Origin of the sequence: Pseudomonas sp. Pse35, assembly GCF_024519715.1 — a bacterium.
Classification (GTDB): domain Bacteria; phylum Pseudomonadota; class Gammaproteobacteria; order Pseudomonadales; family Pseudomonadaceae; genus Aquipseudomonas; species Aquipseudomonas paracarnis.
Window position 1 is genome coordinate 126,489 of the sequence record NZ_JALJRP010000010.1, and the last position, 50,099, is coordinate 176,587.

Below are 50,099 nucleotides of genomic sequence, written 5' to 3' on the forward strand. Positions count from 1 at the left end.
TTTCATTTCGCCCACGAAATTCAACAAGGCGAAATGTACTGGGCCATGGCCCAACTCTTCATGCAACAAGGCCCGCAAGCCCTGCCCGCTTTTCCCCGCCCACCTCGTGACTGGAACAACGAAGACGTGACCTTCAATCTCGCGCGTCGCTTGGCCCCCAAAGTGCGATGGCCAGCCGAACTAGACCTGGAGTCACGCACAGCCTCCTGACACTTCGTCAATGCAAATCAGCCCACAGCGGACGAATCAGTTGGGTTGATTGAACACTTGAGCACGCTGTCGCACGCCAACCGCCAATCGAAAGATGGATGTCAGCCTGGAGAGATAGCTCCTACGCCGCTGCCAATTACTTCCGACGGCCCCTTCTGAAAATCCTAACAGCCACGAAAAATGACGAGCCCTTTTCAGCAATTAACGTTATGTATTCGGTTGTTCAGGGCAAGAAGCCCACGTCCCCATTCATCTCATGAGGAACTACCATCATGCTGGATACTTCGTTTTTTCCTTCATTACCTACCGTCCCGGGTACACCCCTGCGTCCTCGACAGCTCAGCCGAGAGGAAGAGCGACTGGTGCGCTATTACCGTTGCTTGTCGGAACAGGATCGTGAAGCGGTGCGCTGCCTGATGTTTGCGGTCAGGGAAACCAGCCGCTCCGAACACCCTCACCCCTGAACAATGACGCCAGCATGGAGCTGCGAACGATGAGGTACCTGCGGTGTTGGGCACGCTGCCAAAGAGCCTGCCGCCCCCAGCCGCATGAGCATCGCTACTCGATTGTCGCCCGAAATTTCTCCCCCAGTCCCGTCCCCAGCCACTGGGCATTGACGCTCAGCAACCGTGCAATCCTATCGAGCCACGCATGTGGAATGCCCCGCGAAAACCAATTGGTCAACCGCTGAGGGGTGACCTTCAAGAACAGGGCGAAATCCATTGGCGAGATCTTGCACTCCCTCAACAACATCCGCAGACGCACGCCGGAACATTCGGCGCTGACCGCCCTAAGCGTCATTGATCGACGCCCCGCACACGCTTCTTTCCCTTGCTCAAAGACCATTCCTTGCTCCTTGTGTAACGCCATATCTTTCTTCGCCCCATTCACAACGCGGACTCATTGAGTATAAACATGGCGTCCATCAGGTCCAGTTCCTATGCCGCAAAGCCCACCCCGACGCGACAGCCACGCCTGCTGTAGCCGATTTCCTTCAGCCCCAGAACAGCCTGCCGTGGGTTCCATCTCGATTTCTTCCAGGTGATTGTGAGAGCAATTGTGCGCTCCTAGACTCCGCAGCCGTAGGGCAATCCCCTGCCCCTCGAAGATTCCCACGGCCGGCACGTCGCACCTCGCCCTGCCGCCGCCACTGCAAGGAGCCACACCCATGACCAAGTCCTCGACGCCCCTCTTACTACTCGCACTGGCCAGCCTGCTAACAGGCTGCTCCACCACTCCCAATGTTTTGCAGATGCATAAAGTCACCGCCGAAGCGATTGGCCTCGCCTCCACGGATGAGCTGACCATGGGCCCGGTGACCAAAGGCAAGGAAGACTTCCTGGGCGGTGCTGAACTGACGTTTAAAGCCACAACAGCAAAGGGGCGCGTATTCAACTGCTCGACCTTCATGACCCCGGGCATCCTGCTTGAGCCGCCGACGTACTCGCGACTGACCTGCACCAAGTAAGCCCGATACTCCGGTGCGGGCACCTCGTGCACCGGTGATGCAGATAGATGCAAGCGGGCGCCCAGCGGTCGCCCCATGCCATGGAAAGCGTCCGTGACAGATATTTCTTACAGACCAAACGCATGGACTCGCAGGACGAGTCCTGATTGCGCCCACGTTATTGAAGCCCACGGATGACACTGCCTAGGATGTGCCCACTCGCTCATTTGATTGAGCCTTGGCCCTCCCAGCGTCCACGACAGGAGTCGATTGACCATGTACAACAACATCACCCTCGGTTTGCGAAAGCGCCTGCTCGCAGGTTCGACCTTCGCCCTCTTATCGCTAAGCGCAGCCCCCGCGCTGGCCACCGATTGGTGGATGATCTTTGGCACCGGCGACACGCCTAACAGAGACCTGTTCTTCGCCGATGCACAGTCGGTAAAAGCCACACAACAAGACCCGCAAAACACACAGCTGACGGTCGTGCAGGTGTTCGAAAGTCCCAACAGCCCCAACTACGTGAGCTACACGCTGGAGCTGCAATGCGCGCAACGACAGCTCAGGGTGAACTCGGCCACCGCCTACCTGCGCGCCGGGGCCACCACGGTGCTGCCGGCGCCTAAACGCTGGGTGCCGGTGCCCAAGAGCTGGCTGGAGCATGGCTATGACTTCGCCTGCGCACCAGGCAAACGCAAGTCCAACGCCATGATGCCAATGGGCGTTGGCTCCATCGACAACGCACAACTGGTAGCGATCACGCAGCAAGGCCTATTCAATCAGTTGCCGGGTAATCAGCCGATCCGCATTGAGTCCAAGAAGAGCAGCACCGAGGACGTGATGCGCGACCTCAATTTCCTCTTGGGCGCACCTGAGAAAAAATGACCTCCGGCGCCAACCGGCACGCTTGAATAATGAGTGATCAACATGAAATACACAGGCGCATTGGCCTTGGCCCTCGTACTGCTGCAGACCGGCTGCGTCAGTTTTGACACCGTCCCGGAAATGTACGCGCGCAGCCAATGGAAAGGCCGCCCGGCGCAGGACGCCATCAATTTCTTTGGTCCACCCAAAAAAATGGACCGCACCGCGGACGACCAGCATGTGGTGATGCAGTGGTACCGCGACACGTCCTACAACAGCAATGAGGTGGTGGCACAAAGCGCGGAAAGGCAGGGCAACGTGATGGTGCACACCAACTATTGGGCAACCGTCAATAACCCGAATCGCTGCATCCTTTCCATCATCGTCGATCAGGACAGAAAGATTGTCGGGTTTGAAGCCGATGAAGGCGAGTTGCTGCTGTCCAGTGGCTGCCAGTCGGTCAAATTTGGGCCGCCTTAAGGCGACCTACGCTAAGGCTGGCTAACAAAAAAACACCTGACAAATGTCATTTCCATGAAGGATCGTCCTCGACAATGAAATCCATCATCGTCGCCATCGCCCTACCGCTCTTTGCAGGCTGCGCAACGCCGAAATATTGGGAGGCCACCGGCGGCAACCCGTCCGACGGCCTTGTGCAACTCTTCTACGTACGGACGCCGTTTGAGTACGCGCAGATCCGGGAGTCCCAAGGGTTGGCGATTGCCACGGGGCGCTGCCAGTTTTGGAACTACGCGCGCGCTGAGCGCGCAGGCGCGCAAAAATCCGTGTGCCGCACGATGGGGCAATTCCACTGCCTGGAAACCACCGTTACTCAGGATTATCGGTGCCAGAAGTGACACCCTCCCAAGGCGTCGAGGCGCATCGGGAAGTTGAGCGAACAGTAGTTGGCCTGGCGACCCAGGCGAACTGAGCGGATCTGGTAACATACGAACTTGAGCGCGTCCCCTACGGTTGTGCGCACAAACAAAAAAGACGCCTAAGCGTCTATTCCGTAAATCACAAGCAAAAAAAAGCCACTCGTTAGAGTGGCTTTTTCTTTTATGCTTGGAGCGGGAAACGAGACTCGAACTCGCGACCCCGACCTTGGCAAGGTCGTGCTCTACCAACTGAGCTATTCCCGCTTGGTGATGCGCATTCTATAGAATCCTCAGCACCCGTCAACCCCTTGATTCAAAAAAGTTTTATTTCTTTTCAACGGTGGTTCGCAGATGGGGCCAGGCCGCACGCAGATATTGCAGCATGGACCACAGGGTCAGGCCTGCGGCGACCAGCAGCAAGGCGTAGCCTGTGAGGACCCAGAACGAGAAGTCCGACGGGTTGGCCAGCAGGATCACCAGCGCGAGCATCTGCGCGGCGGTTTTCCATTTGCCCATGTTGGAGACGGCCACGTGGGCGCGGGCGCCGATTTCGGCCATCCATTCGCGCAGGGCCGAGACGACGATCTCGCGGCCGATGATGACGGCGGCCGGCAGGGTCAGCCACAGGTTGCCGTGTTCCTGCACCAGCAGGACCAGGGCGACGGCGACCATGAGTTTGTCGGCCACGGGGTCGAGGAACGCGCCGAAGGGCGTGCTCTGTTCCAGGCGACGCGCCAGGTAGCCGTCGAGCCAGTCGGTGGCGGCTGCGAAGGCGAATACCGAACTGGAGGCGACGTAGCTCCATTCATACGGCAAATAGAACAACAATATGAAAATCGGGATAAGCAGGACGCGTAGAACGGTGATCAGATTAGGGATATTCATCGGCACAACTGGCTACGAGGTGAGAAGGCATTCTATTCGCTATGCAGATTGGCATAAATCAATTCAGCGAGCTTTTTACTGATACCGGGTGCTTTGGCTATTTCGTCAATGCTGGCACGGGAGAGCTCCTGCAAGCCACCAAAATGTTTAAGCAAGTCGCGACGCCGCGTCGGGCCAACCCCCGCAACCCCTTCCAGGGTTGAGGTTCGCCGGGTTTTGCCACGGCGGGCGCGGTGGCCGGTAATGGCGAAACGGTGCGCTTCGTCGCGAATTTGTTGAATCAGGTGCAGTGCGGGTGAGTCGCCCTTCAACGTGAACTCATGGGCGGCATCATTCAAGTACAACGTCTCGAAACCGGCCTTGCGCGTGGTGCCCTTGGCCACACCGAGCAGGATCAGGTCGGGCACCGCCAGTTCGTTGAGCACGTCACGGGCCATGGATAACTGGCCCTTGCCCCCGTCTACCAGCAGGATATCGGGCAACTTGCCCTCCCCGTCCTTCAACTTGCTGAATCGCCGCGTGAGCGCCTGGTGCATGGCGGCGTAGTCATCGCCGGCGGTAACGCCTTCGATGTTGTAGCGCCGATAGTCGGCCTTGATCGGCCCTTCCGGCCCGAATACCACGCAAGAGGCCACCGTGGCCTCACCGCTGGAGTGGCTGATGTCGTAGCACTCCAGGCGCTGGGGCGGCTCGTCCAGGTTGAGGACCTCGGCCAGGGCGTCGAAGCGTGCAGCGACGTGCTGTCGATTGGCCAGGCGTGCACCCAGGGCCTGTTCGGCGTTGGTGACGGCCAGTTGCTGCCAGCGGGCACGGGTGCCGCGTACGCGGTGGCTGATGTCCAGCTCGCGGCCGCGCAGCTCGTGGATGGCCTCGATCAAGGTGGGGAAGTCTTCGTGCACCACGTTGACGATCAGTTCAGACGGCAGGTCGCGCTCAGGGCTGCTGACGTAGTACTGGCCAAGGAACGCGGCCATGACCTCTGCCACGTCTTCGTCGATACCGGTCTGCGGGAAGAAGTTCTTGCTGCCTAATACCCGCCCGCCTCGTACGCTGATCAGGTGCACACAGGCGCCGCCCGGGTTGACGAACGCGGCGATCACGTCGACGTCACCGGTGCCGCCTTCCATGCTTTGCTGGTCCTGGACACGGCGCAGCAGGGAGATCTGGTCGCGCAGTTCGGCGGCCTTTTCGAAATCGAGGGTGCTGGCGGCCTGCTCCATGGCCCCGGACAGCTCGTCGGTGAGTGCGTTGCTGCGCCCTTCGAGGAACATCACCGAATGGCGCACATCTTCGGCGTACTCCGAAGGTTCCACCAGGCCCACGCAGGGCGCCTTGCAGCGCTTGATCTGGTATTGCAGGCACGGCCGGGTGCGGTTCTTGTAGAAGCTGTCTTCGCATTGACGCACAAAAAAGGTTTTTTGCAGCAGGCTCAGGCTTTCACGAATCGCCCCAGCGCTGGGGTAAGGCCCGAAGTACTTGCCCTTTTGCTTTTTTGCCCCGCGGTGAATGCTCAGGCGCGGAAAGTTGCCATCCGATAAAAACACGTAAGGGTAGGATTTATCATCACGCAGCAGGATGTTGTAAGGCGGCCGCCATTCCTTGATCAGCGTCTGCTCAAGCAGCAGCGCCTCGGTTTCATTGGCGGTGATGGTGGTTTCGACCTGGGCGATACGCGCCACCAAAGCGGCGGTTTTCGGCGCAAGGCCGGTCTTGCGAAAGTAGCTCGCCAGACGGTTCTTCAGGTTCTTGGCTTTGCCCACGTAAAGCAGGCGCGCCTCGCTGTCGAACATGCGGTACACGCCGGGGCGGCCACTGCAGGTGGAGAGAAAGGCACTCGGATCAAACGGTGTGGTCATGTCAGGCGCTGGCGTCCACCATGCCGTGGCGCACTGCGAGCAGGGTCAATTCAACATCACTGCTGATGGCAAGCTTCTCGAAGATACGATAACGGTAGGTATTGACGGTCTTGGGCGACAGGCACAGCTTGTCAGAGATGGTCTGCACCTTCTGGCAACCGACGATCATCAGGGCGATCTGGATTTCCCGCTCCGACAGCGCATCAAATGGCGAATCGCTGGTGGGCTGGAACGACTTGATCGCCAATTGCTGGGCAATCTGCGGGCTGATGTAACGCTGGCCGGCAAATACCAGGCGAATGGCTTGCACCATCTCGGCCAGGCCTGCGCCCTTGGTGAGGTAGCCGGCGGCACCGGCTTGCAGTAAACGGGTGGGAAACGGGTCTTCCTCGCACACCGTGACCACCACGACCTTGATGTCCGGATGGCTGCGCAATAACTTGGTCGTGGCACCAAGACCGCCAATCCCAGGCATCTTGACGTCCATCAGTACCACATCGGGCTTCAACTCCCGGGCCTTGATCAGGAACTCCTCCCCCGACTCCGCCTGGCCGACTACTTGCAGGCCGTCGATGTCAGCCAGCATTCGTGTAATGCCTGTACGAACGAGATCATGGTCATCGACTACTAGCACCCTAATCAAGCAGACACCTCGCGATATGGTCTTATAGGTTGCTGAACACCTTAGCAAAAAACCAAGGCGCAGACCTAGTTGCAAGTGTCATATATATAGAGATTAAACGTGCTGCGGCTGTTCGCCGGCTGGCAAACAGCCCTGTTTCCTGGGCTAAAGGTCAGGATTCCGGGGGGGGCGACTTGGCTTTTCCGTTCACCACAGATGAATGCTCAGCCAAGGTACTGGTCAAGCGACGGATTGCGTCCTGGTCTTCCTTGAACATCGCTCGGTAATTGCCCAACACTTTTTCTTCGATCTTGCTCAGGTTATCCAGCTGGATCGGCGTTGGGCTGCCGGTCAATACGTACAGGATATCCACTCCTTTTTCGGCGACGCGAGACAAATAGTCGGCCTTGGGTGCACGACCACCGCTTTCATATTTGCCTTGGGCGTTCGCTTCAACGCCTCCAATTTCTCCAAAAACTTTCTGCGACAGGCCAAGTCGCTCTCTTTCTTGCCTTAAGCGCGAACCGATTCCACTCATTTGGATGTATGATCCTAAATTGGCACACCCCAAGAGGTGTCACACCATCACTTCGTTAAACAAACTTGAACGGTTTTGAACTATGCCCGGAATCCGTACTGCTGCACAAGCCAAGGCCTGGCTGGAACATCAAGGAAAGTCAGTTCAAGCGTTCGCCCGGGAGCATGGCGTAGACCCGGCAACCACGTATCAAGTGCTCTCCGGGCGCAAAAAGGGACGGCGTGGAGAAGCCCATAAAGTGGCGGTACTTCTGGGCATGAAAGAGGGCGTTATCGTGGATGAGCCGGGAGCTCAATCCCACAACGAACAAAGCACTAGCTGACAGCAGTATGCGCTTATTTGTAGGACGTGCCTGTTTTAGTCCGATGTGAGTGCGCGACACTCACGCTCCATCCGCCAGAAGCCATCCTCTTCACCGACAATGCTCAACCCCAGGCGCTGATACAGCCTTCTTGCCGGGTTGGTCTTGAACACCGTCAAACGTAGAAAGCCCAGGCCCTCGACGCGTGCCTTGAGCGCCATTTGCTCCAGCACCCATGTGCCCGCGCCCTGCTTGCGGCAGCATTCCAGCAGGTGCAGCTCGCGGATATACAGGGCCTTGCCATCGCGGCTCAGGCTGATAAAGCCCATGACGCCGTCATCGTTGCAGATCAGCCAGTTCTCGCGGCCCGCCCAGGCCACGTCGAAGCCGTCGTTGGACCACAACAAGCCGTTCTGACGGTAGTAATGGCTCATGGCCTGCTGGGTCAGGGTGCGGGCAAACGGCAGGTCCTGCTCGATGGCCCGGCGCAAATGAAACCTCATTCAGAGGGCTACCACTTGGCCGGTCCACTGCCCGCCATCGCGACGGGCGATCACCAGCGCGTCGCCGACACCGGGGGCGGCAACAAGCAAGTTGCCATCGGCGGTCCAGATCGCACTGCGACCGGCACAAGCCCAGCCTCCAGATGGGCCACCGTGGTTAGCCATCAGTACCAACAGGCCATGCTCGGCCGCATAGCCTTCAAGCAAAGCACTGTCCGCCGCGTAGCCTCCCTCGCTGATCAGTACGCCGGCGGCATACACCGTGGCGCCCGCTGCCGCCGCTTGACGTGGATGGCTGGCCTGGGAAAAGTCCGCACACACCGCCAGCGCGATGCGCTCCTCTGCCAATTCCAGAGGCTCGCCGCCCTGCCCCGCAGCAAATGCCAGCTCTTCGCCGGGGTGCAGATGCTGCTTGGTGTGGACGCCTACTGAACCGTCCGCCTCAAGCACCAGCGCGCCGATCAGCACACCTGTTTTTGGCGCCAAGCGCACCGGCATGCCCACCACAGCCATCAACCGCAGCTCCCGCGCCAGCTCACGCAGGGGGGCCAACACGGCGTCTTGCGGGTCGATGGCCAGGTCGACCGCCAGGAACGGCTCGTAGCCTGTCAGTGACAGTTCTGGAAACACCAGGCATTGCACGCCCTGTTCAGCCGCGGCCCGCATCAACGCCAGGTGCCGCTGGATATTGGCAGCGACATCGCCCGGGATGGAAACGGTTTGCGCCGCAGCAAGGGTCAAGGCAGTCATGGTCGCGTCCTGGCAATCACTGGTTGAGAGTTATCAGCATATCCACACTTACCCCATAGCGGTAAGTACTACCACGCAATAGAAATTACTGATTGAATCCACCCGCACGCCTCTAGTAAGCTCCCCTCATCATTTGGAGAGCCCCATGTTGCCACTCACCCACACTCAGGTTTGCCCTGCTGCCAGCGCCTTGCGCTCGGTGTCGGCTATCCGTGTGAACGGTTCGAGCGCACTGGCCGGCTTTTATTTTGGGTATTGGTTTAGCCACTGGCGCGCCTGATACCTGAAATCGGCGCCCACTACTCAAGGGGTCGCCTACCAGAGAAATCTAAACCCCCGGTCGGCTCCCCGACCGGGGGTTTTGTTTTTTCAGCGCCTGATAACTTGTTTTTCACGCTCACTTAAAGGAATCACACCATGAACTACGCCACCTATTACCGCTACGACACTTGCACTGCATGGCGATTTAGCCAGCTCCGTTCGGGACAGCCTGCCGCCTCCGACCGGTCACCCCGTGGTGGCAAGCCAACACACGTAGCCGATACGGCCAATTGTCGAACACCCCAGTAGGCCAAGCGTGCGGGAATCGCCCGCCGCTTGCCCAGGAAGCCTTGAATATGAACTCCTCCGTCGCCGCTTTGCCCGTCTCTACCCTCAACAGCGCCAATGAAGCCTTGACCCAGCGTTTGCCCAGCGCTCTTGAACTCAAGCACCAACTCCCGCTCAGCCCGTTCCTCAACGAACAAGTCCACGCCCATCGCCAAGCCGTGCGCGCCATCCTCAATGGCGAAGACTCACGCTTGCTGGTGATTGTCGGCCCGTGCTCTATCCACGACCCGGAATCGGCCATGGAATACGCGCGCAATCTGAAGAAGCTCGCGCTTGAAGTCAGCGACCAGATGCTGCTGGTGATCCGTGCCTACGTCGAGAAACCGCGCACCACTGTGGGCTGGAAAGGCTTGGCCTACGATCCACACTTGGACGGCAGCGATGACATGGCCGCCGGCCTGACCCTGTCCCGCGAACTGATGCGTGAAATGCTGCGCCTGGGCCTGCCGGTGGCCACCGAGTTGCTGCAACCCATGGCCGCCGGCTACTTCGATGACCTGCTCACTTGGGTCGCCATTGGCGCACGCACTACCGAGTCGCAGATTCACCGCGAAATGGCCAGCGGCCTGGGCATGCCCGTGGGCTTCAAGAACGGCACCGACGGTGGCGTCGCCATTGCCTGCGATGCGATGCGCTCAGCCTCTCACCCGCATCGCCATTTCGGCGTGGACAGCCAGGGCCACCCGGCGATCATCCAGACTCCCGGCAACCCCGACACCCACTTGGTGCTGCGCGGCGGCCACCGTGGGCCCAACTACGATGCGCAAAGCGTGGCCGGCGTAAAGCACGACCTGGCCAAGTCCAAGGTGGCGGCACGGATCATGGTCGATTGCAGCCATGCCAACAGCGGCAAGAACCCGCTGCGCCAACCGGCGGTATTCAATGACGTGCTGGAGCAGCGCCTGCAAGGTGATACCTCGCTGGTCGGCATGATGCTTGAGAGTCACCTGTTCGAAGGCTGCCAGCCGCTGAGCGCGTCGATGAAATACGGCGTTTCGGTGACCGATGGTTGCCTGGGTTGGGACGGGACCGAGCAGTTGTTACGCAGTGCCGCTGAGCAGTTGCGGGAACACCGCAAAGCCGACTGATCGGTGAAAATCAAAATCCGGGAGGGAGCTTGCTCTCGCTGGACGGGGTGCAGCCCCCGTCATTTTAGACAAAAAGCGGGTCCGCTTCGCGCCCCAGCGGGGGCAAGCTCCCTAAGGGACGCGGCTAGGCCCTGGCCACCGGCATGCGGGATAACTCCCGCAGCCACGGCAACACTCGCAGGTCGTGGAAGACCTCCGAGGGGTCGACGATGCCCATGAAATGTTCAAGATTGACGTTGTCCGGCACGCCCGGCAGGCGCACCCGTATTACCGGCGTTACACCGCAAGGCGCACCCAGATCCAGGTGATCGTAGACCAGCACATGACGCACCTGAGGCTGAGCTTCGTAAGCCTGGGCCATCAGCGCCGCATTGATAATCAGCACATCGAATGGGTCGGCAGGAATAGCGGTGAGAATCCGTAACTCCTCGAACGTTTGCACCGGCACGATCCGGTAATAGCCCAACTGGTTGAGCATTTTCTCGATGTACAGGCGTTGCAGATGCTGTTCATCGGCAATCAGGATGGTCAATGCTTTGTTCGGCATGGCAAACCCCTGGGCAGGCAGTGCTCGACAGTGAGCGTCGCCCATTTTCCAGACATATGCCGACGAAAAAATCAGGCTTATTCCCCGTTCATGTAAGAACTTTCCCAAATCCTCCGAAAGGCGATCAACCACAGTCATGGCTGATTGCAATAAGCGCTTAAGCCATGATGCAAAACATCGATCGCCTCACCCACGCTTTCAACCGCTGGTCCCAATGCCTGACGGTCCCGCTGTTCACACGCCGCCTCCAATGCCTCACATACACTGATCAATGGGTTGGCCTTGACCATCCGCGCGCCTCCCTTGGCACGATGAGCCAGGTCGTGCAACTTGGCAAAGTCTGCCTGGCTTGCCAGCCGTGGCAGCAAGGCACGATCCGCCTCCAGGCTTTCGAGTAACGGCGCCAGCAATTCGACCAGCGCGGCATGATCATCCCCGGTCAGCGCAACCAGGGTGCTCAAGTTGAAGGTAACCAAGGGGCGCGGGCTCGTGCCAACTGAACGCGACGCCAATGCCGCCCGCAAGTCGTCAAGCCCGGTTGGCTTGAACAGGCAGCCATCCATGCCAGCCTGCCGACAGCGCTCGGCCTCCTCCGGCTGGGCGTTGGCGGTGAACCCGAGTAACAGGCAGGGCTCCAGACCCCGCTCACGCTCCTGTGCGCGAATCTCCTCGGCCAACTGATAGCCGTTCTTGAACGGCATATTGCAATCGGTAATGACGCCGTCGAACTGCCCCGTTCGCCACTGTTCAAGCCCTTGGACACCGTCTTCGGCCGTGATGATACGGTGGCCCAGAAAGCTCAACTGTCGGGCCAGCAGCAAGCGGTTGGCGGGGTAGTCGTCCACCACCAGAATGCTCAGCGCGCGCCCCTCAGGCGCCGCCTCTTGCACAGGCTCAATCGGGGCTGGCAGCGTGGCGGTCATGACCAGGGTCAACGTCACGTCCACCCGAGTGCCGTGCCCCAACACACTACTCAAGTGCAATTGGCCGCCCATCATTTCGCACAGGCTGCGGCTGATCACCAACCCCAGCCCAGACCCGCTGCGTGCCGATTGCTGGTTATTGCTGCCCTGGATGAACACACTGAACAACCGCTGCTGGTCGGTGACGCTGATTCCGATGCCGGTATCTTGCACCCATAACTGCACGGCCAAGCGATCGCCCTCGACCACCGCCTGCGCGACCAAACTGACCTGCCCATGGGGAGTGAACTTGATGGCATTGCTCAGCAGATTCGAGACCACCTGCTTGAATCGCAGCGGGTCGACCAGCACCGCCTGGTCAATCAACGGGTCCAGCTCAACCTGCAGTGCCAACCCCTTGGCTCGGGCCAGCCCCTCGAATACGCGTGCGACCGACGCCAACAACTCATGCAGGTTGGCGGGCTCCAGGGTCAGTGACAAATGCCCGGACTCGATCCGCGCTATATCGAGAATATCGCCGATCAGCTCCAACATACCCCGCGAAGCCACCGAGGCCACCTCCAGAGCATCGCGGTCGACCCGTCCCTGCTCGGCATTTTTCAAGGCCAGTTCGATCATGCCGATCACGGCGTTCATCGGCGTGCGGATCTCGTGGCTCATGGTCGCCAGGAAGGTCGTCTTGGCGCGATTGGCGGCGTCGGCATCGTCCTTGGCTTCCTGTAGCTGGCCGAGCAGCCGGTGCCGTTCGCTTACGTCTACCCAACCGGCAATCATGCCCACCACCTTCTCGTCGCCGTCGCGATACGGCAGCATCCACTGGTAAATGGTCAGCACATCGCCGTTGGGCACCTTGAGGATTCGATCATGAATCTGCGGCTCGCCGCCGGCCATCAAGCGCAGGTAATCGTCATGAAACGACCGGGCCTGTGGCGGGTTTTCGATGTCGGTTTCCACTACGGTCCTGCCGATCACGTCTTCAAGTTTGTAGCCAAACACGTCGAGGTAGGCGTTATTGCAGGCCATCAATCGCCCTTGGCGATCACGCACGTAAATCGGGTGCGGCGTGCCGTCGATCAATACGCTCATGAACCGCATCTGATCGCTCAGCGCTCGCTCGGCCTGCAGGCGCTTGCGAATCAGGCTGCGCAGGTAAATCGCCCAGCCCAGCGTGATGGCCAACAACAACGCCGCCAACCCAAAGCCCTGAAGAATCACATTACGATAACGCAACCAATAGCTGTCCTCGATGATGACCTCGCTACGCCACTGGCCAATCAGTTCGTCCATTTCCTGAGGGGTGATGCTCAGCAGCGCCTTGTCGAGGATCGAATACAGCTCCAACTGACTGCGATTTACCCCAAAGGTCACGCGTGCAGGCTCAATGCCAACCGTGCTGCTGACACGCAAGCGGTCGCGGTAATACCGGGTGATCAGATAACGTGCGCTGATCAACGAGTTGACCGCGCCGTCGGCGTCACCATTGGCCACCAGCGCCATGGCTTGCTGGGGGTTCTCCACGTCGACAAACATCACACCTGGAAAATTTTTCGCTATGTCCTCATGCAGGCCATTGCCGACCACCATGGCCAGGCGTTTGCCGACCATGTCCTCCAGCGTGAGCGGGCTGTGGGGACCGTTACGGGTTACCAGCACAAAGGGATTGGTCAGGTAGGGCCGGGTAAAGCGCACTTTTTCAGCACGCTCCGCGCTAGGCGTGACGACCGCCAGCATGTCCGCCGTACCCGCACTGACGATATTGATCTGGCGCGGCAATGAGCCGCCCGGGACCACATCGAACTTCAAGCCGGTACGCAAGCTGATACGCGATAGTACCTCGGCACTCAACCCTTCGAACTGGCCTTGATCACCAATAAAAGATAACGGTAGAAAGTCATTGAGTACCGCGACTCTGACCCTTGGATTCTTTTGCACCCAGCGTTGTTCGCTGGCACTCAAATGCAACCGGTCAACGCCGATTATCCCCAGGTTACCTCCGCTCCAGCGGCGCAGGATTTCCATCTGCTCGCTGGCGGGAATCGCCTCCAGCGCGGCATTGAGAATGGGCAGTAAACGTGTATTTTCGCGGGCGACGGCAAACGCAAACGGGTTGACTTCCAAGCCGGAAAAATCCGCCATACGTACATTGTTGAGGTGATTGCGATTGATCAGATAGTTGCTGCTGATAGCATCCCCCAAATAGACGTCGGCGCGACCAAACGCTACGGCACCAATGGCTTCGAAAGTCGAGGCAAACAACTCCAATTGGGCCTGGGGGTAAAACGCCCGAACGGCGTCGGGCTGCATATAGTGATACAGCATCGCTACACGCTTGCCCGCCAGGTCGTCGTTCAACACCTGGCTATCGCCGCTGCGAGTCACCAGGGTCGGTTGATCGTTGGCGTAGGAGCGAGACAAAAGCAGTTGCGGGTCGGCCGCTTCGTAGCCATTGGCGGAACCGAGAAAATCCACGCCCCCCTGCTTCAAGGCTTCGATCACTTCATCGCGGGTATCGTAACGCCGTACCTCTATGGAGATATGCAGGGCCTGACCCACCAGTGCGGCAAAATCGGCGGTGATACCTTCGAGCTCGTCGTTGTTATTGGTCAAGTCAAAAGGCGCGTAATCGGGAGCAGAAACTCCCATCAACAATGTGCGCCGCTCGCGCAGCCAGCGCCAATCAGACTCGTCCAGTGCCACTTGCGGGGTGTCAATACGTGAGTGCCCCAACAGCCGCAAAGCATGGGGCTCATCCAGGGCCACCGCGATCTGAGGTAACAGGCTCATCCAGAAGATCATGGCGAACCTTATAAACGCGGTGGTGATCATCTCAATTCAGATCAGATGGTTGCGCTGGGCAAACTTGGATAAGTGCACTACCGAAGACATGCGTAACTTCTCCTTGAGTCGAGTCTTGTAAGTGCTGATGGTCTTGTGGCTCAGCAGCATCTGTTCGGCAATTTCCTTGTTGCCCAGCCCCAGGGCCAACATTTGCAATACGGTTAACTCACGGTCCGATAAGCACTCGATCATCTGCCGTTCCGTTTCTTGCAGATCATCGCGGCGCACCGAACTGGTCGGCAAACTGGGGAAGCAGCTGTAGCCCGACATGATCGCTTTGATAGCCTTTTGCAGCTCATCCAGCTCACCGGTCTTGGCGACGAACCCCATCGCGCCGGAACGCATGCAACGGGTAGAAAAAAATACCGCCAGGTAGGAGGTCAGTACCAGAATCTTGCACGGCAAGCCCAACGCCTTGATGCGGCTGATAACCTCCAACCCGCCTAATTTAGGCATCGCCAGGTCGAGGATAATCAGCTCGGGACGTTGCTCCCTCGCCAACTGCATGGCGTCAGCGCCATCCCCCGCCTGAAAAATCTCATCAAACCCCTCCAATTGCAGGAGGTGTTTGACCGTTGCCCGGATAAACGGATGGTCATCCACAATTAATGCTTTGCTCATAAAACTTCCTTATGTGGACAAAATACCCTTACACATCACGCCGGACCTGGGTACCTGTGAGAAATGACAGTTCCGACAAGCGGCACTGCTTCCTTGGAGCGGTAACCAAGCAGTGTCTGGCCTTTTCAATTAACTCAACAGAGCGACGGACGCCGGGCCTCAACGGCGCAACAGCCGCAAGTACCCAACTTTAGCAATGCAATGATGTTTCAACCGAAGGGATAATCCGGACAACATGTAGGATTTTTCCACATGCAAGCTTAGCCAATCCTGGCCAGCCCATAAGGATCAGTCGGTGGTGCTCGGACTCCAGAAGGCCTGCACCACCAGGGTTGACGTTGAGAGGCGCGCCACCAGCGCGTCCAGTTCGTCGCCATCCACCGACGTGGCGGCGAGGATGGCCTCGATTTCCACTTCGTCACTGCCGAACGGTCGCACGTCGACGTCGCTGGCAGGGTAGTTGCAGCGTGCCAACTCGGCTTCCAGTAACACCATCACGGCCTGTTGCTGACTGCGGCGCGCAATGACATAGAGGATATTGGTGACCTCTGCCGACACCACGTCCAAGGGCTGACGATTGATGTTGTTGACGATCGGCCGCAGCAAGGTGTTGGCCGCCAGCACAAACAGCGTGCCCAGCAACGCCTCGAGGATCAGGTCGGCACCGGCGCAGGCGCCCACCGCGGCCGAAGCCCAGAGGGTTGCGGCCGTGTTGAGCCCGCGCACATTTCCCTCCTCCCGCATGATCACACCCGCCCCCAGGAAGCCAATGCCCGACACCACATAAGCGACCACGCGCACCGCGCCTTCCGCACCGCCCAGTCGGTTGGCCATGTCGACAAAGATCGCCGCGCCCACCGCCACCAGCACATTGGTACGTAAGCCGGCGGTGCGCTGGCGGTACTGGCGCTCGAACCCGATGAGGCCACCGAGAATAAACGCAGCGCTGAGGCTGACCACGGTGTCGACCAGGGAGTTGAGGTTGATGTTGTTGATTGCCTGCATAAGAAATCTCCATGAATGCAGCGGCACATTGGTAACTCGCAGGCCCCTGTAGGAGCTGGCTTGCCTGCGATAGCGGTACACCACCAATGAATCTGGCGACTGATACACCGTCATCGCGGGCAAGCCCGGCTCCCACAGGATTTGCGATGTTGCATGGAACCTGTTACTGCCAGCCAAACCTGCGAATGTAGTAGCCCTTCACTGCCTGAGTCAGCGCCATGTAAGCCAGCAAAATCACCGGCAGGAACACGAAGTACAGCGACGGCAGCGCCTGCAATTTGAAGTAGTGCGCCAAAGGCCCCATCGGCAGGAATATCCCCACGGCCATGATCACGCCGGTCATCAACATCAACGGCAGCGCTGCGCGGCTTTGCAGGAATGGGATTTTTGGCGTGCGGATCATGTGCACGATCAGGGTCTGGGTCAGCAGCCCCACCACAAACCAGCCGGATTGAAATAGCGTTTGGTGGTCTGGAGTGTTGGCATCAAACACATACCACATGAGTGCGAACGTGGTGATGTCGAAGATCGAACTGATCGGCCCGAAAAACAACATGAAGCGCCCCACTTCCCCCGGCTGCCAGCGTTGCGGCGTGGCAAGCATCTCGTCATCGACGTTGTCGAACGGAATCGCAATCTGCGAGATGTCATACAGCAGGTTTTGCACCAGCAGGTGCATCGGCAGCATCGGCAAAAACGGGATAAAGGCACTGGCCACCAACACCGAGAACACGTTGCCGAAGTTCGAACTGGCGGTCATCTTGATGTATTTGAGCATGTTGGCGAAGGTGCGCCGGCCTTCCAGCACGCCCTCCTCCAGGATCATCAGGCTCTTCTCCAGCAGGATGATGTCAGCCGCTTCCTTGGCGATGTCCACCGCACTGTCCACCGAAATCCCGATATCCGCCGTGCGCAGCGCCGGAGCATCGTTGATGCCATCGCCCATAAAGCCGACCACATGTCCGTTGGCCTTGAGCAGCCGCACGATGCGTTCCTTGTGGCTGGGCGTGAGCTTGGCAAACACATTGGTGGTTTCCACGGCCAGGGCCAGTTCGGCGTCGCTCATCGACTCGATGTCGTTGCCCATCAGCAAGCCTTGTTGCTCCAGGCCCACTTCGCGGCAGATCTTCGCCGTGACCAGTTCGTTGTCGCCGGTCAACACTTTCACCGCCACGCCGTGGGCCTTCAGGGCCTTGAGGGCGGGCGCGGTGCTTTCCTTGGGCGGGTCGAGAAACGCCACGTAGCCGATCAGCGTCAGGTTGTTTTCATCGGCCAGGGTGTAGGTGTCACGTCCTGCCGGCATCGGCTGCGCCGCTACCGCCACCACCCGCAGCCCTTCTTCGTTAAAGGCCGCGGTCACCTGGCGAATGCGCGCCAGCAGTTCGTCGGTCAGTGCCTCATCGACGTCACCATGACGCACGCGATTGCATACCGACAAAATTTCCTCCACCGCCCCTTTGCAGATCAACAGGTGCGGTTGGTGCTCCTCGGCCACCACCACCGACATGCGGCGGCGGTTGAAGTCGAATGGGATCTCGTCGACCTTGTGGAACGCGGTACCGACTTTCAGCTCACGATGGATGTCCACATGCTCGAGCACGGCCACATCCAACAGGTTTTTCAGGCCGGTCTGGTAGTAGCTGTTGAGATAGGCCATTTCCAGCACGTCGTCCGACTCCTGGCCCCACACGTCCACATGGCGCGCCAGGAAAATCTTGTCCTGAGTGAGCGTGCCGGTCTTGTCGGTGCACAGCACGTCCATGGCGCCGAAGTTCTGGATCGCGTCCAGGCGCTTGACGATGACCTTCTTGCGCGACAGAAACACCGCGCCCTTGGCCAAGGTCGAGGTGACGATCATGGGCAGCATTTCCGGGGTCAAGCCTACCGCAATCGACAGCGCGAACAGCAACGCCTCGGTCCAGTCGCCCTTGGTGAAGCCGTTGATGAACAGCACCAGCGGCGCCATCACGAACATAAAGCGAATCAGCAACCAACTGACCTTGTTGACCCCCTGCTGGAACGAGGTGGTCGCACGGTCCGTCGCCGTGACGCGTTGCGCCAAGGCACCAAAATACGTGCTGTTGCCGGTGGCGAGGATGACCGCCGTGGCGGCGCCGGACACGACGTTGGTGCCCATAAACAGAATGTTCTCCAGCTCCAGCGGGTTGCGCGTGTGGGCGTCCTGCTGGTGGGCGAACTTTTCCACCGGCATGGATTCGCCGGTCATCGCCGCCTGGCTGACGAACAAGTCCTTGGCGCTGAGCACGCGGCAGTCCGCGGGGATCATGTCGCCGGCCGACAATACAATCAGATCGCCTGGCACCAGTTGCTTGATCGGCAGTTCAATGCGCTTGGCAGACTCGCGGCGCAGCACCGTCGCGGTATTGCTCACCATGGCCTTCAAGGCGTCGGCGGCCTTGTTCGACTTGGCCTCCTGCCAGAAGCGCAACAGGGTCGAGAGCACCACCATGGAGAAAATCACCGTGGCGGCCTTCATGTCTTCGGTCAGCCAAGAGATCACCGCCAACAGGGTCAGCAGCAGGTTGAACGGATTCTTGTAGCAATGCCACAGGTGCACCCACCACGGCAGCGGCTGTTCGTGCTCGACTTCGTTAAGGCCGTATTGCACGCGCAAGGCGTCGGCTTCCTGAGTGCTCAAGCCCTCGGCGTGGCTGCCCAGCACGCCCAGCAATTGCACAGTGCTGCGGTTGGCAGAGGCCACCAGTGTCTGCGCCAGGCTGGGCGGTACTTCGCGGCTGACGCTGGCATCGGTCACGGTCTCCAGCATCGCCAGGCGGCGAAAATGCCGGGCGATATGCCGGGTCCGCAGGAAACCGGCGAAGAACTCTTTGAGCAAAGTGAGGTTCATGGTGTAACTCCTGCGCGAGGAAAAACCGTCGTGCAGGTACTGCCCGTCCACACCGCGCCCGTCACACAGGCACAGCCGAACCTGGCCCGCCCGCCCTAACAGGCAGGCGCGTCCGTAGCATCCAGGCGTTACCCAGGTGCTGGTCAGCGTCGATGAGAGGGAATCAGGCAGGTGCCAGGACTGGCCACCGCCGGGATGCCGCTTCTCGCTTTATGAGGCGAGACAACGGCATCTGGAAAATGCGCGTTACCTTGCCAAGTAGAGGCCGGTTACCGAAACCGGCCGACGACTGTCACTCGAACAAGTATCCACTGAGGGTCTCCGCTATTGATGAAAACGCGCGAAGCTTACGCCCCGATGTTGGCGGAGTAAACCGTAGGAAAGTGGCAGGCTGGTGAATAAGAAGATTCTTCAGGATGGGTTCAGGAAAGAGCGTTTTGCTTACTTTTGTCTGGGCCGGCAGTCCGGCTTTTCAAAAGTGAGCCGCTGTAAAAGCGGAACCCTGAGTAGCCGTTACCGCAGGAATGGATATGTACACGGTCCAACTGTGTTGACTGTCAGGCCGTCTTCGCAGGCAAGCCAGCTCCCACATTTGGATCGCGGTGCGTCAGCTCGATCAGCGTCGACTGCCAGGCCGTCACGGGAGCAAGCTCCCTCGCCACAGGTCCAGCGTCGCGCCGAAGTTGTGTAGATACCTATGCTGCGATAGCGGTGTGTCAGCTACAAATTCACTGCCTGGCACTCTGCATACGCAACGATACGGCGGCACGCCTAATCAGCGTCTACATGGGATTGATGTACATCCCTGGCTATGGCGTATCAGGTCGATCCCTTTCAACCAACGCCACGTAGTCTTCAATGCTCACGCTGGCAACACCCTTTACCTGGATAGACACCTTATTCACCTGCCGACCCATCGTGATGCCCTCGCGGGTACGCACCTGTACATAGCCAAGTCTGGGCCAAAAACGCTCGGCCCTGGTATTGCCCACCACTACCGTCAGCCGCAGCCACTGGGCGCCCTTCGCCACCGCCCAGGCCTCAAGGTCCGCGTGCAAGCGCTGCGCCAGCCCGCTGCCGTGCCAGCGCGCATGCACCAGCAGCAACCCGATGTGCCACACCCCGGTGGCGAGCAAATCCGCGGCGATATTCACCACGGCGACCAGGTGGCCCTGCGCATCTCGGTAACCCAGCCAGTACAGGCGGCTGCAATGCCAGCCGGCGGGTAATTGGCCGCGTAATTCTTCCCGTGCTTCGGACGGGGTAGCCGGTTCGCCATTCACCGCGATGAAGTAAGCCGGCGCCTGTTCAAAAAACTGCTGCAGCTCAGCTTCATCGCAGCCAAGCAGCTCAACCACCCGAATGCCTTCGAGGAAACTGCCAGGCAACACCTGTGGATCAACGTCCATGTTCAACCTCTTCAATCATCCCGTGTCAGCACTTCCAGCAATTCAATTTCGAAGCGCAGATTACTGTTGGGTTTGATATGCGCGCCCATCGAGCGCTCGCCATAGGCCAGGTGCGCCGGTACATACAACGAGCGTACACCGCCAACCTGCATGCCCATCAAGCCCTGGTCCCACCCCTTGATCACGCGGCCAGTGCCGATCACGCACTGGAACGGTTTGCCCCGCTCCCAGGAGGAATCGAACACCGTGCCATCTTCCAGGGTGCCGGTGTATTGGGTGGTGATCAGCGCGCCCTTGACCACGGCTTTGCCGTCGCCCAGGCGGATGTCGGTGACCTGCAGTTCGTCGTTGCTCATGGGGTTCTCATTGAAGGGTCAAAGGCTGGGGTTTTCCCAGAATCGGAGGGGTTTGGCAAGTGCAGGGAAATGGCCAACGTGATGGTGGACCGTTCGCTGGAATGCATACAGCCGCGTCAGAATCCAATGTGGGAGCTGGCTTGCCTGCGAAGGCGGTGTGTCAGTCAATGCACCTGTGACTGCACGACCGCTTTCGCAGGCAAGCCAGCTCCCACATTGAATCTGCATGCATTCAGAGGTCGCCGTGTCGACCCTTTACAACCAATGCCAGAACCGGCTCCAGAACCCGCGCCCCAACTCATCCTTGCACCCGGCATATTGGCGCGCATACATCTGCGAACGCGCCTGTACCTTGCTCGCTACCGGCGGCAGCCAGGCTTTGCTGGCATAGGTGCGCTGGCGGTAGCCGCCCCAGCCTTCGTGGTAGTTCAGGTACTGGCCGTAGGCATCGTATTTGTAGACGCCGTTGATGGTGTAGGTCTTGTCCATGTACCAGCCGATAAAGTCGATCGCGTCGTCGAAGTCTTCGCGATCAGCGCCGCTGCGGCCGGTGGCTTTGCGGTAGTCGTTCCATACTTCATCCTTGGCCTGGGCATAGCCGGAAGCGGTGGAGACGCGGCCCCATGGGATGATCCACAGCAGGTATTTACGCGGGGTCTTGGCGTCGTGGCGAAAGCCCGACTCCTGATACATGATGGCAAACGGCACCTGGATCGGTACGCCCCAGCGCTTTTGCGTGACCTTGGCGGCGTCGTACCAGTCGTCTTTTTCGCGGAAGATACCGCAGAGGTCGTTGGGCGTGCGTGGCGGCGAGGTGCCGCACGCCGCCAACAGGGAAGTGAGTAATAACAGTCCGACGGCTTTGCCTGCGCTCAAGGGTCACCTTTGTGGGATAAGGGTAAAATGCCAGCATTTTACCCCTTCACACCGGCGGCGTCCTTGCCGCAGACATCTTTAAGCCAAAGGCACGCGACGGGTAGTCAGCGCGATACGACCAATAAAGAAGCTCAACGCCGCACCCAACAGCAGCATGGCCAAGGTGCTCCAGGCCGCGCGGGACAGTTGCTTGGCAGCGACTTCACCGGCTTCACGGGCTTTCTGTTCAGCCTGCTTTTTCAGCTCATCAACCTTTTGCATGGCTTGCTGATAAGCCTGGGCATAGTTGTCGACGATCTGCGTGGCTTCTTCTTTGCTCTTGCCAGTGCGGGCCGCGACGATGTTGACCAGCGCCTCTTTATCCGCTGCATTCAATGCTGGCTCGCCGGACGCTTTCACACGTTCGAACCATTGCTTGAGCTCATCACCGGCCTGGGCAGGATTGGTCGCTGCATCGGTAGCCGACTGCTTGCCATCGACAGCTGCCTGATCGGCTTTCTGCTCGACATTGGCAGGGTCCAGTTCAGCCTTGCCGCTCTGCTTGAGCAAGGTATCCAGTTGGCCTTGCAGGCTGTTCCAGTCCAACTCGATGCCCTGCTCGTTCAACTGTTGCTTGATGCTATTGCCAATCCCCGGCGCGGCGGCAGCAATGCCACTGCCCGCAGCAGACAGACCTTTACCCACCACGTTGCCGGCCGTACCGACCACGCTGGAAGCCAGGCCCGCCAACAGCCAAGTGGTGAGCAAGGTGGTCAAGGTCCAGGTCAGCACCCCATGCAGGCCGCCACGATCCGGCGCGGTGCGGCCGGCCACGAACGCGCCGAACGCGATGGCGACCAGAGTCGATACAAACAACCAGATACCCGCACCCGTGCCAAAACCGCTCAACGGGTTGCCCGCTTCCATCGGGTCAACGGCACTGGCGCCAATGGCGGTGCCCAACACACTCAAGACCAGGTAGGTGACCAGTGCGATTGCACTACCGGCCAATACCGAGCTCCACGACACTCGAAACAGCGATCGATTGGTTTCATAGACAGTGGTCATACAAAGGTCCTTTTCAAATTGAGGAGCAAGGCAATGTGCCTTGATGGGTGTGAGTGTGGCGAAACGACATACGTTCAGTCCTGGCCCATATGCACCAGGTGGTCTGGTGCATTCGCACTGCCCCGTGGGTAATTACTCTGCACTATCCTGAAGCCAGGATGTCGTAACCCAATGTGCCTTGCCCTGCCCTAATCGGAGACGTTATGACCCAGGATGTTCTCGCCAAAGAAACCAACCGCCGCCAACTGCAAACCATCATCTCCGGGCTGTCCGACGGTGTGATTCTGGCCGAGGTCGACCAGACCATTCTCTGGGCCAATGAAGCGGCGTTGACCATGCATGGGGTCAGCGAGGTCAAGGAACTGGGCGCCAATACCGAGGCGTACGCCAAACGCTTTGCCCTGCGCTATCGCAACAACCATCCCTTGCCACTGGACAGCTACCCCCTCAGCCGCGTGGCTGCCGGCGAAGAGTTCAGCGATGTGGTGGTGGAAGTCACACCCGCCGACGACGAACACCGCAGTTGGGTACATCGCCTGCGCAGCCTGGTGCTGACCGATGCCCAGGGTGAACCTGAGTTGCTGGTACTGATCCTCAGCGACGCCACCGAATGGGCCAGCGCCGAGCAACGCTTTGAGAAAACCTTCAACGCCAACCCGGCGCCCGCGGTGATCTGTCGCCTCAGCGACCTGCGCTACATCAAGGTCAACCAGGGTTTTCTGGAGATGACCGGCTACAACCGCGACCAGGTCATCGGCAAATCTGTGTATGAACTGGATGTGCTGGAACAGGCCGAGCGCAAGGACCTGGCGATCCAGCGCCTGGGCGAAGGCGCGACCATCCCGCAGATGCAGGCCGAACTGAGACTGCCCGAAGGTGGCAGCAAACTGGTGATCGTCGCCGGCCAACCGTTGGACATGAACGAGGAAGACTGCATGCTGTTTTCCTTCACCGACCTGGAGCCTCGGCGCAAAGCCGAGATCGCCCTGCGCCAGAGCGAAGAACGCTTCGCCAAATCCTTCCGCCTGACGCCCGTGCCGACCCTGGTATGCAGTGCCGACAACCGCCAGGTGGTAGACATCAACGAAGCCTTCATGAGCATCACCGGCTACATCAGCGAGGAATTGATCGGCAAATCCATCGAAGACATCAACTTCATCGACAGCCCCCAGGCCGGCGCGCAGTTGTTCGCCACCCTGGAAAAAGCCGGCAACCTTGAAGGCCAGGACCTCAAGGTGCGCAAGAAAGGCAACGAGGTGATCGACTGCGTGGTATCCGCCGACACCGTGATTATCCAGGACGTGCCCTGCTACCTGATGGTGCTGATGAACATCACCGAGCGCAAACGCTCGGAGCTGGAACTGGTGGCGGCCATTGAGGAAGTCATGCAGGACGCGTCCTGGTTCAGCCAGACCCTGATCGAGAAGCTGGCCAACGCCAAGAGCGTCAACAGCCCCAACCTGCCGAATGTTTCCTTCACCGACCTAACCGCCCGCGAGCGCGATGTATTGGGCCTGATCTGCGAGGGCTTGGCGGACAAAGAAATCGCCTCGCGCCTGAAACTGGCGCCCAACACCGTGCGCAACCATGTGGCCACGGTGTATTCCAAGCTGGGGGTGCACAGCCGTAGTGCAGCGATCGTCTGGGCCCGTGAACGCGGGCTGTTTGCCAGCGATTTGCGCCTGAAAAACAAACCCTGACCCTGCAAATGCACTAGTGCGACTAGTGCGAATTCGCCTTATTGAGCGGCGGTGCAAGCAATAACCTTCAAGGGATCGTATTTATGCCTAGAAGGAACCCGCATGTTTACCCTCTCTCAGCTGCGCAACTGCATCGAAGAAGGCCTGTCACCGCTGACGTGCGAATTCACCCTGTGCCGGGACGCGTCCTTGACCCTCAAGGTCTACGATGCCGAGACCGGCCGCGTCGACCTGGTGGTTACCGGCATCAGCACCAACCGCCTGCAGACCCCGCAGGAAGTAGCGAAAATGGTGGATGAGTTGCGCTACGAGCTGCAAAGCAACAACGTCGGCAAGCTCACGCTGGATGATTTGCCTTTATCGCCGCTCCCATGAAATAAAACACCCCGCCGGCAACGATAAACGCCCCCAGCATGTAGAACATGTAATGGGCCGGCAGGCTGGCCAACACCAGCCCACACAGCACCGGCCCCAGCGCCGCACCGAGGTTGGACAGGTTTTGCGCCCCGTAATACATGCCCCGCAGGTGGTCTGGGGCAATTCGGTCGATAAACATGTATTCGGCCGGAAACACGATGATCTCCCCGACGGTGAACACCGCCATCGCCAGCACCCAGCCCACCACGCTGGTGGACAGCCCGAAGCCAATCAACCCCAGCATGAACATGCTCAAGCCAGCGATCAGCCACTGGCTCAGGTAACGGTGCGAGATGCGCCGGCCAATCAAGTACTGCAAGGCAATCACTAGCACGGCGTTGGTGGTCAGCACCGCGCTGATCACCGTGTAGGTGTATTCGGCGGTCGTGGTGGTCACCAGGTATTGCGACAGATAGGCCGTGAACTGGCCGAACACCACCGCGCTGAGTAAACCGCCGAGGGTGAAGCACACCAGGCGACGGTCCTGCAGCAAAACGCGGGCGACGGCAAGGAACGGCAGCGGCTTTTGCGTGGCGTCCACCGTGGCCAAGTTACGGTCACCCCAGCGCCCGTACAGCAGAAAAAACCCCAGCCCCAACAGCGCCGACAGAATAAACGGCAGGCTGATATCCAGCTTGGCCACCATCGCGCCAAAGAACGGCCCCACGGCATAGCCGATATTGGTAAGCGTGTATTTGATGGAAAACACTTCGCTGCGCGCGTCTTCGGGCAGCAGGCTGGCGAAGCCGGCTTTCACCGCAATATCGATGACGGCGTAGGCCAGGTTGATCAGGATCAGGCAGCCATAGAACGACCAGATATTTTGCGCCAGCACCGTGCCGATAAACCCCAGCACAAACACCAGGCTCAAGCCGAGCAACAGGCGATAGCTATTGATGCGGTCGACCAGGAAACCACCGTAGACACTGAGTAGCGAACCGACGATCAGCGAACTGCCGATTACCAGGCCGACCTGGGTAATGTCCAAGGCGAAATGGCTGGTGAGGTAGATCACGAGATAAGGAAAAGTGATGGCCTTGGCCAGCGTAAGCAGCAACGTGGCGCACAGCAACAGGTTCACGGTGCGGGGGTAGTTTCTGATGGTGGCAAGCATCCTGCTCTCGTTCTTCAAAGGTAACGCGACCATTGCGGTCGGTTACCTTAACGCAAGAAACATGAAACGAGCAGATGCCCCGGCGGGATTATTTCTTGACTGGCGTAATCTCGAGGATGGTGCCGTTGGTGGTCTTGAGCAGGACGTACTTGTCGCCTACGCGCGCCCACTGGCTTTCTTCTTCGGGCTGCTTCAGGCCGCGCTTTTTCCAATCGCTGATGGCCGACTCCTTGCGCATCAGGATATCCGGAGCGCGGTCGCCTTCTTTCAAATCACGAGCGTTGATGTTTGAAGGTTGCACGGTTTCCTGAGGGGTATCGCCGGCCTGCACTACAGCGCTGACGGAGGAAAAGCTGGCAGCGACCAGCAGGCAAGCGGCTAAGGTTTTCGACTTCATGGGGTGCTCCTTCAATTAATGGTGCGTACCCAGATTCCGACCGCGGCGGCGCGTAATCATTCAGCCGTATTTCCCTGTGGCCAGAGATTGCTCCCGCCGGGATGCGCAGCGGCCCCAATCCATTCACCGCATGTTTTCAGTGGGTACGCGGTCGGGCTTTTTGGGGCAGCTTCGCGGCCCAGCGGGAGCAAGCTCCCTCGCCACAGGGGGGTACACCGTTATAGCCAGGCGGCGTCCCAGAGCGAGTAGTCGCCAACATGCTCGACCAGTCCGGCTCGCAGTGGGTTGGCGATGATGTAGCGAGCAGCCTTGATAAGGTCTTCATCGGCCCGCACCGCACGATCATGATAGCCGTACTGCCAAAAAGCACCGTGCGTGCGACGGGCTCGGTTGATGGTCAGTGTGCTGCGCGACTTCACCCGTTTCATCACTTCAGGCAGCGTCGCGCCTCGCAATTCAAATAACCAGTGAAGGTGGTCCGGCATAATGACCCAAGCCAGCGAGTTGACCAGTCCAAGGTCATGGGCTCGTTTGAGCTCGGCAACCAATAGCCGCCCCAGGTAAAGATCGGCAAATACCGGGCGACGTTGATAAACCACGGCAGTCACCAAATAAGCTCGACCAGGTTCTGAATAACGGCCACTTCGCAACAAATGAGAGTTGGGCTTGTGAAGCAATCCTTTGCTCCCCTGAATGGTTGAATGGTCCATTCAACCTAGCAGGCACCTGAGATGTCCCTGCCCAATACAGTTTCCCCATATTTCCCAATCCTCTGTGGCGAGGGAGCTTGCTCCCTCGCCACAAGGGTTTGTGCATAGGGTTTGCGAGCGTGAAAATAATCGTGTAATTTTTCATGAAATTATTCGAATTAAATTTCATGACCCCTCAAGAAGAACTCGCCACCCTCGCGGCGCTGATCCACGACCTGCGCAAGCACAAGAAGCTCACCCTGGCCCAACTTGCGCAAAAAATCGAACGGTCGGTGGGGTTTCTGTCCCAGGTCGAACGTGGCCTGTCGCGCCCGACCGTGGCCGATTTAACCGCCATCAGCCACGCCCTCGATGTGCCCACCACCTATTTCTACAGCCTGCCCAAACCCAAGGCGGTGGATTGGGTCACACGCCCCAACGAGCGGCGCACGGTGTATTACGCCAATGGCATCACCGACATCCTGGTGTCGCCGAGCATGAACGGTGCGTTCTCGATGCTTGACAGCCTGTTGGCCCCCGGTGCCAACAGCGGCGAACAGAGCATGAGCGACCGTGCCGAACAGGCCGGATTTGTGCTCGAAGGCGAGTTGACCCTGTGGGTGGATGACGAAGCCGCGCCAGTCACCCTCAGCCCCGGCGACAGTTTCCACCTCGCCAGTTTCGCCCACTGCCGCTACGCCAACCTGACCGACCTGCCCGCCCGCGTCTTGTGGGTTTACAACTAGGAGCTGCACCCGTGAAAAGCCATTCCTCCACGTTGCTGGCCGAAGTACGCAGCTTTCGCCAGAACCACCCCGACGTGCGCTATGTCGACCTGATCGCCCTGGACATTCCCGGGCATTTCTACGGCAAGCGCTACCCCGTGGAGATGCTTGAAAAAGTCGCCGCTGGCAGCCCGCTGAAGCTGCCGCAGAATGCGGTATTGCTGGGGGTCCAGGGGGGGTTGTTCAAGATTGGCGACTACTGCTTCAACGATGGCGACCCGGACGCCAATCGCCGATTGGTGCCCGGCACGCTCAAACCGGTGAACTGGGAGTCGCAGCCATTGGGGCAAATGCTCATCACCTCGGACGGCACCGAAGCGCCCATCGAGTTCGAACCCCGCGAAGTCCTGGCCAAGGTCCTGGAACGCTTGCAGCATCAGGGCATTCATCCCGTGGTGGCGTTTGAGCTGGAGTTCTACCTGTTCGATAAACAGCTGGAAAACGGCCTGCCGCAATTCGCCCGCGACCCGCTCAGTGGGGATGCCGACGACCAGCCCAACCTGCATATCGAACGGCTGTCGCGTTTCAGCGACGTGCTCGACGACATGGCGCAAACCGCCAAGGACCAAGGCATCGACATCACGGTGATCACCGCCGAGATCGGCCCCGGCCAGTTCGAGATCAACTTCGGCCACTGCGATGACGGCCTGCGCGCCGCCGACTGGGCCGCCCTGTTCTGCCGCAGCACCCGTGGCGTTGCGCTCAAGCATGGTTACCGCGCCAGCTTCATGGCCAAACCCTATCTGCAATTTCCCGGCAGCGGCATGCACGTGCATGTCAGCCTTTACGACGCAGCGGGCAATAACTTGCTAGCGGCCCATCAGCAGCAGCCATTGCGCCACGCCGTAGCCGGTTGCCTGGAATTGCTGCCCCACTGCATGCCGATCTTCTCGCCCAACCACAACGCCTTCCGTCGCCTGGGCGGCACGGTCAACGCTGCGACGCGGGCGAGCTGGGGCTTTGAAGACCGCGATGCCTGTGTGCGCATCCCCGAGTCCGACCCGCGCAACCTGCGGATCGAGCACCGCCTGGCCAGCGCCGATGCCAACCCTTACCTGGTGCTGGCGGCAATCCTGGTGGGCCTGGAGCACGGGCTTGAGGCCAAGCGCGAACCCATCGCGCCATTGAACGAAGACCGCAACAGCGGCACCGATTTCCCGGTGGAAATGCTCGACGCCGTGCGTGCCATGCAGCAGCAACCAATACTGCGCGACAAGCTGGGCGCGGAATTTGTCGAAGTGTATTGCGAGAACAAACGCCAGGATCACCTGGCCTTTCAACAAGAGATCCATGCGCGAGAATATCGCTGGTTTCTCTGACCCCACCATGGAAATGCAGATGAGCGACCAAGCCGCCCCGGCCCTCAAGGAAATCTTCAACATCGAACGCCTGCAACACATCGCCACCGAAATGACTGTGGTGTACCCGGCGTTCGACGCCAAGGGTTTTCTCCAGCACGCTTGCGTCGGGCTGGCCGAGTTATCGGTGATGCAACGCATGGCCCGGGTCAGCGAGAGCCTGCACGCGGTGATCCCGCTGGATTATGCGCAAACCCTCAAGCTGCTTTACGCTCTGGCACCGCGCATCAACAGCGGCTTTGTCAGCCTGTTCCTGGCGCATTACGTGGCGAGTTATGGCCTGGGTGATTTCAAACGTTCAATGGCCGCGCTGAAGTTTTTCACCACCTTTGGTTCGGCCGAGTTCGCCATTCGCCACTTCTTACTGCACGACTTCGAGCGCACCTTGGCAGTGATGCAGCAATGGTCGCTGGATGGCAACGAACACGTACGCCGCCTGGCCAGTGAAGGCTCACGCCCTCGCCTGCCTTGGTCGTTTCGCCTCGCCAACGTGCAGGCCAACCCCAAGATATGTGCGTCGATCCTGGATAACCTCAGGGCCGACAGCAGCCTCTATGTGCGCAAGTCGGTGGCCAACCACCTCAATGACATCACCAAGGACCACCCCGACTGGGTGCTCAACGTGATCGAAGGCTGGAACCTGGCCAACGCCCACACCGCCTGGATCGCTCGCCATGCGTTGCGCAGCTTGATCAAGCAAGGCGACACCCGCGCGCTGACGATCATGGGGGCCGGAGCCAAGGCTGAGGTGACGATCCGTGGACTGAGCGTCACCCCCGCCGTGATCCGATTGGGCGAGCGGATCAATCTGTCATTCCAGCTGGAATCCACCGCCAACCACGCGCAAAAACTGGTGGTGGACTACGCCATCGACTACGTAAAAAGCGCTGGCCACAGCGCATCCAAAGTGTTCAAGCTCAAGGCTTTTACCTTGGGCGCCGGCGAACGGCAGACCATCAACCGCGAGCAGCACATCCGCGAATTGACCACGCGCAAGCACTACCCCGGCACGCATCGGATACATGTTTTGATCAACGGTGAACGCCTGGCCAGTGCAGAGTTCGAACTGCTGAAACCTTGACACAAATCAAACAAAAGGCTCTAGCACGGGCCTTTCAGCCCGATAAATTGTCGAACAATCCTGGCCTTTGCCGTTGAGATCCATTATCATCCGGCGCCTTCTCGCTACCCGCCGGGTAGCTGTTTCAATGTGTCACCCGAGGCGCCCATGTACCGTTTTTCGTTTCACCGCCCTTTGATTGCCATCAGCCTGGGGCTGGTTTCCCATTCCGTCAGCGCAGCCCTGCAACCCATAGCCGAAGCCCCGCTGGCCAGTGACACCGAGCTGCACTGCCACTTCAACCGCGACGCCAGCACAGACTGCACCACCACTTACCGCTACACGATCCTCAAGGCCAACGGCCGCGAAATGCTTTCGCGCATCGACTTCGACTACTCCGAAGCCGACACCTTTGAAGTGGTCAGCGCTCAATCCACCCAGCCTGGCGCCAAGCCCGTCGCCCTGGCCGCCACGCAAATCGATACCCGCAGCGCACCCAACCCGGACCAAGGCTTCAGCCGCGACAAGCAAACCTCCCTGGCCTTCCCCAACCTGCGCGTGGGCACGCAGATCCGCTACACGGTACGCCAGCATTACCCGGCCAAACCGCTGATGACCCAGTTCCACTATGTGCTCAAATTCGGGCCCAGCTCAGCCCGCCGCGATCGCTTCAAGGCGCGCTTTACCGCCGAACGGCCGATCCAGTGGCGAAGTGAATTGTTCGACGGTTTCAAGGTAACGCCTTCGAGCAACGGCAAGACCCTGGATGTGGTGCAAAAAGCCCCGACCTACCTCAACTACATCAATGAATCCTCCGCCGCCGCACTACTGCGCGTCCCACGCCTGGAAGTGGGGAGCGCCGTGGACCGCCAGGCGTACTTCGGTGATTTCGCCCAGCGTTACAACCAGATCCTCGGCGCCACCCTGCCGGCGCAAGCCGCCGCCGCCGTGGCCGCCGCACGCAGCCTGGCGCCAGCTGAGCAAGTCGCGGCAATGATGCAGCACATCAATGATCACTACCGCTACCTGGGTGACTGGCGCGCGACCGAGCGCGGCTATGTGCCGTTCAGCCTGGCGGAAATCGAGCAGCACGGCTACGGCGACTGCAAGGACCTGGCGACGCTGCTGACGGCCATGCTCAAAGCCAGTGGCATCAAGGCTGAGACCGCGTGGGTCAGCCGTGGCGACGTGGTCGATGCCCTGCTGATTCCTGGCACCCAGGCGCCGAACCACGCCATCGTGCGTGCCGAAGTGAATGGCCAGGTGTGGTGGCTTGACCCGACCAACCCGGTCTTCGCCCCTGGCCAGACCATGCCCGATATTCAGGACCGCTGGGTGTTGGTCAACGATGCGCAGGGCCAGGTGCGCGAAGAACACATCCCACTGGAGCGCCCCGAAGTCTCGATACGCCTGGACAAACAGGTGCAGTACGGCAAAGAGGGAGATGGCGCGGTCAAGGCGACTATTACCTTCAGCCGCCTGCCGCTGATGCAACTGAGCGTCGCAGACCGCCAGCAAGGCACCACCGCCACCGACCAGAACATCTGCGCCAACTTCGGCAACGATATCAGCGACTGCCAGATCACCCGCGAACCCACCCGCTTTGTGGTACATGACGGCTACAGCGTCACCGCCCGCATGAACGATCAGCGCGCCCTGGAAAAACTGGCCAATGACTATGTCTACACCGACCCGTCCTTGAAAGACCGCTGGGAGGGCTACATCAACTATCGCCGCCAGGGGCAACAGGCCGACCTTTACCTGGGCAATCCTGAAACCTATGACTACACCTACACCCTGGCAGGCGGGAAGATGGAAAAAGCCATCCCCGGCTGCAAGGTACGCTCGCCCTGGTACGACCTCTACCTGGACGGAAAACTGGAGGACGGCTCGCTGCGCTATCACTATCGCCTGAGCCAGAAAAAGCGCTGGCTGACCCATGCCGAAGTCACCAGCGATGCGTTCGGAAAGATGATTGAAGAGGCCCGGGCCTGTGCCGAGCAGGTGCATCAGGTAGTAAAGCTCTAGACTGTCCCTGACACACCACGATCCAAATGTGGGAGCTGGCTTGCCTGCGATGACGGCCAGTCAGCTTGCCCATCGGTGACTGACACACCGCCATCGCAGGCAAGCCAGCTCCCACATTTTAATCCGTGTGTGTCAGCGGGATTCGCCGAGCAACAAGCCCTGCTCCCTTGCGCACAGCTCCACCACATAATCCCACAACACCCGCAACCGCACCGACTTGTGCAGCTCCCGGCGCGAACTGATCCAATAGCTGCGCTGGATACCCTCCGCCGGTAGCAACGGCACCAACTCTCCATCCCCAGCCGCCATGAAACATGGCAACACCGCAATGCCCAACCCCGAACGCGCCGCCTGGTGCTGGGCGATCACGCTGGTGCTGTGGAACACCACCCGGGGGCTACGGCAGAAGCTGTTGAGGAACTTCAATTCCTGGCTGAACAGCAGGTCATCGACATAATCGATCCAGGCATGGGCAGAGAGGTCTTCACGTTTTTCGATGGGCGGGTTACGCGCCAGGTAGGCACGGCTGGCGTACAGCGCCAGACGATAATCGGTGAGTTTGCGCGTCACCAGTTGATCGGCGCTGGGGCGTTCCAAGTGAATGCTGATCTCCGCTTCGCGATTGAGGATGCTGACGAAACGCGGCACCGCGACCAGCTCCACCTCCAAACCTGGATAGCGTTCAAACAACCCGCCCATGCGTGCGGCCAGAAACATCACGCCCAGCCCTTCGGCTACACCAAGGCGAATCTTGCCCAGGGGCGCCGCAGAGTGGGTGAGCTCGTCTTCGGCCAGCAGTGCCACGTTTTCCATAGCTTCGGCATGTTTGAGCAATGCTTCGCCGGCAGGCGTCAGTTCATAGCCCTGGGCGTGCTGCACGAACAGCGCCGTGCCGAGGCTTTTCTCGATGGCGTCGATGTGCCGCGCCACGGTGGCATGCGTGGTTTTCAGGCGTTGGGCGGCGGTGAGCAGGCGGCCACTGCGCTGCAACTCGAGAAAAAACCGCAGGTCATTCCAGTCGAACATATCGCCTCCAGAGCCTGGGCCCGCCGGCGTTGTTTAAAAACGCACAGCGGGTGGGTAAAAACTAACATTTTTAAGACGAAAACTAACAACTAGGATGGGCCCAATAAGAAAAACAAGCGAGACCCCAGATGCCCAATGCAACTGCTGAATACGATTACATCGTCGTCGGCGCCGGCCCTGCCGGATGCCTGCTGGCCAATCGTCTGTCCGTCAACCCGGCTCACCGTGTCCTGCTGCTGGAAGCCGGTGGCCGCGACAACTACCCCTGGATCCATATCCCCGTCGGCTATCTGTTCTGCATCGGCAACCCACGCACCGACTGGTGCTTCAAGACCCAACCTCAAGCCGGCCTGCAGGGGCGCGCCTTGAGTTACCCACGGGGCAAAGTGCTGGGCGGCTGCTCGTCCATCAACGGCATGATCTACATGCGTGGCCAGGCCCAGGACTACGATGGCTGGGCGGCGGCGGGCAACGCGGGCTGGGCTTGGAAAGACGTACTGCCGCTGTTCAAACAGAGCGAAAACCATTTTGCCGGCGGCTCTGAATTCCACAACGAGGGCGGTGAGTGGCGCGTCGAGCAACAGCGCCTGTCGTGGCCGATCCTCGATGCGTTTCGTGAAGCGGCTGCCCAAAGCGGCATCGCCAATATCAATGACTTCAACCAGGGCGACAACGAGGGCTGCGGTTACTTCCAGGTCAACCAGAAAGCCGGTGTGCGCTGGAATGCGGCCAAGGCGTTCCTCAAGCCGATCCGCCAGCGCCCCAACCTCACCGTGCTGACTGAGGTAGAGGTTGAGCGTGTGCTACTGGAAAACGGTCGTGCCTCGCAGGTACTGGGACGCCAACACGGCCAGGCACTGAGCTGGAAGGCGCGCAAAGAGATCGTACTGTGCGCCGGCTCGGTGGGTTCGCCGGGCATTCTGCAACGCTCAGGGATCGGCCCTTCCCATGTGCTCAAGCCGCTGGGTATCAACGTGGTGCACGAGCTGCCAGGCGTTGGCGGCAACCTGCAAGATCACCTGCAACTGCGCCTGATCTACAAGCTGGAAAATGCCCGCACCCTGAACCAGATCGCCGGCACATTGTGGGGCAAGATGGGCATGGGCCTGCGCTACCTGTACGACCGCAGCGGCCCGCTGTCGATGGCGCCCAGCCAGCTTGGCGCGTTTGCCCGCTCCGGCCCGGAGCAGACCTCGGCCAACCTGCAATACCATGTGCAGCCACTGTCCCTGGAACGCTTTGGCGAACCGTTGCACGGCTTCCCGGCGTTTACCGCATCGGTCTGCGACCTGCGCCCGCAAAGTCGCGGCCGGGTGGATATCCGTTCGACCAACCCGGCGGATGCGCCGCTGATACAGCCTAATTACCTCAGCCACCCCGAAGACTTGCGCGTGGCCGCCGACGCTATTCGCCTGACCCGGCGCATCGTCGCCGCTCCGGCCCTGAGCCAGTTCAAACCGGTGGAATACCTGCCCGGCGAAGCCCTGCAAACTGAAGAACAACTGCACGAGGCCGCTGCACGGATCGGTACCACGATTTTCCATCCGGTGGGCACCTGCCGCATGGGCGATGACAAAGACGCCGTGGTCGACAGCCAGCTGCGCGTACACGGCATTCCCGGCCTGCGCATTGCGGATGCGTCGATCATGCCGCGCATCACCTCCGGCAATACCTGCTCACCCACGCTGATGATCGCGGAGAAGGCCGCGCAGCTGATCCTGTCCCCAAACACTGTAGGAGCGAGCTTGCTCGCGAAAAACCCAACGGCACCGCGCACTACAAGGCACCCCGCGTAATCATTAACGATATTGAAGACGTTGAAAAAATAGCGGCGCCGAGGTCAGCGCCGACAGTGGAACAACAATAAATAATCACTGTGAGGGACACCCGATGTCAGAACATGCTCAACCCCTGGGCTCGGCGGCCAGTGCAAGTACCGCCAACGAATCAAGAAAGGTCATCTTCGCCTCCTCTTTGGGGACGGTGTTCGAGTGGTATGACTTTTTCCTCTACGGCGCCCTGGCGGCGGTGATCAGCAAGCAGTTCTTTGCCGGGGTCAACGACACCACGGCGTTTATCTTTGCCTTGATGGCCTTTGCCGCAGGCTTTGTAGTGCGGCCATTCGGTGCGCTGGTGTTCGGCCGCCTGGGCGATATGATCGGGCGTAAATACACCTTCCTCGTGACCATCATCCTGATGGGCGTGGCAACCTTCTGCGTCGGGTTGCTGCCGACCTACGCCAGCATCGGCATTGCTGCGCCGATCATCCTCATTGTGCTGCGCATGCTGCAGGGCCTGGCGCTGGGCGGTGAGTACGGTGGCGCCGCCACCTACGTGGCCGAGCATGCGCCACCGGGCAAGCGCGGCCTGCACACCAGCTGGATTCAATCCACCGCCACCCTCGGCCTGCTGCTGTCGCTGCTGGTGGTGCTGGCCTGCCGTTACTTCACCGGCGATCAGTTCGAAGTGTGGGGCTGGCGCATTCCGTTCTTGTTTTCCATCGTGCTGCTGGGCATCTCGACCTGGATCCGCATGAGCCTGCACGAATCGCCCGCTTTCTTGAAGATGAAAGAGGAAGGCAAGGCCTGCAAGGCGCCGATTCGCGAGTCCTTCGGCAAATGGGAAAACCTCAAGGTGGTGCTGATCGCGCTGTTCAGTATCAACGGCGGGCAGGCGGTGACCTTCTACGCGGCGCAGTTTTATGTGCTGTTCTTCCTCACCCAATTCCTGCGCATGGACCCGGCCCTGGCCAATATGCTGTTGATCATCAGCGTGGTAATTGGCGCGCCGTTCTTTATCCTGTTTGGCTGGCTGTCGGACAAGGTCGGGCGCAAGCCAGTGCTGATGCTCGGCCTGCTGCTGGCGACCGCCCTGTACTTCCCGATCTTCAAGGGCCTGGCGCACTACACCAACCCGGCAATGGACCAGGCCAGCCGACAGGCGCCGATCACCGTACTGGCCGACCCGGCCACCTGCACCTTCCAGTTCGACCCGGTGGGCAAGGCCCGTTTTGACAGCCCGTGCGACAAGGTCAAGACCTTCCTGGTCAAACAGGGTCTGCCCTACAGCAGCGCCGCCGCCCCTGCGGGCAGCCCGGTGCAAGTGAGCGTGGGCGATGTGCGTATCGACGGCTTTGATGAAGCGGCCCTGCGTGGCGCCGTGGCCCTGGCCGGTTACCCGTCTTCGGCAGATGTGGCCCAAGTCAACAAGCTGATGGTGGTGGTGCTGATCGTGGTGCTGATCTTCATCGCTGCTATGTGCTACGGGCCGTTGGCAGCGCTGATGGTTGAGCTGTTTCCGACGCGCATCCGCTACACCTCGATGTCCCTGCCCTACCACATCGGTAACGGCTGGTTTGGCGGGTTTCTGCCGACGGTGTCGTTTGCCTTGGTGGTGTACACCGGCGATATCTTCTATGGGTTGTGGTACCCGGTGGTGGTGACGGGCGTGAGCCTGATCGTCGGGTTGTTCTGCCTCAAGGAAACCCGGCACGTGGATATCGAAAACAACTGATACCTCTGCCCTGTAGGAGCGAGCTTGCTCGCGAAGAACCTGAGAGCAACGCGGGGCACCAGGCGCCCCGCGTCATCGTTAACGACCTTCGCGAGCAAGCTCGCTCCTACAGCGGCGTATGGCACCCACACAAATTGCTGTACATCCATACAGATAATGGTTGCTCAAACCCCTTCAAATAAGCATCCTGCAAGGCATCAACCCGATCTGATGTGATGACCATGCGGCTGTACCTCTGTGAAAAACCCTCCCAGGCCAAGGATATCGCGGCCGTGCTCGGCGCCAGCCGCCGCGGCGATGGGTGCTGGCTGGGTAATGGAGTCACGGTCACCTGGTGCATCGGCCACCTGCTGGAGACCGCACCGCCCGATGCCTACGACGCCAAATATAAACGCTGGGTGCTGGCCGACCTGCCGATCGTCCCGGAAAAGTGGAAGATGCTGGTCAAGCCCAAGACCGCCAGCCAATACAAGGCCGTCAAGCGCTTGCTGGGGGAAGCCCAGGAACTGGTGATCGCCACCGACGCCGACCGTGAAGGCGAGATGATCGCCCGTGAACTGGTGGAACACTGCCGCTACCGCGGGCCGATCCAGCGGTTGTGGCTGTCGGCACTTGACGACGCCTCCATTCGCAAGGCCCTGGCGGCGCTCAAACCCGGTGCAGAAACCTTCAGCCTGTATCACTCGGCCCTGGGGCGCTCGCGCGCCGACTGGCTGATAGGTATGAACATGAGCCGCCTGTTTACCCTGCTGGGGCGCCAATCCGGTTACCAGGGCGTACTCCCGGTAGGCCGGGTGCAAACCCCGACCCTGCGCCTGGTGGTGGACCGTGATCGCAGCATTGCCGACTTCGTGCCGGTGGCCTACTGGGCCATTGATGTCGACCTGCGCCACGATCACATCACCTTCACCGCCCAATGGCGCGCCCCTGAGGATGCCTGTGACGACCAGGGCCGTTGCCTCAACCCGCAACTGGCGCGGGACACCGCCGACGCCATGCTCAACGCCGCCACGGCGCGGCTGGTGAAGCTGCGTACCGAGCGCATCCGCGAAGTGGCGCCCCTGCCCTTCGACCTCGGCACCTTGCAGGAGATCTGTTCGAAGAAGCTCGGCCTGGGTGCCCAGGAAACCCTGGATATCGCCCAATCCCTGTACGAAACCCACAAGGCCATCACCTACCCGCGCAGCGATTGCGGCTACCTGCCATTGAGCCAGCACAGTGAAGCGCCGAAGATCCTTGCGGCGCTGGGCCGTGCGGACACGGCGGTCAACGAGCTGATGTCGCACATCGACCCTCGGCGCCGTTCGCGGGCCTGGAACGACGCGAAAGTCAGCGCCCACCACGGCATCATCCCCACCGGAGCCGGCAAGGAGGTCAGCCAACTGACCGGCAAGCACCGTGCGGTCTATACGCTGATTCGTGCGCGCTACCTGGCGCAGTTCCTGCCCAACCATGAATACGACCGCACCCAGGCCGATTTCGACTGTGCCGGCCAGGCGTTGCGCGCGGTGGGCAAAGTCATTATTGAACCGGGCTGGAAACGCGCCTTGCCCGAAGCGCTGGCACCCGCCAAAGGTCGCGAAGCGCCTGCGCCCCAAGCTTTACCGACGCTGGTGCAGGGCCACGACTACGCCGTGGCCAAGGTCAACCTCAAAGACCTGTGGACCCAGCCGCCCAAGCCCTTTACCGAAGGCGACCTGATCAAGGCCATGAAAAACGTCGCCAAGTTGGTGGAGGACCCGTTGCTCAAGCAAAAACTCAAGGACACCACTGGCATCGGCACCGAGGCCACCCGCGCCGGGATCATCCAGGGCTTGCTGGATCGCGGTTATCTGGTGAAAAACGGCAAGGCCCTGTCAGCAACCCCGGCCGCGTTCAGCCTGATCGACGCGGTGCCCCGCGCCATCGCCGACCCCGGCACCACCGCCATCTGGGAACAGGCACTGGACATGGTGCAAAGCGGCGAAATGAGCCTGGAGGAATTCGTCGCCAAGCAAGCGGCTTGGATGAGCAAGCAGGTGGCACGCTGTAACGGCATGCGCATGACTATCACTGGCCCCGCCAGCCCGGCTGGCCGAGGTGCGACGCCGTGGAAAAAGAAGCGCAAGGCCGCCCCACGTAAAGCTGGCACCAACCCCAAGCGCGGAAAAAAGCCGGCAAATGCGGGATAAATACCAAAAAAGACTGGCACATGACGTTTTTCGACAGGTTTAACGCCGCATTGGCCCTTGCTCCGGCGGGTTCGGTCTAGGATTCTGTAGGGGATCTGGACTACCAACAACAACACCGGAGTGGCCGCCATGAAAACCGTTGCACAACTGCTGAAAGCCAAGGACCAGAAAAACCAGGACGTCCACACGATCAAATGGGACCACACCGTATTTGAAGCGCTGGTGCGGATGTCGGAGAAAAACGTCGGTGCCTTGCCAGTGGTCAGGGATGACGTGGTGGTCGGCATCATCAGTGAACGGGATTACGCACGTAAAATCATGCTCAAGGGCCTCTCGTCAGTTACCACCAAGGTCCATGAGGTGATGAGCTCGCCGGTGATCACTGTGGATACTCACAAGAGTGTCGAGGAATGCATGAACATCATGACCGACAGTCACCTGCGCCACCTGCCGGTGGTCGAAGACGGCAAACTGCTGGGCCTGCTGTCTATCGGTGACCTGGTCAAGGAAGCAATTGCCGAACAAGCGGCCTTGATCCAGCAACTGGAACAGTACATCCGCGGCGAATAGGGGGAACCCATGCTCGACACGCTGGACCATCAGGAAGACCACCTCGATACTCTGCACCGGGCCATGTCCGGCCGGCGTTTCCTGGTGCTGACCGGCGCAGGGATAAGTACATCTTCGGGTATCCCGGATTACCGGGACGGGGAAGGTGTACGCCGGGGCAAGCCACCGATGATGTACCAGGAGTTCCTCGCCACTCCCGAGGCGCGGCGCCGCTACTGGGCGCGGGCGATGCTGGGGTGGCCACGGGTGCGCATTGCCCAGCCGAACAAGGCCCACCTGGCGCTCGCGACGCTGCAGCACCGTGGCCATATCAGCGGGCTGATCACGCAGAACGTCGACACCCTGCATGACCAGGCCGGCAGCCAGGATGTGATCGAGCTGCATGGCAGCTTGCATCGGGTGCTGTGCCTGGATTGCCAACTGCGCAGCGAGCGCGACGTGATCCAGCGGCAGATGGAGGTCGATAACCCGCACATGGCACAGGTTCATGCGGTGCAAGCGCCGGATGGCGACACCTTGCTTGATCCGGCGTTTGAACAGCACTTCCAGGTACCCCGCTGCCCGCACTGCAATGGCGAACGGCTGAAACCGGATGTGGTGTTCTTTGGCGAAAACGTCGCGCCGGCGACGGCGCTCAAGGCAATGACGGCGGTAGAGCATGCCGAAGGGCTGTTGGTGGTGGGGTCGTCGCTGATGGCCTATTCGGCGTTTCGCCTGTGCAAGGCGATGGTTGAACAGGGTAAGCCGGTGATTGCCATCAACCTGGGCAAGACTCGGGGGGATGAGTTGTTGCAGGTGAAGATCCAGGCGTCTTGCGAGCAACTGTTACCCTTATTGACCGAGAGATTGAGATAGCGACACATCAACATATGGGAGCTGGCTTGCCTGCGATAGCAGTGTGTCAGGCATACATGTACCCACTGACGCACCGCCATCGCAGGCAAGCCAGCTCCCACAGGGTTCGGCGTAAATCCGCCACCAAAATCCCGCGACCCACCGCACAGAAAATGACGCCCAAGTCACGTTTTCGCGTATTCCCCCGTCCCCACGGCAATTTATGTAGTGAGCAAAAATAATCACTACATAACCGTTGACGTAACCTTTTTGTCCTTGCATGATCTAGACGTCTCTCGGATCGGGAGCGTTGGTAACAAGCGTTTCGAACAGGCTCGTCTGACCGCCGAGCTGTTTTTCCGGATGTGCACTGCCCACAAGGCAGATTGATGAAGTGACCGGCCCCGGAAGGGACAGGTACAAGGCGCTCAAACGCGGCTTGTCTTCGCAATCAGAGCATTGCGTAGCAGTTCATCAGCAAGACTACATGCATCAGCTTCAAGACCCTGCCCGTATTCGGCAGCCCGTCGCTGACGCCCGGTTTTAGTGACCGGAGACAACTTACTGGTATTAACGAATCAACTGATAGATCGCCAACTGGTCAAGGGGCTTACACATGAATTTGAACAACCAACCAACTATCGATGAATTGGCTGAGATGTTCGCAGCGCAGAAAGACACACTCGACGACCATATCCTGTGGATTGGCAAATCGGGCGAAGTGCAAATTGACTGCCTGGCGCCCCATACCGAAGAAGCCGAGTTTGACCGTAACAACCGTGAGCTGGCGGCGCGCCTGAAGATGTACCGCCGTGGCCAGGGTTATGTCGGCAAGAAGGCCGCCGCTGATCGCAACTTTATCGAGCAAGTGTTCGACACACTTAACAATGCCTGGGCGTCTTTCAAAGACAGCTCGCAAGTTAAAGTGATCGACCGTTACTACTAAGTAGTACTCAATCAATGTGGGAGTTGGCTTGCCAGCTCCCACATTTGTATTTACTGATTTAAAAAGTTGGAAACCTGCCCTTCCCCGCCTCATCCCGAAAGATATCAAACAGCACCTGCGCCGCCGCCGACAGTTCATGCCCCGGCTTGGTCAGCACCCCAATTGGTCGCTCGATCACCGGGCCAGTCAAGGTAATGCAATGGGCTCCCGCCTCCTCCATCTGCCTGGCGCATAACGCTGGCACTGCACTAACCCCCAAACCGCTGGCAACCATCTTGCCCACCGTCGCCAGTTGATGGCTTTCCAAGGCAACGGGCAGTTTCATCTGCAAGGCACCGAGGTGTTCTTCCAGCATCACTCGCACAGTGGAAGGCCGCTGCAGGGTGATGAACGGCTGCTCCAACAAGGCTTTCCAGTCGATTTCAGCACGCTGTGCCAAGGGCGAATCCCCCGGGACCACGGCGACAAAGCGATCCAGGTACAACGGCGTGAACGCCAATGACGAACCATCGGACGGCTCGAACGCCACCCCCAGCTCCACCTGACGGTCGCGCACCATCTCCAGCACCTGTTCATTGATCAGGTCATGCACCGTCACGTTCACCTGGGGGTAACGGGCGCGGAATATCTTCAGGATCGGCGGCAACAGGTTGCCGGCGAACGACGGCATAGCGGCCACCGTGACGCGGCCGCGTTGCAAAGTAAAACGCTGGCGCAGTTCATCTTCGGCGTTGTCCCAATCGGCAATCAACCGGCGGGCCAGGGGCAGCAGGGACTCACCTTCAGGAGTCAGCGCGACGTTACGGGTATTACGGCTGAACAGGCGCCCGCCCAAGCCTTCTTCCAGGCCCTTGATGGTCAAGCTCAACGCCGATTGAGAGAGGTGCAAACGCTCGCAGGCCGCGGCAAAACTCAGGCTTTGCGCGACGGCGAGAAAGGCACGCATCTGTTTAACGGTCATGACGCAGCTCCGGACGACGATTGGACTATGCTGTTTTCTAAATCAATCAACCTTAAAAAACAACTTAACAAATCAATCCGCTGGCGCAACACTCAACTCACTGGCTGGACCACAAACAATAAAAGAGGTGCATATGGCAGGTTTCGATAAACGCGTGGCGTCCTATGAAGAAGCGCTGGCAGGCCTGGAAGACGGCATGACCGTACTCTCCGGTGGTTTTGGCCTGTGTGGCATTCCGGAAAACCTCATTGCCGAAATCAAGCGCAAAGGCACCCGCGACCTGACGGTGGTTTCCAACAACTGCGGCGTCGATGGCTTCGGCCTGGGCGTGCTGCTGGAACAGAAGCAGATCAGCAAAGTGATCGCTTCCTACGTGGGTGAAAACGCCCTCTTCGAGAAACAACTGCTCAGCGGCGAGATTGAGGTGGTGCTTACCCCTCAAGGCACCCTGGCAGAAAAAATGCGCGCAGGCGGTGCCGGCATCCCGGCCTTCTTTACCGCCACCGGCGTCGGCACCCCCGTTGCCGAAGGCAAGGAGACCCGCGAATTCAAGGGCCGCCCGTATCTGATGGAAGAGTCCATCACCGGCGACTTTGCCATCGTCAAAGGCTGGAAAGCCGACCACTTCGGTAACGTTATCTACCGTCACACCGCCCAGAACTTCAACCCGCTGGCCGCCACCGCCGGCAAGATCACCGTGGTCGAAGTCGAGGAAATCGTCGAACCGGGCGAGCTGGACCCGGCGCAGATCCACACCCCTGGCATCTACGTCGACCGGATCATCTGCGGCACCTTCGAAAAGCGCATTGAACAGCGCACCGTCCGCAAATAATCCCCGTCCAGAACAACAAGAGGAAACAATCATGGCGCTTACCCGCGAACAAATGGCTCAACGCGTTGCCCGCGAGATGCAGGACGGTTACTACGTGAACCTCGGTATTGGCATTCCGACCCTGGTGGCCAACTACATCCCCGACGGCATGGAAGTGATGCTGCAATCGGAAAACGGCCTGCTTGGCATGGGCCCGTTCCCAACCGAAGAAACCATCGACGCCGACATGATCAACGCCGGCAAGCAGACCGTCACCGCACGCATCGGCGCCTCGATCTTCTCTTCCGCCGAGTCGTTCGCGATGATTCGCGGTGGGCATGTCGACCTCACCGTACTGGGCGCATTCGAAGTGGACGTACAGGGCAACATCGCTTCGTGGATGATTCCCGGCAAGCTGGTCAAGGGCATGGGCGGTGCCATGGACCTGGTGGCCGGCGCAGAAAACATCATTGTGATCATGACTCACGCATCCAAAGACGGTGAGTCCAAGTTGCTCAGCCAATGCAGCCTGCCGCTGACCGGTGCCAACTGCATCAAGCGTGTGCTCACGGATCTGGCGTACCTGGAAATCGAAAATGGCGCTTTTGTCCTCAAGGAACGCGCACCTGGCGTCAGCGTTGAAGAGATTGTGAGCAAGACCGCCGGTAAACTGATCGTCCCGGACCACGTTCCAGAAATGCACTTCCAGTGAGGACAGATTCCATGCAAGACGTCGTGATTGTTGCTGCCACCCGCACCGCCGTGGGCAGCTTCCAAGGTTCGCTGGCGAACATTCCGGCCCCGGAACTGGGCGCCGCCGTGATCCGTCGCCTGCTAGAGCAGACCGGCCTGGACCCGGCGCAAGTGGATGAGGTGATCCTCGGCCAGGTGCTCACCGCAGGCAGCGGCCAGAACCCGGCGCGCCAGGCTTCGATCCTTGCCGGCCTGCCCCATGCCGTGCCGAGCCTGACTCTGAACAAGGTCTGCGGTTCGGGCCTCAAGGCCCTGCACCTGGGCGCCCAGGCCATTCGTTGCGGCGACGCCGAGGTGATCATTGCCGGTGGCATGGAGAACATGAGCCTGGCCCCGTACGTACTGCCTGCCGCACGCACCGGGTTGCGCATGGGCCACGCGAAGATGATCGACAGCATGATTACCGACGGCCTGTGGGATGCGTTCAACGATTACCACATGGGCATCACCGCCGAGAACCTGGTGGACAAGTACGGCATCAGCCGCGAAGCCCAGGACGCCTTTGCCGCCGCCTCCCAGCAAAAAGCTGCCGCCGCTATCGAAGCCGGACGCTTTGCCGATGAGATCACGCCAATCCTGATTCCCCAGCGCAAAGGCGACCCGGTGGCCTTCGCGGTGGACGAACAACCCCGCGCCGGCACCACCGCCGAATCCCTTGCCAAGCTCAAGCCTGCGTTCAAGAAAGACGGCAGCGTCACCGCCGGCAACGCCTCCAGCCTGAACGACGGCGCTGCGGCCGTGCTGCTGATGAGCGCCGACAAAGCCAAGGCACTCGGCCTGCCCGTACTGGCGCGTATCGCCAGCTACGCCAACGCGGGCGTCGACCCGGCCATCATGGGCATCGGCCCGGTCTCGGCCACCCGCCGCTGCCTGGACAAGGCCGGTTGGCAGTTGGCTGACCTGGACCTGATCGAAGCCAACGAAGCCTTCGCCGCGCAATCACTGGCGGTGGGCAAAGAGCTGGAGTGGGACGCGCAGAAGGTCAACGTCAACGGCGGCGCCATCGCCATCGGCCACCCGATCGGTGCTTCAGGCTGCCGCGTACTGGTGACCCTGCTGCACGAAATGATCAAGCGCGATGCCAAGAAAGGTTTGGCAACGCTGTGCATCGGCGGCGGCCAAGGTGTCGCCCTGGCGCTCGAACGCAACTGAATCGGATCGCTATTGTGGCGAGGGAGCTTGCTCCAGTTGGGCTGCGTAGCAGCCCCACGCCAATAGAGCAACATAGAAAAGGCCTGGCTCCACGAAAAGCCAGGCCTTTTCTTTTATCGATCCCCCTGAATGAACTCGATCAAAATGTGGGAGCTGGCTTGCCTGCGATAGCGGTCTATCAGTCAGACCATTGCTAACTGACACACCGCTATCGCAGGCAAGCCAGCTCCCACATTTGATCTCACTGCCTGTCAGCTTGCGGCACCGCGAACACCGCGCTCGCCCGCAGCACCACCCGCTCCACCACCTGCAAACTCAACGTGGCGAACGCCATCTGCCGTCCGCGCTTGTGGCTTTCCAGACGCACCACCATCCACTCCCCTACCTGCACGGCGCCCAGGTAATCCACGGTCATGCTGGCGGTAATCAACGGCAACGGCGGCTCACTGGAAAACGCCATGGCGTACCCCATGCCGATATCGGCCAGCGTCGCCAGCACCCCGCCATGTACCGTACCGCGCCCATTGGCGTGACGATGATCGGCGCGCAAGCCGACTTCCAATTGCAAACCTTCGCCACGGCAATACGCCGGGCCGAGCAGTTCCAGCAACGGACTGCTGCGCGGCAACGGGACAAAGCCTTGGGGGACAGTCTGAGCGTTCATGGCGGATGCTTCCCTGGGGTGAGGCCTGAGGTGTACGCCAGCCCCGACCCGGCAGCCACCACCATCAGCCGGGCAAATCCCGGGCAATGCTTTGCGTTAATGGGCCAGACCCGCTTTAATCTCGGCCAATTTCTCCTGCACATTTCAAGGAAACGCCATGCGCCACCTGGACGGCAACTCCCACCCGCTTCGCGCGCCGCTGTTGATCTTGCTCGCCGGCCTGGCCTTGGCCGGTTGTTCCCCCACGGACCACTCTCGCGCCACCGTCATCAATGGCGAACAGGGCAAGGCCGGGGCGCAACTGGCCTATGAGCATGAATTGACCCTGGCCCTGCCCGGCGCCCTGCTTGCGCCGCGTATGCAGGCCACTCGTGAGGCGTGTGAAACGGCGCGCTTTGGTGCCTGCAATATCCTGGGCATTACCGAAGACGGCCAGGGTGGCCAGATCATCCTGCGAATCGCGCCCACGGGTGTGGAGCCGATGGTCGCCCTGGCGGCCGAAGGCGGTAAGCTCGGCCAGCGCATCACCACTGCCGAAGACCTGGCCGATGCCGTGGCGGATGTGCGCCGTCGCCAGGACCGCCTGCAAGCCCAGCAGCAACGCCTCGATGAACTGGCCAAGCGCAAGGACATCACCGTCAGCGACCTGATCGTCCTGAGCAAAGAGCAAGCCGGCATTGAAAACGAGCTGCAGGAACTGGCCCAGGTTGCCGCCGGCCAGCAACGCCGCCTCGACACCAACCGCATGACCTTGAACTTCCGCTCCTCGGACGGCGCCAACCAGGTGTCAAGGTTCACCCGGATGTTCAGCAACCTGGGAGACAACCTGGTGAACGGCACCGCAGACGCCCTGGAACGTGCCAGCTATGTGCTGCCCTTCGTGATCCTGGCGTTCCCGGTGGTGTGGTTGTGGGTGGGCTTGTGGCGCCGGTTCGTCAAGCGCCGCAGTTGATCAGCGCTTCATGCAGCGCTGGTAGCGCTCATCCACGCGCTTGGCAAACCAGGCCGTGGTCAGGTTGCGGGTGATCTTCGGGCTCTTGAGCACAATACCCGGCAGGATCGCCCGTGGCAGCGGCTTGCCGGCCGCCTGGTCAGCCAAGGCGAAGACGCGCTTGTACAAGGTGGTGTCCTCGAAATCCAACTGCTCGCCCTGCTCCAGTTGGCTGCGGATGCTCGGGTTGCGCATATCCAACTTCGCCCCCAGTGAACGCACCGCCAACTCGGTGGTGCCGGGCAACAATGAGCCATAGCGGATCAAATCCCCATCCAGCGCCAGCTCTTTGCCTGAAACACGGCTGACCGCGGCCTGGAACGCGGCATTGCGGCTGGCGTACCAACCGGCATTGAAATCGGCAAAGCGGTACAGCGGCTGATCGTAGCTCACCGGGTAACCGAGCAAGTGGGCGATGCCGAAGTACATGCCGCCGCGACGGGTGAACACTTCGCGGCGAATCGTGCCGTCCACCGTGTAGGGATAACCCCGCGCCTGTTTCTGCGCAAAGTCGATACTGACCTGCATGGGGCCAGCAGTGTGTACCGGGTTGAACCCGCCAAACAGCGTATTGCCCAGGGGCACCATGCTGATGAAGTCGTCAAAAATCGCGCTCAGGTCCTTTTCCGTACGGGCGGCATTCAAACGGTCGGCGTAGGTTTTGCCGGTGGGCGAGCGCAGTTGCAAGGCGCTGCGCACCACGAATGCCGGCACGTGCACCTTGCCGGCGCGGCGCAAGATTTCATCCTGGGCGATCTTGCCCATGCCCGGCACTGGCGGGTCGACCTGATAGGTGGACTCCTGCTCGGTCACCGCCAGCACCGCACAGATGTTTTCGGTACTGGGGTAGATTTTCTGGGTGTCGAACGCGGTGTAGATGTCCTGGGCCCAACCGTTACGGTCCGCAACCTTGGCCGGCAGCAGGCGCACGATCTGCGCCTTCACCTCGGCTTCACTGCGCTCGGGCTGCTGGGGGCCACGGGAAGTTGAGCACCCGGCCAGTACCAGTAAAGGAATAAGGCAGAGCAGCAGACGCGTTGAATACATGAGGCTTCCTTGGTTAACGACGGGCCGGGCAGTGCTGATATCGACAGGTAAGTCTAACCGGGGTTCGTCGGCATGCCGAACCCAGTGCGTGGCAGTAACTGAAACATCCCACACAACTGCCGGATAAGCTCTACTCCTCACCCCGGCAAACCTCTGCAAAGTCCCTCGCCTGATCAAACAGTGCGAGGGAGTGCAGATGGTTTTTTTCGTGACGCGTGCGGTTGACGGGGCCGCCACTTGAACCCGGCCATTGGCAGGCTGGCGCTGACGCCAATGAACGTGGAAACGGTCGACGTCGAGGGCGTCTTCCGTGACTTTCGCGATTGCTTGAACACCTTTGACGAGTGGGCCAAAAGCTTTTGGAGCTTCTCCGCGCTGGACGTCGAACAGGTGTTCAAGGTCGGGGATGACGTCGCGCTGGTTGCCCCGGTCAATCGCTCCCTGTTTCCCAGCAGCACCGTCGCCACCTGCCAGGCCACGGGTACCTTGACCCTGGTGCATATGTTCCAGAGCACGAGGTTCGTACCCATCGGCAACACCCCGGTGATCGTGCAACGCGTTGATCCAAACGGCGGCCCGCTGGGCGAGCCCCTCCATAAGACCATCGGCCCCAGTGGCATCCTCGAAGTCACCGAGTGCGATCGCAACCAGCAATACCGGGTGAGTTTCTACCCCAACGTTTCCCAGGATCACCTCAAGGCGCTGTATACGTCCTACCACTCAGTGATCACAGCGTTGGAAGCCCGGCTGCGCAAAGAGTGGACCGACACCTTCCAGGCCCAGTGGAAAAACTACACAGACGCCCGCCCGCTTGAGCGGCGCCGCCTGCTGGAGGCGGCCTTTGTCAGTGGATTGGGCAAGGCGCTTTACAGCCTGTGGGACAACGTTGGCGAACTGTCTGCGCTGCTGGCGGACCTCAAGCCCAACAGCGAAAAGCTAATGCACTACCTTTCGCAAACTGAGCTCGACGAACTGCTGACCCTGGGCAGTGATGCGATAGCCCAGGGCTTGTTGGTACTCAGTGACGAGCCGCTGCTGTTTATCTACCTGTCGGCGCTGGTCAGCTGGATGCGCATGCTCCCGCCGCCAGAGATGGCGGAACTGTGGGGTGAAATTACCGGTGAGGTGCTGATCAATCTACTGCTGATTCGCGTCTTGGGTGGGATGGGCGTGGTGGTGCGATTGGGGGCTCGTGTGCTCAGTCACGTTAAATCCGGGCGGGCGCGGGCGTTGTTGGAATTGCTGGCCAAGCAGGTGACGGGGCCTCGGCTGGAAACCCATGTGGAGGCCGCCAAGCCGGTGTTGCTGAGCAGTGCGGCGACGCCGGTCAAGGCGGTGCCAGTGGTGTCGTTGAAGGCAGGCGACACGCTGGTTTCGAACCCGGTGCCGATGGTGCGCGGCAAGACCCAGCGCACCACGTTGGTCCGTCAGGAGCCTGTCGATGATGTGCCGGCGGTGGCTTCAAATCCTAAAGGCGATGCGGCGGCGCCAGCGGACAAGACCGTTACCAACGGCTGCCCGGTGTCGATGGTCACCGGCGAGGAATTGCTGATACTCACCGACGGCGCACTGGACGGGATTTTGCCGTTTGCGTGGACGCGGCTGTATCGCACCAGTGCGGTGGATGTGGATTGTGGGTTGGGGTTTGGTTGGAGTCATGGGCTGGCCCATCGGCTTGCGGTGTCGGGCGATTCGGTGGTGTGGACCGATCATGAGAACCGCTCGACCACCCTGCCCTTGCCGACTTCAGCTCGACCGGCGATTACTAACAGCCTGGCCGAAGCGGCGATCTACTTGGGTTCGGCGCCTGATGAACTGGTGCTGGCCCAGGCGTCGCGGTTTTATCACTTTCGTAACGGTGTCTTGGTTTCCATCAGCGATGCGTATGACAACCGTCTGCGCATTTGCCGTGATCGCTCAGGACGGATTGAGCGGCTGGATAACGGTGCTGGTCGTTCCCTACTACTGCGCTATGAGCTGGACCGCATCGTCGCGGTGGACTACCAGGTTCATCGCGCCAAAGGGCGTGAGCCCTACGTTTGGGAAACCGAGCAGAACATCGTTTCCTAC

The 50,099-nt window shown here is 60.0% G+C and carries 45 protein-coding genes, 1 tRNA gene and 1 pseudogene; 24 read left to right on the forward strand and 23 right to left on the reverse strand.

Annotation, left to right across the window (positions count from 1 at the left end; genetic code table 11):
* From OC445_RS11650 to yecR, 5 genes and pseudogenes are all read left to right on the forward strand, one after another.
* Positions 1-210, forward strand: a pseudogene (locus OC445_RS11650) (DUF6708 domain-containing protein); the annotation flags it as partial.
* A 1,168-nt stretch (positions 211-1,378) separates the two neighbouring features.
* Positions 1,379-1,678, forward strand: coding sequence for a hypothetical protein (locus OC445_RS11655; RefSeq protein WP_054895743.1), 300 nt, complete (start codon positions 1,379-1,381; stop codon positions 1,676-1,678).
* Between the two features lie 255 nt (positions 1,679-1,933).
* A complete protein-coding gene (locus OC445_RS11660; RefSeq protein ID WP_054895744.1) occupies positions 1,934-2,542 on the forward strand; it encodes a hypothetical protein in 609 nt (202 codons plus the stop codon).
* Positions 2,543-2,584: 42 nt separating this feature from the next.
* Positions 2,585-3,001, forward strand: a complete 417-nt coding sequence (locus OC445_RS11665; protein WP_054922082.1) for a hypothetical protein — start codon at positions 2,585-2,587, stop codon at positions 2,999-3,001.
* A gap of 74 nt (positions 3,002-3,075) precedes the next feature.
* Complete coding sequence (gene yecR, locus OC445_RS11670) at positions 3,076-3,378, forward strand: YecR family lipoprotein (RefSeq protein ID WP_054895746.1); 303 nt, start codon at positions 3,076-3,078, stop codon at positions 3,376-3,378.
* A 209-nt stretch (positions 3,379-3,587) separates the two neighbouring features.
* On the opposite strand, the gene OC445_RS11675 is transcribed toward yecR, so the two are convergent.
* The 5 genes from OC445_RS11675 to OC445_RS11695 form a co-directional block, all read right to left on the reverse strand.
* A tRNA-Gly gene (locus OC445_RS11675) sits at positions 3,588-3,663 on the reverse strand.
* A 60-nt stretch (positions 3,664-3,723) separates the two neighbouring features.
* On the reverse strand, positions 3,724-4,284 hold the full coding sequence (gene pgsA / locus OC445_RS11680; RefSeq protein ID WP_003190391.1) for a CDP-diacylglycerol--glycerol-3-phosphate 3-phosphatidyltransferase: 561 nt from the start codon (positions 4,282-4,284) through the stop codon (positions 3,724-3,726).
* A gap of 32 nt (positions 4,285-4,316) precedes the next feature.
* Positions 4,317-6,140 carry an excinuclease ABC subunit UvrC gene (uvrC, locus tag OC445_RS11685; RefSeq protein ID WP_019821446.1) on the reverse strand — a complete coding sequence of 608 codons (1,824 nt, stop codon included), beginning with the start codon at positions 6,138-6,140 and terminating at the stop codon, positions 4,317-4,319.
* A gap of 1 nt (position 6,141) precedes the next feature.
* Complete coding sequence (uvrY, locus tag OC445_RS11690) at positions 6,142-6,783, reverse strand: UvrY/SirA/GacA family response regulator transcription factor (protein WP_092488413.1); 642 nt, start codon at positions 6,781-6,783, stop codon at positions 6,142-6,144.
* A gap of 151 nt (positions 6,784-6,934) precedes the next feature.
* Entirely contained in the window at positions 6,935-7,300 is a 366-nt protein-coding gene (locus OC445_RS11695; RefSeq protein WP_089042763.1) for a helix-turn-helix domain-containing protein, read from the reverse strand.
* Positions 7,301-7,382: 82 nt separating this feature from the next.
* On the opposite strand from OC445_RS11695, the gene OC445_RS11700 reads away from it, so the two are divergent.
* Positions 7,383-7,622: a DNA-binding protein gene (locus OC445_RS11700; RefSeq protein WP_089042764.1), complete on the forward strand. Its 240-nt coding sequence runs from the start codon at positions 7,383-7,385 to the stop codon at positions 7,620-7,622.
* A gap of 35 nt (positions 7,623-7,657) precedes the next feature.
* Here the strand turns inward: OC445_RS11700 and OC445_RS11705 are convergent, their stop codons facing one another.
* Positions 7,658-8,104 (reverse strand): GNAT family N-acetyltransferase, encoded by a 447-nt coding sequence (locus OC445_RS11705; RefSeq protein WP_054922078.1) that lies wholly within the window; start codon positions 8,102-8,104, stop codon positions 7,658-7,660.
* The gene (locus OC445_RS11710; RefSeq protein WP_198791587.1) at positions 8,105-8,854 is read right to left on the reverse strand and encodes a carbon-nitrogen hydrolase family protein; all 750 of its coding nucleotides are present in this window, start codon (positions 8,852-8,854) and stop codon (positions 8,105-8,107) included.
* A gap of 617 nt (positions 8,855-9,471) precedes the next feature.
* On the opposite strand from OC445_RS11710, the gene OC445_RS11715 reads away from it, so the two are divergent.
* Positions 9,472-10,551: a 3-deoxy-7-phosphoheptulonate synthase gene (locus OC445_RS11715; protein ID WP_072448730.1), complete on the forward strand. Its 1,080-nt coding sequence runs from the start codon at positions 9,472-9,474 to the stop codon at positions 10,549-10,551.
* 124 nt (positions 10,552-10,675) lie between these two features.
* On the opposite strand, the gene OC445_RS11720 is transcribed toward OC445_RS11715, so the two are convergent.
* From OC445_RS11720 to OC445_RS11760, 9 genes are all read right to left on the reverse strand, one after another.
* On the reverse strand, positions 10,676-11,098 hold the full coding sequence (locus OC445_RS11720) for a hypothetical protein (RefSeq protein ID WP_054922070.1): 423 nt from the start codon (positions 11,096-11,098) through the stop codon (positions 10,676-10,678).
* A gap of 134 nt (positions 11,099-11,232) precedes the next feature.
* A complete protein-coding gene (locus OC445_RS11725) occupies positions 11,233-14,847 on the reverse strand; it encodes a transporter substrate-binding domain-containing protein (protein WP_198791586.1) in 3,615 nt (1,204 codons plus the stop codon).
* Positions 14,848-14,853: 6 nt separating this feature from the next.
* Positions 14,854-15,480, reverse strand: coding sequence for a response regulator transcription factor (locus tag OC445_RS11730; RefSeq protein WP_034127079.1), 627 nt, complete (start codon positions 15,478-15,480; stop codon positions 14,854-14,856).
* A 288-nt stretch (positions 15,481-15,768) separates the two neighbouring features.
* A complete protein-coding gene (locus OC445_RS11735; protein ID WP_003190369.1) occupies positions 15,769-16,485 on the reverse strand; it encodes an MgtC/SapB family protein in 717 nt (238 codons plus the stop codon).
* Positions 16,486-16,648: 163 nt separating this feature from the next.
* Positions 16,649-19,354 (reverse strand): magnesium-translocating P-type ATPase, encoded by a 2,706-nt coding sequence (gene mgtA / locus OC445_RS11740; protein ID WP_054895754.1) that lies wholly within the window; start codon positions 19,352-19,354, stop codon positions 16,649-16,651.
* Between the two features lie 809 nt (positions 19,355-20,163).
* Positions 20,164-20,763: a GNAT family N-acetyltransferase gene (locus OC445_RS11745; protein WP_089042766.1), complete on the reverse strand. Its 600-nt coding sequence runs from the start codon at positions 20,761-20,763 to the stop codon at positions 20,164-20,166.
* An 11-nt stretch (positions 20,764-20,774) separates the two neighbouring features.
* A complete protein-coding gene (locus tag OC445_RS11750) occupies positions 20,775-21,119 on the reverse strand; it encodes an FKBP-type peptidyl-prolyl cis-trans isomerase (protein ID WP_034127076.1) in 345 nt (114 codons plus the stop codon).
* 255 nt (positions 21,120-21,374) lie between these two features.
* Complete coding sequence (locus OC445_RS11755; RefSeq protein ID WP_034127075.1) at positions 21,375-21,995, reverse strand: lipoprotein; 621 nt, start codon at positions 21,993-21,995, stop codon at positions 21,375-21,377.
* Between the two features lie 78 nt (positions 21,996-22,073).
* Entirely contained in the window at positions 22,074-23,042 is a 969-nt protein-coding gene (locus OC445_RS11760) for a hypothetical protein (RefSeq protein WP_054895757.1), read from the reverse strand.
* Positions 23,043-23,245: 203 nt separating this feature from the next.
* On the opposite strand from OC445_RS11760, the gene OC445_RS11765 reads away from it, so the two are divergent.
* Positions 23,246-24,742: a helix-turn-helix transcriptional regulator gene (locus OC445_RS11765; protein WP_034127073.1), complete on the forward strand. Its 1,497-nt coding sequence runs from the start codon at positions 23,246-23,248 to the stop codon at positions 24,740-24,742.
* Positions 24,743-24,844: 102 nt separating this feature from the next.
* Positions 24,845-25,117, forward strand: coding sequence for a DUF1652 domain-containing protein (locus OC445_RS11770; RefSeq protein ID WP_003190355.1), 273 nt, complete (start codon positions 24,845-24,847; stop codon positions 25,115-25,117).
* On the opposite strand, the gene OC445_RS11775 is transcribed toward OC445_RS11770, so the two are convergent.
* From OC445_RS11775 to OC445_RS11785, 3 genes are all read right to left on the reverse strand, one after another.
* Entirely contained in the window at positions 25,080-26,273 is a 1,194-nt protein-coding gene (locus OC445_RS11775) for an MFS transporter (protein ID WP_034127072.1), read from the reverse strand. The two genes, OC445_RS11770 and OC445_RS11775, sit on opposite strands and share 38 nt — an antisense overlap.
* Before the next feature lie 88 nt (positions 26,274-26,361).
* Complete coding sequence (locus tag OC445_RS11780) at positions 26,362-26,670, reverse strand: RcnB family protein (RefSeq protein ID WP_054895758.1); 309 nt, start codon at positions 26,668-26,670, stop codon at positions 26,362-26,364.
* Between the two features lie 218 nt (positions 26,671-26,888).
* Positions 26,889-27,380 carry an REP-associated tyrosine transposase gene (locus tag OC445_RS11785; protein WP_410055954.1) on the reverse strand — a complete coding sequence of 164 codons (492 nt, stop codon included), beginning with the start codon at positions 27,378-27,380 and terminating at the stop codon, positions 26,889-26,891.
* Positions 27,381-27,547: 167 nt separating this feature from the next.
* On the opposite strand from OC445_RS11785, the gene OC445_RS11790 reads away from it, so the two are divergent.
* The 4 genes from OC445_RS11790 to OC445_RS11805 all read left to right on the forward strand — a co-directional run bounded on the left by OC445_RS11790 (position 27,548) and on the right by OC445_RS11805 (position 32,590).
* Entirely contained in the window at positions 27,548-28,105 is a 558-nt protein-coding gene (locus OC445_RS11790; RefSeq protein WP_072448734.1) for a helix-turn-helix domain-containing protein, read from the forward strand.
* Between the two features lie 11 nt (positions 28,106-28,116).
* Complete coding sequence (locus OC445_RS11795) at positions 28,117-29,463, forward strand: glutamine synthetase family protein (protein ID WP_054895761.1); 1,347 nt, start codon at positions 28,117-28,119, stop codon at positions 29,461-29,463.
* A 19-nt stretch (positions 29,464-29,482) separates the two neighbouring features.
* A complete protein-coding gene (locus tag OC445_RS11800) occupies positions 29,483-30,583 on the forward strand; it encodes a DNA alkylation repair protein (protein ID WP_198791584.1) in 1,101 nt (366 codons plus the stop codon).
* 147 nt (positions 30,584-30,730) lie between these two features.
* Positions 30,731-32,590 (forward strand): DUF3857 domain-containing transglutaminase family protein, encoded by a 1,860-nt coding sequence (locus OC445_RS11805; protein ID WP_198791583.1) that lies wholly within the window; start codon positions 30,731-30,733, stop codon positions 32,588-32,590.
* 132 nt (positions 32,591-32,722) lie between these two features.
* On the opposite strand, the gene OC445_RS11810 is transcribed toward OC445_RS11805, so the two are convergent.
* Positions 32,723-33,616 carry a LysR family transcriptional regulator gene (locus OC445_RS11810; protein WP_034127066.1) on the reverse strand — a complete coding sequence of 298 codons (894 nt, stop codon included), beginning with the start codon at positions 33,614-33,616 and terminating at the stop codon, positions 32,723-32,725.
* A 128-nt stretch (positions 33,617-33,744) separates the two neighbouring features.
* Here OC445_RS11810 and OC445_RS11815 point away from each other — a divergent pair, with 128 nt between their 5' ends.
* The 6 genes from OC445_RS11815 (at position 33,745) to OC445_RS11840 (ending at position 41,650) form a co-directional block, all read left to right on the forward strand.
* Positions 33,745-35,412: a GMC family oxidoreductase gene (locus OC445_RS11815; RefSeq protein WP_072448753.1), complete on the forward strand. Its 1,668-nt coding sequence runs from the start codon at positions 33,745-33,747 to the stop codon at positions 35,410-35,412.
* 94 nt (positions 35,413-35,506) lie between these two features.
* Positions 35,507-37,129 carry an MFS transporter gene (locus OC445_RS11820; protein ID WP_054895765.1) on the forward strand — a complete coding sequence of 541 codons (1,623 nt, stop codon included), beginning with the start codon at positions 35,507-35,509 and terminating at the stop codon, positions 37,127-37,129.
* Between the two features lie 221 nt (positions 37,130-37,350).
* Positions 37,351-39,300, forward strand: coding sequence for a DNA topoisomerase III (locus OC445_RS11825; protein WP_072448766.1), 1,950 nt, complete (start codon positions 37,351-37,353; stop codon positions 39,298-39,300).
* A gap of 129 nt (positions 39,301-39,429) precedes the next feature.
* Positions 39,430-39,870 carry a CBS domain-containing protein gene (locus OC445_RS11830; protein WP_034127063.1) on the forward strand — a complete coding sequence of 147 codons (441 nt, stop codon included), beginning with the start codon at positions 39,430-39,432 and terminating at the stop codon, positions 39,868-39,870.
* 9 nt (positions 39,871-39,879) lie between these two features.
* Entirely contained in the window at positions 39,880-40,725 is an 846-nt protein-coding gene (locus OC445_RS11835) for an NAD-dependent protein deacetylase (RefSeq protein ID WP_054922038.1), read from the forward strand.
* A 595-nt stretch (positions 40,726-41,320) separates the two neighbouring features.
* Positions 41,321-41,650 (forward strand): hypothetical protein, encoded by a 330-nt coding sequence (locus tag OC445_RS11840; protein WP_003190335.1) that lies wholly within the window; start codon positions 41,321-41,323, stop codon positions 41,648-41,650.
* A gap of 58 nt (positions 41,651-41,708) precedes the next feature.
* Here the strand turns inward: OC445_RS11840 and OC445_RS11845 are convergent, their stop codons facing one another.
* Positions 41,709-42,611, reverse strand: a complete 903-nt coding sequence (locus OC445_RS11845) for a LysR family transcriptional regulator (protein WP_034127061.1) — start codon at positions 42,609-42,611, stop codon at positions 41,709-41,711.
* A gap of 133 nt (positions 42,612-42,744) precedes the next feature.
* Here OC445_RS11845 and OC445_RS11850 point away from each other — a divergent pair, with 133 nt between their 5' ends.
* From OC445_RS11850 to OC445_RS11860, 3 genes are read left to right on the forward strand one after another with little or no spacing between them, the layout of a single operon-like run.
* Positions 42,745-43,443, forward strand: a complete 699-nt coding sequence (locus OC445_RS11850) for a CoA transferase subunit A (protein WP_003190329.1) — start codon at positions 42,745-42,747, stop codon at positions 43,441-43,443.
* A 31-nt stretch (positions 43,444-43,474) separates the two neighbouring features.
* Positions 43,475-44,134 (forward strand): CoA transferase subunit B, encoded by a 660-nt coding sequence (locus OC445_RS11855; RefSeq protein ID WP_005786928.1) that lies wholly within the window; start codon positions 43,475-43,477, stop codon positions 44,132-44,134.
* An 11-nt stretch (positions 44,135-44,145) separates the two neighbouring features.
* Positions 44,146-45,327, forward strand: a complete 1,182-nt coding sequence (locus OC445_RS11860) for an acetyl-CoA C-acetyltransferase (protein WP_003190325.1) — start codon at positions 44,146-44,148, stop codon at positions 45,325-45,327.
* A 241-nt stretch (positions 45,328-45,568) separates the two neighbouring features.
* Here the strand turns inward: OC445_RS11860 and OC445_RS11865 are convergent, their stop codons facing one another.
* Complete coding sequence (locus OC445_RS11865) at positions 45,569-45,991, reverse strand: PaaI family thioesterase (protein ID WP_054895767.1); 423 nt, start codon at positions 45,989-45,991, stop codon at positions 45,569-45,571.
* 157 nt (positions 45,992-46,148) lie between these two features.
* Here OC445_RS11865 and OC445_RS11870 point away from each other — a divergent pair, with 157 nt between their 5' ends.
* Positions 46,149-46,943 carry a DUF4349 domain-containing protein gene (locus OC445_RS11870; RefSeq protein ID WP_034127059.1) on the forward strand — a complete coding sequence of 265 codons (795 nt, stop codon included), beginning with the start codon at positions 46,149-46,151 and terminating at the stop codon, positions 46,941-46,943.
* On the opposite strand, the gene OC445_RS11875 is transcribed toward OC445_RS11870, so the two are convergent.
* Positions 46,944-48,029 carry a DUF1615 domain-containing protein gene (locus OC445_RS11875; protein WP_034127058.1) on the reverse strand — a complete coding sequence of 362 codons (1,086 nt, stop codon included), beginning with the start codon at positions 48,027-48,029 and terminating at the stop codon, positions 46,944-46,946.
* A gap of 273 nt (positions 48,030-48,302) precedes the next feature.
* Between OC445_RS11875 and OC445_RS11880 the strand changes: the two genes are divergently transcribed.
* A partial coding sequence (locus OC445_RS11880) for a DUF6531 domain-containing protein (protein ID WP_262020165.1) occupies positions 48,303-50,099 on the forward strand: 1,797 nt, incomplete at its 3' end.

Bases quoted from the DNA above. Each gene is read 5' to 3' on its own strand.
- OC445_RS11655 (WP_054895743.1), top strand. From the start codon at position 1,379: ATGACCAAGTCCTCGACGCCCCTCTTACTACTCGCACTGGCCAGCCTG.
- OC445_RS11735 (WP_003190369.1), bottom strand. From the start codon at position 16,485: ATGCAGGCAATCAACAACATCAACCTCAACTCCCTGGTCGACACCGTG.
- OC445_RS11730 (WP_034127079.1), bottom strand. From the start codon at position 15,480: ATGAGCAAAGCATTAATTGTGGATGACCATCCGTTTATCCGGGCAACG.
- OC445_RS11760 (WP_054895757.1), bottom strand. From the start codon at position 23,042: ATGACCACTGTCTATGAAACCAATCGATCGCTGTTTCGAGTGTCGTGG.
- OC445_RS11865 (WP_054895767.1), bottom strand. From the start codon at position 45,991: ATGAACGCTCAGACTGTCCCCCAAGGCTTTGTCCCGTTGCCGCGCAGC.
- OC445_RS11875 (WP_034127058.1), bottom strand. From the start codon at position 48,029: ATGTATTCAACGCGTCTGCTGCTCTGCCTTATTCCTTTACTGGTACTG.
- uvrC (WP_019821446.1), bottom strand. From the start codon at position 6,140: ATGACCACACCGTTTGATCCGAGTGCCTTTCTCTCCACCTGCAGTGGC.
- OC445_RS11695 (WP_089042763.1), bottom strand. From the start codon at position 7,300: ATGAGTGGAATCGGTTCGCGCTTAAGGCAAGAAAGAGAGCGACTTGGC.
- OC445_RS11725 (WP_198791586.1), bottom strand. From the start codon at position 14,847: ATGATCACCACCGCGTTTATAAGGTTCGCCATGATCTTCTGGATGAGC.
- OC445_RS11825 (WP_072448766.1), top strand. From the start codon at position 37,351: ATGCGGCTGTACCTCTGTGAAAAACCCTCCCAGGCCAAGGATATCGCG.
- OC445_RS11705 (WP_054922078.1), bottom strand. From the start codon at position 8,104: ATGAGGTTTCATTTGCGCCGGGCCATCGAGCAGGACCTGCCGTTTGCC.
- OC445_RS11840 (WP_003190335.1), top strand. From the start codon at position 41,321: ATGAATTTGAACAACCAACCAACTATCGATGAATTGGCTGAGATGTTC.
- OC445_RS11835 (WP_054922038.1), top strand. From the start codon at position 39,880: ATGCTCGACACGCTGGACCATCAGGAAGACCACCTCGATACTCTGCAC.
- OC445_RS11800 (WP_198791584.1), top strand. From the start codon at position 29,483: ATGAGCGACCAAGCCGCCCCGGCCCTCAAGGAAATCTTCAACATCGAA.
- OC445_RS11830 (WP_034127063.1), top strand. From the start codon at position 39,430: ATGAAAACCGTTGCACAACTGCTGAAAGCCAAGGACCAGAAAAACCAG.
- OC445_RS11860 (WP_003190325.1), top strand. From the start codon at position 44,146: ATGCAAGACGTCGTGATTGTTGCTGCCACCCGCACCGCCGTGGGCAGC.
- OC445_RS11700 (WP_089042764.1), top strand. From the start codon at position 7,383: ATGCCCGGAATCCGTACTGCTGCACAAGCCAAGGCCTGGCTGGAACAT.
- OC445_RS11720 (WP_054922070.1), bottom strand. From the start codon at position 11,098: ATGCCGAACAAAGCATTGACCATCCTGATTGCCGATGAACAGCATCTG.
- pgsA (WP_003190391.1), bottom strand. From the start codon at position 4,284: ATGAATATCCCTAATCTGATCACCGTTCTACGCGTCCTGCTTATCCCG.
- OC445_RS11770 (WP_003190355.1), top strand. From the start codon at position 24,845: ATGTTTACCCTCTCTCAGCTGCGCAACTGCATCGAAGAAGGCCTGTCA.
- OC445_RS11710 (WP_198791587.1), bottom strand. From the start codon at position 8,854: ATGACTGCCTTGACCCTTGCTGCGGCGCAAACCGTTTCCATCCCGGGC.
- OC445_RS11790 (WP_072448734.1), top strand. From the start codon at position 27,548: ATGACCCCTCAAGAAGAACTCGCCACCCTCGCGGCGCTGATCCACGAC.
- OC445_RS11805 (WP_198791583.1), top strand. From the start codon at position 30,731: ATGTACCGTTTTTCGTTTCACCGCCCTTTGATTGCCATCAGCCTGGGG.
- OC445_RS11785 (WP_410055954.1), bottom strand. From the start codon at position 27,380: ATGGACCATTCAACCATTCAGGGGAGCAAAGGATTGCTTCACAAGCCC.
- mgtA (WP_054895754.1), bottom strand. From the start codon at position 19,354: ATGAACCTCACTTTGCTCAAAGAGTTCTTCGCCGGTTTCCTGCGGACC.
- OC445_RS11715 (WP_072448730.1), top strand. From the start codon at position 9,472: ATGAACTCCTCCGTCGCCGCTTTGCCCGTCTCTACCCTCAACAGCGCC.
- OC445_RS11780 (WP_054895758.1), bottom strand. From the start codon at position 26,670: ATGAAGTCGAAAACCTTAGCCGCTTGCCTGCTGGTCGCTGCCAGCTTT.
- OC445_RS11765 (WP_034127073.1), top strand. From the start codon at position 23,246: ATGACCCAGGATGTTCTCGCCAAAGAAACCAACCGCCGCCAACTGCAA.
- OC445_RS11810 (WP_034127066.1), bottom strand. From the start codon at position 33,616: ATGTTCGACTGGAATGACCTGCGGTTTTTTCTCGAGTTGCAGCGCAGT.
- yecR (WP_054895746.1), top strand. From the start codon at position 3,076: ATGAAATCCATCATCGTCGCCATCGCCCTACCGCTCTTTGCAGGCTGC.
- OC445_RS11660 (WP_054895744.1), top strand. From the start codon at position 1,934: ATGTACAACAACATCACCCTCGGTTTGCGAAAGCGCCTGCTCGCAGGT.
- OC445_RS11870 (WP_034127059.1), top strand. From the start codon at position 46,149: ATGCGCCACCTGGACGGCAACTCCCACCCGCTTCGCGCGCCGCTGTTG.
- OC445_RS11745 (WP_089042766.1), bottom strand. From the start codon at position 20,763: ATGGACGTTGATCCACAGGTGTTGCCTGGCAGTTTCCTCGAAGGCATT.
- OC445_RS11820 (WP_054895765.1), top strand. From the start codon at position 35,507: ATGTCAGAACATGCTCAACCCCTGGGCTCGGCGGCCAGTGCAAGTACC.
- OC445_RS11750 (WP_034127076.1), bottom strand. From the start codon at position 21,119: ATGAGCAACGACGAACTGCAGGTCACCGACATCCGCCTGGGCGACGGC.
- OC445_RS11845 (WP_034127061.1), bottom strand. From the start codon at position 42,611: ATGACCGTTAAACAGATGCGTGCCTTTCTCGCCGTCGCGCAAAGCCTG.
- OC445_RS11850 (WP_003190329.1), top strand. From the start codon at position 42,745: ATGGCAGGTTTCGATAAACGCGTGGCGTCCTATGAAGAAGCGCTGGCA.
- OC445_RS11855 (WP_005786928.1), top strand. From the start codon at position 43,475: ATGGCGCTTACCCGCGAACAAATGGCTCAACGCGTTGCCCGCGAGATG.
- OC445_RS11815 (WP_072448753.1), top strand. From the start codon at position 33,745: ATGCCCAATGCAACTGCTGAATACGATTACATCGTCGTCGGCGCCGGC.
- OC445_RS11665 (WP_054922082.1), top strand. From the start codon at position 2,585: ATGAAATACACAGGCGCATTGGCCTTGGCCCTCGTACTGCTGCAGACC.
- OC445_RS11775 (WP_034127072.1), bottom strand. From the start codon at position 26,273: ATGCTTGCCACCATCAGAAACTACCCCCGCACCGTGAACCTGTTGCTG.